Origin of the sequence: Arsenicicoccus piscis (genome assembly GCF_022568835.1) — a bacterium.
GTDB lineage: Bacteria > Actinomycetota > Actinomycetes > Actinomycetales > Dermatophilaceae > Arsenicicoccus > Arsenicicoccus piscis.
Genome location: NZ_JAKZHV010000012.1, coordinates 1 through 56,717 on the forward strand (window position 1 = coordinate 1; position 56,717 = coordinate 56,717).

Sequence of the window (56,717 nt, forward strand, 5' to 3'; positions counted from 1 at the left end):
AAGGACTGACCGATCTGCACGCTCGGGATGTGGCTCGCGATCGCGAGCACCGGGGCGCCCGTGCGGTTGGCGTCGTAGAGCCCGTTGATGAGGTGGAGGTTGCCTGGCCCGCACGAGCCGGCGCACACCGCCAGCTCCCCGGTCAGCTGGGCGTCGGCCGCGGCCGCGAACGCGGCCGACTCCTCGTGGCGGACGTGGATCCAGTCGATGCCACCCTTGGCAGAGCCGCCCGTGCGACGGACGGCGTCCACGACCGGGTTGAGGCTGTCCCCGCCGATCCCGTAGATCCGCCGCACACCGGCGGCCTGGAGCTGGGCGACGAGCTGGTCGGCGAGGTTCACGATGAGTTCCCTTCGATGCTGATCGATGTCGGAGCTGGTTCGGTGCTGGATCGGGTCTGGAGCGGGCTGGGCAGGTGGGGAGGGCTACGTCGAGGTCGTGACGACCTCGGTGATCTTGAACGGCTTGCCCTGCATGCAGGTGGTGCGCACCCCCTTGAGCCGGTAGCCGCGGACGGTGACGATCATCCCCGGCTGCAGGCCGCCGCCGATGGGCGGCAGCACCTCACCGGTCACGTCGACGGTGAGCACCCGACAGCCCTTCTCGGTGCCGGCGGAGACCACGCCGATGATGGTCTCGACGTCCGGGCTCGGCAGCGTCGAGGGGGTGGCCGTCGGGATGGCCGAGGCCGTCGACGGAGTGGTCGACGTCGCGCCCGAGCCGGCCCCAGCCGACCCAGACCCACCGAACCGGAGCCGCACGCGGACGCGGACAGCACCAGCGAGAGCACCAGCCCCAGCGCACCGAGCGTGGCCGACGTCGCGGCCGCTCGGGCTACCCTGTCGTGCTCGGCACTGCTCCTCCTCAGCCGGCCGCGGGGCCGTCGTCGGCGAGGTAGTCGGCAGCCATCGCCGCCGATGGCGTCATCCTCCCAGGACAGCGCCGTCCACGCCCCGGGATCCTTCGACGACGATGACCCCGGTGTTGGACAGGTGCCGGTCCCCCAGGTAGTCCGGGGCCAGGTTGGCGCAGCGCAGGCACGCCCACAGGCGCAGGATCGCTCCGTGGCTGAACACGGCGACGGTCTGGTCGGTGCGCCCGGAGGCCTCGGCCTCGGCCCAGATCTCGTCGACGACGGCGTCGAACCGCCCGAGGGCCTCGTGCCCCATCTCCGCGCCGGGCATGCCCACCTCGAGGTCGCCGCCGGCCCAGGAGAGCAGGGTCAGGAAGTAGATGCGCATGGCGTCCTCGTCGGTGCGCATCTCGACGTCACCGGCCCCGACCTCGCGCAGGCCGGCCCGGACGGTCAGGTCCAGCCGGTCCGCGGCGAGCGGCGCGGCCGTCTGCTGGGTGCGCACGAGCGTCGAGGTGTAGATCGCGTCGACCCGCTCGCCGGCGAAGGCCGGGACGATCGCGTCGGCCTGCTCGCGACCCAGCTCGGTGAGGTCCGCCCCGGGCGTCGCCGTGTCGAGCGCCCCGGCCACGTTGGAGCTGGTCTGGCCGTGCCGGACGAGGAGCAGTCTCATGCCGGCAAGCCTAGCCTCAGGCCCGGATGCCCTCGACGAGCAGGAGGATGCCGAAGATCGCGAACAGCGCGGCCGCACCGATGGCGATGGCCCGCTCGGGCAGCCGTCGGCCGAGGATCGCGCCGACCCCGATGGCGAGCGCGTCGGCCGCGACCATGCCGAGCGTCGAGCCGATCCAAGTGCCGACCCAGTCGTGCTGCACCGCGAGGGTGATCGTGGCGAGCATCGTCTTGTCACCGAGCTCGGCGAGGAAGAAGGCCGTGCCGACGGCGATCGGCGCCGACCTGGTCGAGCGGGAGGCCTTCGCCTCCTCCTCCTCGCTCAGCTCGTCGCCGCGCAGCGTCCACAGGGCGAAGCCGAGGAACGCGACGCAGCGGAGTGGTGATCCACTTCGTCGGGATCGAGTAGCCCAGCACCGCACCGATGCCCACGGACGCGAGGTGCACCAGGGCGGTCGCGATGGTGATGGCGACGAGCACCGGCACCGGCCGGAACCGGGTCGCGAACGTCATCGCCATGAGCTGGCTCTTGTCACCGAGCTCAGCGACGAAGATGACGACAAAGCTGAGCCAGAGGGCAGCGAGCATCGAGGGAGTCCTTCGAGATGGGGCAGAAGGCGCCGACGACTCAGGCAGCGCAGGGGCAGACCTTCAGGATACCGGCACCGCCGAACAGCATCGGCACCCGGCGCGACCATCTGCCACAGTGGCAGCCATGCCCGCACTGACGATGACCCCCGCGACCCGGATGGGCCTGTCGATCTCGGCCGCCGTCGGGCTCTACGGCATCTCGTTCGGGGCGCTGGCTGTCGGCGCCGGGCTCGCGGTCTGGCAGGCCCAGGCGCTGTCGCTGCTGATGTTCACCGGCGGCTCGCAGTTCGGCTTCATCGGGGTCGTGGGGGCGGCCGGCTCGCCGCTCACCGCGCTGTCGACGGCGCTGCTGCTCGGGACCCGCAACGCGCTCTACGGGATCCAGATGAACGCGCTGCTGCGCCCCCGCGGGCTCACCCGGCTGCTCGCGGCGCACCTGACCATCGACGAGTCCACCGCCACCGCCGTGGCCCAGCCGGACCGCGACGAGCAGGTGCGCGGCTTCTGGACCGCCGGCATCGGCGTGTTCGTGCTGTGGAACTCCTTCACCCTGTGCGGCGCTCTGCTCGGCAACTCCCTCGGCGACCCCAGCAGGTACGGCCTCGACGGGGCAGCGGTCGCCGGCTTCCTCGGCCTGCTCTGGCCCCGGCTGCGCCGACGTGACGGTCGAGGATCGCGGCCCTGTGCGCGGTCGCACCCTGCTCGTCACGCCGGTGCTCGCCGCCGGGCTGCCGATCATCGTGGCCGCCGTGGTGGCGTTCGGGGTGGCGGTGCTGCAGCAGCGGCGCCGGCGCGCCGCGACGAGGACGACGACCTGTCCGATCTGCCGCACCACCCGCCGGAGCACGTCCAGCACCCGCACGGGAGGACTCATGAGCCTGACGAACGCCCTGCTGCTGTCCTGCCTGCTCTGCTACGCCACCAAGCTGGTCGGCTTCCTCGTGCCGGACCGCCACCTCGAGCACCCGCTGGTGGGAGCCGCGTCGGCGACCATGACGGCCGGGCTGCTTGCGGCCCTGGTCGCCACCAACACCTTCGTCGCCGAGGGGCACCTCACCGTGGACGCCCGCGTGGTGTCCCTCGCCGTCGCCTCGCTCGCCCTGTGGCTGCGGGCGCCGTTCATCGTCGTCGTCATCCTCGGGGCCGCCGCCGCAGCGGCCACCCGTGCCCTCGGCTGGGGCTGAGGACCCGCTCGGAACCGATAGCGTGGGGCATCGTGCTCACCCCCTACCGCGCCCTGCTCGCCACCCCTGGAGCGTTGCGCTTCACCGCGTTCGGCTACCTCGCCCGCCTCGGCGGCGCGATGTTCGGGGTGTCGATCATCGTCATGATCGCGACCCGTCGCGGGTCCTACTCCCTCGCCGGGATCATCAGCTCGATCGGCCTCGTCGGCGTCGCCTCGCTCGGACCCACCGTCGGGCGGCTGATCGACCGGCACGGACAGCGGCGGGTGGCGGTGCCGCTCGCCCTCATGTCGGCAGCCGCGCTGCTCTCGCTGGTCCTCGCCACCTACCTCGGGGCACCCGTCTGGGTGCTCGTCCTCGCCAACCTCGGCAACGCGATCATGCCCCAGGCGGGCACGCTGATCCGGGCCCGGTGGGCGCACCTGCTGCGCGGCGAGGCGGGGATGCTGCACACGGCCAACTCGTTCGAGCAGGTCCTCGACGAGTCCTGCTTCATGATGGGGCCGGCCCTCGGTGCGGCGCTCGCCACCTTGTTCTTCCCGGAGGCGGGCATGCTGCTCGCGCTCCTGCTCTACACCACCGGCGTGATCGGGCTCGCGCTGCAGCGGCGCACCGAGCCGGGTCCAGCCGCAGCACGAGCACCACACGGCCGGGCCTGGCAGGCGCCCGGGCTGCTGCTGCTGGCCGCCACCTTGGCGCTCACCGGCACGATCTTCGGTGCGGCCGACGTGATCGTCGTCGCGTTCGCCGCCGAGCACCAGGCCGCCGCCTGGGGCGGTGCCACCCTCGGGTGCTTCGCGCTGGGCTCGCTCGTCGGCGGACTGGTCTACGGGACCCGGCCGGCGGCCGACGCCATCGCCCAGCGGTTGCTGCCGAGCACCTCGCCATGTCGGTGCTGCTGCTGCCCGTGCTCGTCGTCGACCAGCTGCCGGTCCTCGCGGCCGTCCTGCTCGTCGCCGGCTCCGCGATCGCCCCGACCCTCATCACCGCCATGATGCTCGCCCAGCGGCTGGTCCCCGAGTCGCAGATCAACGAGGGCATGACCATCGTCATGACCGGCCTGCTCATCGGCATCGCCCTCGGATCGTCGGCCGCCGGCGGGATGATCGACGCCTACGGCGCGTCCCGGGCGTTCCTCGTGCCGGTGCTCGCCGCGTTCCTCGCCTTCGCGCTGGCGCTGCTCGGCCGCAGCACGCTGGTCTCGGCCGAGCGGCGGGCGATGGACCTGTTCGGCTCCTTCGCCACGGGATCAGCGGTCAGTACATCGCGACGTGGATCCTCCACAGCGGGGCTACGGCATGCCGTTGTGCATCTACACGCTGCGCAACTACATGAGCACCCTGCCGCGCTCGATCGTCGAGTCCGCGACGAAGGACCGTCGCACTACCAGACCCTGCTCGACGACGCCCATGTCCATCCCGGCCTGCGCGCGTTCCGCCGCGCGTTCCTCAGGAGCCGGAGATCGGTCTGGCCAAGCTCTGCCGCGCAGCGAGAACACGACGGTCATCGCCGCTCCAGCAGCGGCCTCGCCCTCGCAGGGCCAGGGAGCGGAGCTGCTGACCCGCACCAGCGCCTCGGTCATCGGTCGATGCTCGCGTGCGTCCTGTGCAGCGCTTCATGACCGGCTGCGCGGTCAAGGGCTGATCTCGTAGCGCGGCTGGTCGGCCGGCGACCCGCCGGTGGGTGCTTCGCTGCCGCGGTCCTCGGACCGCTGAACCCCGAGGATCGCTGGGTCAGCTGGACGCCGCGCGGTCGGCGGATCGCGCAGCTGGTACGGGATCGACTTCGCCGGCGCGATCGAGCCGCGGCAGTACGACCAATGGCCCGGCCGCTCGCCGCCTCCGGGCCTTCGTGACCCAACGCCGGCGCGGCCAGCTCGGCATCGGCCTGGCCAGGACCCGGTGCCCGCGCCGACGGTGGTGCTCTTCCAGAACATGCCTCAACCTCGGCCTCGGGCTCGATCATGCTGGCACCACGGCCGCGGGTGACACGATCGGCTTCGGCCCGTGCTGGCCCCACGGGCCCTGCTCGAGCTCACCGCGCATCCTTCGTCGCCGAGCAGCGCGACCTCGCCGACTGACCTTGCCGCGATCGGAGGGCATCGCCGCCGCCCACGGGCTGGAGCATCGGCGCGATCAGGGCCCCGTCACCGGGGTCAACACGCTCGGCCTGGCCGACGCTTCGCTCGCGGCGACCATCGAGACCCGTTTGCCGGCGCCGCTGCCGACACCCGCTGGGTCGACCCGCTCGCCGGGTCCGAGGACTTCTCGGTCGAACGCGCTAGGTGCCCTGCGCGTCGATCGCGCGCCGCGGCTCGCGGCGCCGACGGTGACCCGACTACAACCAGTGCGCGGCGAGGACCTCGTTCGCACCGGGTGCGTCGCCTGACCGGTGGCCGTAGCGGTCCTGCCCAAGTGGCTCGGCGACAAGCTCACCGAGTGGCCAGAGCAGCCCGGATCGCAGACGTCGGCGGGGCTCCGACCGGATGACGTGCACGCCGAGGCCGGACGAGCGTGCGCGTGGTTGGCGAGGGCGTTGGCATCGCCGACGTAGCCGCCTGCTTCACCTGCTCGAGCCGCTCCTCCAGCGGCCAGCCGTCCGAGCTCGCGCCAGTATGGTCGTGCCCCGCCCTGGACGTCGACCTGACCGGCGGTGGTCCGGGCAGGTCGAGGAGGATCCAGGGCCGTGGGCAGGTAGCCCTCGTGCTCGGATCGCGGCGGGCGACGAGCAACCTGCGGCGAGGCAGCCATGCTCGACAACACCGACGTGCCGGGTTTCGCGAAGGCGGCCGTCCCGGGCACTCGGGCGTCATGCGCTCGGTCGAGATCGGTGACACCGGTCGCCGGGCGCTGGTCTTCGGGACCCGCACCCACTTCTACGAGGGACGCGGTGTGCGCGCGGTGGTGCACGGCGTGCGCACCGCGGCGGACGCCGGCTGCAGCTCGATCGTGCTCACCAACGGCTGCGGCGGGCTCAACCCCGCACCGCCCGGGCACCCGGTGCTCATCCGCGACCACATCAACCTCACCGCGACCTCGCCCCTCGAGGGCGCGACCTTCGTGGACCTCACCGACCTCTACTCCCCTCGCCTGCGCGAGATCGCCAAGACGGTAGACCCCGGGCTCGACGAAGGGGTCTACGTCCAGTTCCGCGGGCCGCACTACGAGACGCCGGCGGAGGTGCAGATGGCGATGACCATCGGGGGTGACCTCGTGGGCATGTCCACCACCTTGGAGGCGATCGCCGCCCGCCACGTCGGCCTCGAGGTGCTCGGGGTGTCCCTGGTCACCAACCTCGCCGCGGGCATCTCCGACCAGCCGCTGTCGCACGAGGAGGTCCTGGACGCCGGTCGCGAGGCCGCGTCGCGCTGCGGCCTGCTGCTGGCCCAGGTGGTGCGCACGATCGCCGAGGGGGACGACCAGGAGCTGGGCGAGTCGACCGCAGCCGGCGGGCCCACCGAGGCCGGCAGGCCGACCGAGGCCGGCGAGGCCGGCGAGCTGGTCGAACTGGCGACGCGTTGGCTCGACGACGACCCCGACCCCGACACCCGTAGCGAGCTCGCGCCCGTCATCGCCGCCGCGCAGAGTGGCGACGAGGCGGCCGCGGTGGCTGCACCTGGCGGACCGGTTCGCCGGGATGCTCGAGTTCGGCAGCCGCCGGGCTGCGCGGTGCCATCGGTGCCGGACCCAACCGGATGAACCGCGCCGTCGTCATCCCGCCGCGGCCGGCCTCACCGCCTGGCTGAAGGACGAGGGCGGCGAGCCCGAGCCGGTCGTCGTCATCGGCTTCGACGCGCGACACAAGTCCGACGAATTCGCCCGTGACACAGCGGCGGTCGTCGTCGCGGCCGGTGGCCGGGCCACCGTGCTGCGCGGCCCGGGCTCCCTACGCCCGTGCTGGCTTTTGCGATCCGCTACCTCGGCGCGCACGCCGGCGTGATGGTCACCGCGAGCCACAACCCGCCGCAGGACAACGGCTACAAGGTCTACCTCGGCGACGGCTCGCAGATCGTGCCCCCGGTCGACGCCGAGATCGCCGCGCACATCGCGGCGGTCCCCTCGGTCGCGTCCGTCCCGCGGGTGGAGGACGGCTGGGAAACCCTGGGCGACGAGATCGAGCAGGCCTACGTCGACGCGGCTGCTTCGGTAGTCCGTCCCGACGCGCCTCGCGCGGTATCCGTCGTGCACACCTCGCTGCACGGCGTCGGGTCCGCCACCGTCGAGAAGGCTTTTGCCGCAGCGGGATTCCCCGCGCCGCACGAGGTGTCCAGCCAGCAGGCGCCCGACCCCGACTTCCCCAGCGTGGCCTTCCCCAACCCCGAGGAGCCGGGCGCGATCGACGCCGCGCTCGCCCTCGCCGGTTCGGTCCGCCCCGACGTGGTGCTCGCCAACGACCCCGACGCCGACCGGTGCGCCGCGGCCGTCGACGACCACGGCACCTGGCGGATGCTGCGCGGCGACGAGCTCGGGGCGCTGCTCGGTCAGCACGTGATCGACCGGCTGGCTGCTGGTGGTGGTGCTGCTGGTCGTGCTGATGCAACTGCTGGCGTCGACGGGGTCGGCGCGGGTGGGCTGGGCGGCGACGGCGCGGTGTTCGCGAACTCGATCGTCTCGTCGCGGCTGCTCGCCGCGATGGCCCGTGACGCCGGCATCGCCCACGCCGAGACGCTGACCGGCTTCAAGTGGATCGCGAGGGTCCCGGGCCTGACCTACGGCTATGAGGAGGCGATCGGCTACTGCGTCGACCCGCAGCACGTCCAGGACAAGGACGGCATCAGCGCTGCGCTGCTGCTCACCGAGATGACCGCCATCCTGCGCGGTCAGGGACGCACGCTGCTGGACGTCCTCGACGACCTCGCTCGCCGGCACGGGGTCTACGCCACCGATGCGTTCTCGGTGCGGGTCGACGACCTCGCGATCATCGGGCAGATCATGGCGCGGCTGCGGGCCAACCCGCCGAGCACCGTTGCCGGGCACCAGGTCTCGCGTGCCGACGACCTGACGGTCGGCTCGCCCGACCTGCCACCGACCGAGGGGCTGCGCTACTACCTCGACGACGACAGCCGGGTCATCGTCCGCCCGAGCGGCACCGAGCCCAAGCTCAAGGTCTATCTCGAGGTGATCGAGCCGGCGGCCGGTGGTGCGGCTGCGGGTGGTGGTGCGGGTGGTGGTGCCGGTGCAGCTGGTGCGGGCGACGACGGGCTGCCCGAGGCGCGCCGGCGTGCCGCCGAACGACTCGCCGCGCTCGTCGACGCGTTCCGCGCGCTCACGGCCCCGTGAGGGGTGCGGCGGCGCGGGTCGTCGTGGTCTGCGGGCCGAGCGGCGCCGGCAAGTCGCGGCTGTGCGAGCGGCTCACCCAGCGGCACGGCTGGCCGATCGTGCGGCTCGACGACTTCTATCTCGACGGCGACGACCCCCGCCTGCCGATCGGCCAGCTGGGCATCCCCGACTGGGACGACCCGGCCAGCTGGGACCTCGTCGGCGCCGTAGCCGTCCTCGCGGAGCTGGTGCACACCGGCAGCGCCCGCCTCCCGGTCTACGACATCAGTGCGTCGCGGCGCGTCGGTGAGCACGAGCTGCAGGCTCGACCCACGGACTACGTGCTGGCGGAGGGGATCTTCGCGGCGGAGGCGATCGCCGTGCTGCGCCAGGAGGGCCTGCTCGCCGACGCGTGGTGCGTGTGCCGCGACCCGCGACTGACCTTCTGGTTGCGGCTGGCCCGCGACCTGCGCGAGCACCGCAAGCCACCGCTGACGCTGTGGCGGCGCGGGCTGCTGCTCAAGCGCCAGGAACCCGAGGTGATCGCCCGGCAGCGGCGACTCGGGGCGACCCCGCTCACGCCGCGACGGGCCGAGTCGCGCGCGGAGGCGCTGGCCCGGCGCTGATAGCGTCTCCACAGACGGGGGTAGTGATCGTCACGCCCCGACTCGACAGGGGTGGACATGAGCGACTCGGGTTGGCAGGCACCGGGGCAGGGGCGCGAGCCCAGCGATCCCACGGCACCCGTGCCGGAGCCGGACCAGCAGCCTTCGCCGCAGCCCACCCAGCCGCCGCCCGCACCGCCGCTGCCCGGTTACCAGCAGCCGGGTTACGCGCAGGGTTACCAGCAGCCGGGTTATCAGCAGGGCGGCTACCAGCAGCCGGGCTACCAGCAGCCCGGCTACCAGCAGGGCTACCCGTCGTGGCAGGCGTTCAAGCCGGGCATCGTGCCGATCCGGCCGCTCTCGCTCGGTGACATCCTCGACGGCGCCATCAAGCTGTTGCGCTTCAACCCCGCCTCGACCATCGGGCTGGCGCTCGTCGTGCAGTTGGTCGCCCTGGTGATCTCGCTGCCGCTGCTCGGGCTCTTCGCGTCGGGGGTGGACTGGTCGATCTTCTCCACCACCAACGCCGACGCCGTCCCCGACACCCGCTCGGTGCTCTCCCTCGGCGGTGGGCTGGCCGCGGCGATGCTGCCGTTCGGGTTGTCCGGCATCGTCCTCACCGCGTTGCTCACACACGTGGCGAGCGAGGCCGTGCTCGGTCGCAAGCCCACCATCGGCGAGACGTGGCGGGCCGCCCGCAGCCGCATCCTGCCGAGCGTCGGGGCCTCGATCCTCACCAGCATCGTGTGGCTCGTCCTGGTGCTGGGCCTCGGCGGCGTGGCGCTGTGGGCGCTGATCAGCAGCTCGAACTCCTTCGAGACGGCGCCGAGCGGCCTCGCCGTCCTGGTCACCGTGCTCGTGGCCATCGCGCTGGTCGTCATCGCCGTGTGGCTCTACACCCGCTGGATGTTCCTCTCCCCCGTCATCGTGCTTGAGCGCTCGCCGGTGCTGCAGGCCTTCCGGCGGTCGTGGCGCCTGGTGTCGGGCTCGTTCTGGCGCATCTTCGGCATCCTCGTGGTCAGCGGCCTGATCACGTCGGTGGCCTCGAGCGTGCTCAGCTTCCCGCTGCAGCTCATCGGTGGGGTCGCCGCGCCGCTGATGATCGACCCCAACAACCAGACGATGGCCTTCGTGTTCAGCATGATCAGCAGCCTCCTCTCCCAGGTGCTCGCCACCGCGATCGTGTCGCCGTTCGCGGCGGCGGTCGTCTGCCTGCTCTACCTCGACCAGCGGATGCGCAAGGAAGGCTTCGACATCACCCTCCTGCAGAGCCTCGGGCAGAGCCAGCCGCAACGGTGATGCTGGTCCAGGTGCTCGAGCCCGGTCCCGACGAGGCCAGATCGTGGCTCGCCGAGGAGCTCGCCAAGCCCGAGTATCACTCTGGCCCAGGCCTGCTCGAACGCCTGTGGAACTGGCTGCAGGAGGCGCTGGCCGGTGGCGAGGGCGGGTCGCCGCTCCTCGGCTGGGTGGTGCTGGCCCTCCTCGTGCTCGTCCTGGCCGCCGGCGCCTGGCGCTACCTGCGGACGGCTCGGCGGGATCCGTTGTCGGCCAAGGACGCTCGCGCCACTGATCTGGTAGACCCTCGCCTCACCTCCGCCGACTATCGCGCGCTCGCGACGGACCACCTCGCGCACGGTCGGCTGGACTCGGCGCTGGTCGATGCCTTCCGCGCGATCGTGTCCGACCTGGACCGTCGGGCCGTCCTCGGCGACGTGCCGGGCCGCACGGTGACCGAGATCGCTGCCGTCGCGGGCCGCACCTTCCCCGACGAGCGCGACGAGATCGCTGACGCCGCACGGTGGTTCGACTGCGGCCTACGGTCATCGCTCCAGCGCCGAGGAGCGCAGCAGCCGGGATCAGGTCGTCGCCGTGCTCGACCTGGGCGAGCGGCTCGCCGCGGCCAGGCCGGTGCACGCCGACGGCACGGGCGGTGCTCACGCCGCGGCGGGCCACCTGGACCACCAGGACAACCCGGGCCACCCGACGACGAGGGTGACCCGATGAGCAGCACGCGGGTGCCTCCAGCCGGTGTCGACACCGCACGCGCGCACGGCGCTGCGGGCCCGAGCGACACGGCACGACCGAGCGGTGCCGCGCGCCCCGTCGAGCGCGGCCTCGGCGGCAAGATCCGGTCCGCGCTGCTGTGGGCCGCGGTCGTCGTGGCAGCGGTCGCGGTGCTCGCGGTGACGACCTGGCCCCGTGGCAACCAGACCCCGCTCGACCCCGACAACGCCGGGCGGCTCGGCACCAAGGCGCTGGTGGAGGTGTTGCGCGCCAAGGGGATCCGCGTGGACGTCGTGCGAACCCAGGCCGAGCTGAGGGCCATCACGCAGTCCGTGGGTGCGTCGGCGTCGGCGTCGGCGTCGGCGGATGCCTCGGATGCCTCGACGGCCTCGACGGCCTCGACGGCCTCGACGGCCTCGACGGCCTCGGCGGCCTCGACCGACGCTGACCGACGCGGCGCGACGCTGGTCGTGTCGGACAGCAGCGAGGTCTACAGCGACGCCATGACGACCATCGCGTCGGTGCGGGACAGCTATGCGCGGCTGGTGCTGGCCGGCCTGCCCGCCGCCGCGGTGGACGAGGCGACCGGGCTCCCGGTGCAGGAGGGCGACTACGCGGGGTTCGACGACCGGTCGAGCGGCTCGGGCTCCGGGGGCTCCGGGTCGGCATCGACGTTCGCCACCTGTGCGGACCCCCGGTTCGACCAGGTGACGACGATCACCACCGGGCCGGGCAGCTACATCTTCAGGGCGAACGCGTTCGGCGAACAGAGCGAGCTCGGCTGGCAGAGCTGCTTCCCCGTGAGCGGTGGGTACGGCCTGCTGAGCACGCAAGGCACGAAGGACTCCGTTGCGGTGGACGTCCTCGGCGCCACTCGGCCGCTCACCAACCAGAGCACCACCTCCGACACCAACGCGGCGTTCGCGCTGCGGCTGCTCTCGGACAACCCGCGGGTCGTGTGGTTCGTCCCGAGCGACGACGGCGGTGCGGAGGCGGGCGCGCCCGTCGAGCGCGACGCCGACCCGCTCGCGGTGCTGCCGGTGTGGTTCACGCCGCTGGTCTATCTGCTCGGGATCGCGGTGCTCGCCACCATGCTGTGGCGGGGGCGCCGCCTCGGCCGACTGGTCGTCGAGCCGCTGCCCGTCGTGGTGCGGGCGATCGAGACCACCCGCAGCCGCGGCCGGCTCTACGCGAAGTCGCGCGAGCGCAGCCATGCCCTCGCAGCCCTGCAGGAGGGCACCCGGGAGCGGCTGCTGAGCCGCCTCGGTCTCGCGCCCCGCACCGACCGAGAAGCCTTGGTGGCAGCCGTGGTCCACGCGACCGGACGCTCCCCCGCCGAGGTCGCCACCCTGCTCTACGACTCCACCGTCGACAAGGACGACCAGCTGCTCGCCCGGGCCCAGGGCCTGACGAGCCTCGAGGAAGAGGTACGCCACCGATGACCGACCACACCCCCGACCACACCCCAGAGCGCCAGCCCGCGCAGGTCTCGGCGCAGGAGGCTCTCGCCGCGTTGCGGGCGGTCCGCGACGAGGTCGCCAAGGCCGTCGTCGGGCAGGACGGCGCGGTGACCGGGCTACTGATCGGGCTGCTCGCCCGCGGGCACGTGCTCCTCGAAGGTGTCCCGGGTGTCGCCAAGACGCTGATGGTGCGCACCCTCGCGCAGACCCTCGACGTCGAGAGCAAGCGCGTGCAGTTCACCCCCGACCTGATGCCGGGTGACGTCACCGGCTCCCAGGTCTACGACGCCGCCCGGTCGGACTTCACCTTCCGGCCCGGACCGGTCTTCACCAACATGCTGCTCGCCGACGAGATCAACCGGACGCCGCCGAAGACCCAGGCGTCGCTGCTCGAGGCGATGGAGGAGCGTCAGGTCACCGTCGACGGCGTGAGCCATCCGCTGCCGACGCCGTTCCTCGTGGCCGCGACGCAGAACCCGATCGAGTACGAAGGCACCTATCCGCTGCCCGAGGCCCAGCTCGACCGCTTCCTGCTCAAGGTTGAGCTGTCGATCCCGGACCGCGAGCACGAGGTCGAGGTGGTGCAGCGGCACGCCAGCGGCTTCGACCCGCGCAACCTCGGTGCCGCCGGCGTGCAGCCGGTCGCGTCCCCGGCGCACCTGGCTGCGGGTTCGGTTGCGGTGCAATCGATCTCGGTGACCCCAGAGGTCGTGGGCTACATCGTCGACATCGCGCGCGCCACCCGCCAGTCCCCCTCGCTCGCGCTCGGCATGTCCCCGCGCGCCGCCACCGCGCTGCTCGCCACCGCGCGGGCATGGGCCTTCCTCAACGGCCGCGACTTCGTCACCCCCGACGACGTCAAGGCGCTCGCGCAGTCCACGGTCGCGCACCGCCTCGCGCTGCGACCCGAGGCCGAGCTGGAGGGTGTGCAGATCTCGAGCGTGCTCAGCAGCGCCATCGCCGCCGTCCCCGTCCCGCGCTGACATGGCGATCACCGGCCGCGCCGTCCTGCTCCTGCTCCTCGGGGTGGTCGCCGTCCTGCTGCGGCCGGTGCCGACCACGGTCGGCCTGTGGACCCTGCTGGTCGGGGCCGTGGTCGCCCTCGACCTCGCGCTCGCCCCCTCGCCCCGCCGGCTGCAGATCGAGCCCCAACCCGTAGACCCCGTGCGCGCCGGCGAGCCCACCGCGGCTCCGCTGCTGGTCACCAACACGGGCACCCGCCGGGTGCGGGGAGTGCTGCGCGACGCGTGGCAGCCGTCGGCGGGGGCCGGCTCGGTGACCAACCGGCACCGGCTCGACCTGCCCGGCGGCGAGCGGGTCCGGCTGGTCACCCCGCTGCTGCCGGTGCGGCGTGGCGAGCGCAGCGCCGACCAGATCACCGTTCGCTCGCTCGGGCCGCTGCGGGTGGCGGCCCGGCAGCTGAGCTTCGACGCCCCGCGCTCCGTGCGGGTGCTGCCGGCCTTCCCGTCGCGGCGTCATCTGCCGAGCCGACTCGCCCGGCTGCGCCAGATCGACGGCAACGCCGCCGTGCGGATCCGCGGCCAGGGCACCGAGTTCGACTCGCTGCGCGACTACGTCGAGGGCGACGACGTCCGCTCGATCGACTGGCGCGCCACCGCCCGACGCCAGTCCGTCGTCGTTCGGACCTGGCGCCCCGAGCGCGACCGACGCCTGCTGCTCGTCCTGGACACGTCCCGGCTCAGCGCCGGCCGGGTCGGCGACACCCCGCGGCTGGACTCGGCCATGGACGCCACCTTGCTGCTCGCCTCCCTCGCCTCGCGCGCCGGCGACCACGTCAGCTTCCTCGCCGGCGACCGCGTCGTGCAGGCTGCCGTCTCGGGCGCCACCCGCACCGACCTGCTGCCCCGCCTCTCCGACGCCATGACCCACCTGGAGCCCGCCCTGGTCGAGGCCGACTGGACCGCCCTCGGCGCTGCGATCGCCCGGGACGGCAAGCGCCAGTCCCTCGTCGTGCTGCTCACGCCGCTCGAGCCCGCCGCGGTCGAGGAGACGCTGCTGCCGGTGCTCGCCTCGCTCGCCGCCCGGCACCGGGTGGTCGTCGCGTCCGTCTCGGACCAGGCGCTCGACGAGCTGGCCGCTGGTCGCTCGACGGTCGGGGAGGTCTACGACTCGGCGGCGGCGGAGCGAAGCCGGACGTTGCGGCGGCGCACCGCGCACGCCCTCTCCGGCCTCGGCGTGCACGTCATCGACGAGCCGCCCGAGCGGCTGCCGGTGGCGCTGGCCGACCACTACCTGATGCTGAAGTCGCGCGGCCTGCTCTGACGGACGTCTCGGCCACCGGTCAGGCGACGCTCAGCCGACGGCGACGAGGTCCTCGCCGCGGTCCTGGGCGTCGAGGTCACCGTCGGCGCCGCGAGCGGCGGCGCGCGCACCGAGCACCAGCGCGTAGACCATGAACCCGGCCCAGGCGACGAGGCCGATCGCGATGCGCGCCCACGTCGGCAGCGGCGACGGCGTGACGAACCCCTCGATGACGCCCGAGATCAGCAGCACGACGACCAGGCCGAGCGCGATGACCGCGGTGGTGCGGCCCTCGCGCGCCATGCTCGACACGCGGGTCCGTGACCCTGGCGCGACCCACGACCAGAACAGTCGCAGCCCCGCCCCGCCGGCGACGAAGATCGCGGTGAGCTCGAGCATCCCGTGCGGCAGCAGCAGGCCGAAGAAGACATGACCCCGGTCGTGGTGCAGCATGATCGAGCCCATCAGGCCGAGGTTGAGCATGTTCTGGAAGAGCACCAGCACCACGGGCACACCCAGGACTCCGGCACCGATGCAGATGGCCGCGATCCAGGCGTTGTTGGTCCACACCTGGGCGGCGAAGTGGCTGGCGGCGTACTCGCTGTAGTAGCGCTCGAAGTCGACCTCGACCAGCTGCGCGATCTGCGCCGGCGTCGCCATCGACGCCTCGATCTCGGGGTTGCGGTAGAACCAGAGGCCGAAGCCGAACGCCACCGCGAGGTTCACGACCATCGAGGTCAACCACCACCAGCGCAGCCGGTAGAGCGCCGCGGGCAGCGTCTCGACGAAGAATCGACCGATGTCAGCCAGGCTGCTGGTGCGGGTGCCGGCGGTCCGGCGGCGCGCCCGGGCCAGCAGCGACGACAGGCTGACGACCAGGGCCGGGTCGGGAGCCGACGAGCGCAGCACCGACAGGTGGGTCCCCACCCGCTGGTAGAGGTCGAGCAGCCGGTCGGACTCGGCGGCGGACAGCGACGAGCGACTCACGAGCTGCTCCAGCTCGCGCCACTCCCCCTGATGGGCACCGACGTAGGCGTCCAGGTCCACGTCGCCCACCCTACGGGCCCGGTGGTCGGTGTCCTAGCACTGTCCTGGCTCTGCGGTGGTCGGCGCTGGTCTTCGCTAGAGTCCGTGCCATGACCGTGGGGGTGGGACGCGACGACCTGGTGACCGGTGAAGCCGTCGCCCTCGACGTGCCGACGGCCGGGTTCGGCCTGCGTCTGCTCGGCGGCGTCGTCGACGGGCTCGTCACGGTCGGGCTGCTGTGGCTGCTCACCTGGGCGACCAGCCGCTGGGCCGAGGGCTTCGACCGGGCTCTGCAAGGGGTCTACACCGTGCTGCTGACCGCGGGCCTGCTCGTGGTGCTCCCGACCGTGGTCGAGACGCTGACCGTAGGCCGATCGCTCGGCAAGCTCGCGTGCGGCACGCGCGTCGTCCGGCTCGACAACGGTCCGATCACGGGGCGGCACGCGCTGGTGCGGGCGCTGGTCGGGGTGCTTGAGCTGTGGGGCACCTTCGGGCTGGTGGCGTCGCTCTCCTCGATCATCGACTCGCGCGGCCGCCGGCTCGGCGACCTCGCCGCCGGGGACCGTGGTCGTTCGCGAGCGGATCGGCCTCGAGACGCCCCCGCCCGCCGCGATGCCACCCGCGCTCGCCCACTGGGCCGGCACCGCCGACATCGCCCCGCTGCCCGCCGGGCTGGCCCTGTCGGTGCGGCAGTTCCTCGCCCGTCGCGACGGCCTCAGCCACGCGTCCCGTGCCGAGCTCGGCCAGCAGCTGGCGAGCCAGGTCCTGCGCCACGTAGCCCCGCCGCCACCGCCCGACGCCGACGTCGAGTCGGTGCTGGCGGCCGTCATCGCCGATCGTGGGCGGCGCGACTTCGAGCGGCTGCAGCGTGACGAGCAGCTCCGGCGTCGCCTCGGCCTGCGTTAGCTCAGCCAGCGAGCAGCCGCCTCGTAGGTGGTGGCCGGGCTGTCGTTTAACGCGATGGCGGCGTCCGGGGCGTGCCGGCGCACCAGGTTGATGACCAGCTCGAGCGGCTCCACCTGGTCGTCCGAGTGGCGCAGACCCCCGCCGACGACGACGCACGCGAAGGGGTGGGCGCGCAGCGCTTCGGTGACGACGGTCTCGATGTCGTCGCCGCCGTCCATGCCGTCCATGCCGACCAGGCAGGTCTGGACGGGCACGCCGTGGCGTTCGAACTCGGCCAGGCCCGCCTCGATCGCCGCGACCACCGGCTCGGGGTCCCACGGCCCGGGGACGCGGCGGGGGTCGAGACCGATGACGAGCACGCGGGGTGCGGCGGCGGTGTCCACAGCTGGACGATACGCGCACCCTTCCGAGAGACGCCCACGAAACCGTGACACGCCGCCCTCCCGACCCTGCGCACCCCACGCGACCCTGCGCGTCCCACACCTTCCTGCGCGGATCCCCACCCCACCACGGGGCCATCCGCCCCACCAGGTAATCCGCGCACCCTCCTGAGAGACGCCCACAAAACCGTGAGACGCCGCCCTCCCGACCCTGCGCATGTCACGCGACCCTGCGCGTCCCACGCCTTCCTGCGCGGATCCCCACCCCACCACGGGCCACCACCCGCCCCACCAGGTAATCCGCGCACCCTCCCGAGAGACGCCCACGAAACCGTGAGACGCCGCCCTCCCGACCCTGCGCACCCCACGCGACCCTGCGCGTCCCACGGCCTTCCTGCGCGGATCCCCACCCCACCACGGGCCACCCGCCCCACTAGGTAATCCGCGCACCCTTCCGAGAGACGCCCACGAAACCGTGACACGCCGCCCTCCCGACCCTGCGCACCCCACGCGTTCGTGCGCGCATCCCCACCCGGGACTGTCCGATGAACGGTGTAAGCGGCGGTTTCATTTTCAGCGGTCCTCGGCGGCCGGCATGCGGTCGGCGAAGGTGATGGCGAACGCGTTCAGCGCGGGCTTCCAGCGTGTGACCCATCGTGTCTGACCGGTGCCCTTGGGGTCCAGGCTCCTCGTGACGAGGTACAGCACCTTCAGCGCGGCCTGCTCGTTCGGGAAGTGCCCACGCGCGCGGACGGCGCGCCGGTAGCGGGCGTTCAGGCTCTCGATCGCGTTCGTCGAGCAGATCACCCGGCGGATCTCGACGTCGTAGTCCAGGAACGGGATGAAGTCCTCCCAGGCGTTGTCCCACAGCGTCGTGATCGCCGGGTAGGCCTTGCCCCACTTCGCGGCGAACTCCTCGTACCGCTCCCGCGCCGCCGCGGGGGTCGGTGCGGTGTAGATCGGCTTGAGGTCCTTGGCGATCTGGTCCCAGTACTTCCTGCTCGCGTACCGGAAGGTGTTACGGATCAGGTGGATGATGCACGTCTGCACGATGGCCTGCGGGAACGCCGCGCTCACGCTGTCCGGCAGGCCCTTGAGCCCGTCGCACACGACGAAGAACACGTCCTTGACGCCCCGGTTGCGCAGCTCGGTCAGCACCGCGAGCCAGTACTTCGCGGACTCCCCGTCACCGTCCCCGGCCCACATCCCCAGCACGTCCTTGTGCCCGTCCAGGTCCACGCCGATCGCGGCGTAGAACGGCCGGTTACGGACCTGTCCGTCACGGACCTTCACGACGATCGCATCGATGAAGATCGCGGCGTAGACCTTCTCCAACGGCCGCGCCCACCAGGCCTGCATCTCCTCGACCACCCGGTCGGTGATCCGGCTGATCGTGTCCTTGGACACCGACGCCCCGTATACCTCGCCCAGGTGAGCAGAGATCTCCCCGGTCGTCAGGCCCTTGGCGTACAACGACAGCACCATCGCGTCCAGGTCCGTCAACCGGCGCTGACGCTTCCTGACGAGCTGGGGCTCGAACGTGCCCGCCCGGTCGCGTGGGACGTCGATCTCGACCGGTCCGGCGTTGTCCGTGATGACCGTCTTGGCGCGGGTCCCGTTGCGCGAGTTCCCGCTGCCGCGCCCTTCGACAGCGTGCTTGTCGTACCCCAGGTGCGAGGACATCTCCTCATCCAAGGCGACCTCGATCACCGTCTTGGTCAGCATCTTCAACAGCCCGTCCGGGCCGGTCAACGCGACGCCGTCCTCCTGGGCCTGGCGGACCAGGCGCTGCAACGCGGCCAGGTCCTGCTTCGACCGGGCCCGCCCCGACGCCACCGGCTGCGCTGGCGCGTCGGGCGGGCCTGACGCGGCGCTGTCGGCAACGGGATCCGGTCCCGGATCGTGCGGGTCCTGCATCTGCGGTTCGGTCGGGCTCACGCCCACCAGTGTCTCGGCCATCATCGGCCCCTTCCTGCCCTACCGGGCAACGGGCCGCTTACACCGTTCCTGCGACAGTCCCCCCCACCCAGCACGGAAGGCGTCGACGGAACAGGGCCTGAGGGCTGGGCGAGCGCTGGTCAGGGCTGGCCAGAGTCGCGCTCGGGGGTTGAGCGCGGGGTTGACGGCTGCGCCTGCCGGTGAGGCAAGGCGCGTCGAGCTTGACGAGCTCAGGCGTTGCGCCCGCGGGCCGCGACCTGCCAGGTGTCCACGACCGCGCCGCCCTGCACGACGACCAGCTCGTCGGCCAGGCCGACGGCGTTGCACGCGTGGTTGGGCGCGACCTGCAGGACGGTGCCGAGCGCGGGCAGCTCCCACCCGTCGGGCCAGGTGATGGTGGCGTGGTGCTCGGACAGCGCGACGACGCGCGCGTCGGGGACGGCGGGCACCCGGCCGTGACCGGTAGCCCAGGCGGGACGGTCAGCGCCCAGTGTCTTGCTGCCGGCATCGACGACCACCTGGCCGCCCTGCGGGGTGCGACGCCGACTCACGACGGTGGTCGCTGCCGTCAGGGCGATGTCGTCCAGGGTGCAGGTGCCGAGCTCGGCCTGCTGCGCGTCGTAGAACACGTAGACCCCCGGCCGCAGCTCGGTCAGCACCCGCGCGTCCGCGGCGTCGGCCGTCGGCGTGGACCCGCCGCTCACGACGCGCACCTCGAGGCCGGCAGCCCGCATCGCCTCCGCTGCTGCGCCCAGCGCGGCCGCCTCGTCAGCCGCGGCCTGCGCCCCGCCACCTGGGCCGTAGCCGTGCCCGGGGAAGCTGAAGACGCCGTCGACCCGCAACCCGGCCGCAGCGGCGGCGAGGGCGACCTGGGGAGCCTGCACGGGGTCTACCCCGGAGCGGTGGTGGCCGCTGTCGATCTCGACGAGCACGCCCACGTCGCGACCGCCGAGGGCCTCGGCCAACAGCTCGGACGCCTCGGCGGAGTCCACCCCGACCTGCAGCGACACCCGGTCGGCGAGCGCCGCCAGTCGCTCGCCCCGCTCACCCGCCGCCCACACGGGGTAGGCGATGAACAGGTCGCGGCACCCGCCGTCGGCGAACACCTCGGCCTCGCCCACCGTGGCGACGGTCAGCCCGACGGCCCCTGCGGCGAGCTGGCGCTGCGCGATCTCGACACACTTGTGCGTCTTGGCGTGCGGCCGCGCCGCCAGCCCCAGCCCGGCCACGTGCGCTGCCATCCGGGAGATCGCCCGGTCGAGCCGGTCCAGGTCCACCACGAGCAGCGGGGTGCGCCCGGCCAGCTCAGCCGGCCAGGCCAGATCTGACGGGCGGGCCAGGTCTGTCGGGCGGGTGGCCTCGGCGCTCATCGGCCGGCCCTACCCCACGCCCAGCGCGGCGTAGCCGGGCTTGATCACCCGGTTGATCAGGGTGAGCCGCTCGTCGAAGGGCAGGAAGGCGGACTTCATCGCGTTGATCGTCACCCAGCGCAGGTCCTCGGGCGTCCAGCCGGCGTCGCGCACGAGCAGCGCCATCTCCTTGGTCATGGAGGTGTTGCTCATCAGGCGGTTGTCGCAGTTGAGCGTCACCCGATACTTCAGGGCCTTCAGCAGGCTGATCGGGTGCGCGGCGATCGACGCCGAGGCGCCGGTCTGCACGTTGCTGCTCGGGCACATCTCGAGCGGGATCCGCTTGTCGCGCACCGACGCCGCGAGCCGGCCGAGGCTGACCGCCGTCGGCGCGACGGCGCCGGCGGGCACCTCGGCCACTGCCTCGGCGTAGGGCAGCCCGTCGATCTCCATGTCGTCGACGATGCGCACGCCGTGGCCGAGCCGGTCGGCCCCGCACCAGGTCAGTGCCTCCCAGATCGAGGGCAGCCCGAATGCCTCGCCGGCGTGGATGGTGATGGGGAAGTTCTCCCGGCGGCAGAACTCGAAGGCGTCCAGGTGCCGGCTCGGCGGGAAGCCGTCCTCGGCGCCGGCGATGTCGAAGCCCGCGACCTGGGTGTCGCGGTGGCGCACCGCGAGCTCGGCGATCTCGCGGGACATCGCCGCGTGCCGCATGGCGGTGAGCAGCGAGCGCACCCGGATCGGGTGCCCGGCCTCGCGGGCGTCCTCCATGCCCTCGGCGAAGCCCTCGGTCACCGCGGTCACGACCTCGTCCAGGCTGAGCCCGCGCTCGGTGTGCAGCTCTGGCGCATAACGGATCTCGGCGTAGACCGTGCCCTCGCTCGCGAGGTCGAAGGCACACTCGCGCGCGACCCGGCGCAGGCCCTCCTCGGTCTGCATCACGGCGACGGTGTGGACGAAGGTCTCGAGGTAGCGGACCAGCGAGCCCGAGTCGGCGCTCTCGCGGAACCACGCAGCCAGCTCGACGGGGTCAGTCGTCGGCAGCCCGTCATAGCCGCAGGACTCGGCCAGCTCGACGACCGTGCTCGGGCGCAGACCGCCGTCGAGGTGGTCGTGCAGCTCGACCTTGGGGGCGCGCCGGATCAGCTCGGCCAGCTCGGGCGGCAGGTCGGCCAGGACCTCGTCGGCGGCGTTGGGGACGGCAGTCGTGCGAGGAGTCATCAGGCGTCCTCTCGGTGGACGGTGTCCGGGGTGAAGGCCGGCAGGCAGACGGCGACGTAGTCGGCGCCCTCGGGCCCCGTGGAGTAGCGGATGCGCTCGCCGGCACGGGTGACGACGCTCTGGCCCGCCGCGACGCTCAGGGTGCCACCGTCGTGCTCGACCACCACGGTCCCCCGCAGCACGACCGTGACCTCGTCGAAGTCGGGGCGCTGGAACGGCTCGGTCCAGCCGGGTGGCGCCACCATGTGGGCGACGGACACGGCCTCGTCACCCGTGGAGGCACGGCCGACGTGCTCGTCGATGACCTTGCCGCCGGGGACGGGGATGCGGGTCGGGGAGCTGATGATCCTGGGCACGGCCCGAGCGTAGCGCCCGGCTCTGACAGACCCCCTGCTCCACGCGGCTGCGTGCTGCTCGGAGGGGTCTGTCAGACGTCGGTGGTTGACTCCTCGCATGACGGACAGACTGAGCGAGCAGGGCTACGAGCAGGCCCGGATCTACCTGCTGGAGCAGGCGCGTCCGCTCGAGCGGGCGCTCTACCGTCATGGGATCGGTGCCATCGGGATCCCGGGCGCCTCCGGACCCGACAGCCTTCAGCTGGTGGCGCGAACGCTCGGCGAGTTCCGTTGCGAGGGAGGCGGATTCGGGCGCGCGCTCGAGCCGGACTGTCGGTTCGCGGGGCCCTCGGTCCTGGCCACCTGGACGGCGCTCGGCATCCTGCGCGACCTCGACGTGCGGCTGGACGACGGGTCGCCCCTGGCGTCCCTGCTGCGCGACGCGCTGTCCTACGTCGGCGCGCAGCGCCAGGGCGACGTCTGGCCGCTCCTCCCGCCGGCGGCCGAGGTCGCCCCGCACGCGCCCTGGTGGGACCAGCAGCCCCCCGGCCAGCTGGCGCGCACCTTCGAGGGGTTCACGATCAACCCGACCGCCGATCTCGTCTCCATGGCCTGGCGGTGGCCGGGCTGGCTCGACCCGGTCGATCGCGAGCGGATCACCGAGTCCGCGGTGGCGCGCGTCGAGTCGGGGCCGGCCGCCGGCGCGGTCAACGAGTGGATCTGCGCCGCCGCGCTCGCGACCGAGGCGGCGGTCCCCCGGCCGCTGCGGGACCGCCTGGTCGCCACGTTGACCACTCGGCTGCCCGAGGTGGTCCAACGCACGCCCGCCGACTTTCGGGGCTACGGCCTGAGCCCGCTCGACGTGGCACCCACGCCGCAGTCCCCCTTCGCCGAGGTGCTCGCCGAGCCGCTCGAGACCGCCCTCGCCGCGCTCGTGGCCGCCCAGCAGCCGGACGGGTCGTGGGCACCGACCTGGTCGTGGATGGGCCGCGAGCCCGCCCAGTGGGCGCGCGCCCGGACCGAGTGGTGCGGCGTCCTGACGCTGTCGGCCGTGCGCCGGCTCCACACCTATCGCCGCATCACCCACCCCCGCTTCCCCGAGCAGGGCCACTCGACGACAGGCCGTTAGGGTGGTGACGAACCATCCGTCCACGGGCGAGCGCGCTTGCCCCCGAGCTGGAAGGAATGCCCATGCGCATTGCCATCATCGGCGGCCACGGCAAGGTAGCGATGTTGACCGTCCCCCTCCTGGTGGAGGCGGGTCACGAGGTGACCTCGGTGATCCGCAACCCCGACCACGAGGATGAGGTGGCAGCGACCGGTGCCCACGTGATCGTCGCGGACGTCGAGCACCGCAGCGGACCCGAGCTGGTCGACATCCTGCAGGGCCACGACGTCGTCATCTGGAGCGCCGGAGCGGGCGGGGGCAACCCGGCTCGCACCTACTCGGTCGACCGCGACGCCGCGATCCGGGCGATGAACGCCACGGTGGCGGCCGACGTGCCGCGCTTCATCATGGTCAGCTACTACGGCGCCGGCTTCGACCACGGCTACTCCGAGAAGTCGTCGTTCTACGCCTACGCCCAGGCCAAGGCGGCCGCCGACGACTACCTGCGCGGCACCGGCCTGCACTGGACGATCCTCGGGCCGAGCACGCTCACCGACAAGCCGGGCAGCGGCAAGATCGACGCCAGCGGCACCAAGCCCAAGGGGAAGGTGTCCCGGGCCAACGTCGCTGCGGTCATCGCCGCGACCGTCGAGCACCCCGAGCACGTGCGGGCGCGCACGCTGGAGTTCCACGACGGGCACCAGCCCATCGAGGAGGTCATCACGTCCGGCCCGGTGGCCCCCGAGGAGCCGGACCACGACCTGAGCCGCGACCTCATCCCGGCCGCCCACGAGCACCTGCAGGTGCCGCCGGCCGACGAGCCGCACCCGATGGTCCCCGAGCCCGACGAGGACGCCACGGGCGAGACGGGCCACAGGTCAGCCGCCACCAGCTCCGCGGACGACCAGCCCTCGGGCGGTCCGGTGCCGGCAGAGCCGGTCGACTTCTACGAGGCCACCACCGCCCTGCCGCACTGGCGCCTGCTCAACCGCACGCTCTACCAGCACGTCGACTGCGGCGACTTCGAGAAGGCGCTCGAGTTCGTCCGCCGGGTGGGCGAGCTCGCCGAGGCGGCCGGGCACCACCCCGACATCGACATCCGGTGGTCCCGGGTGCGCCTCGCCCTCACGACGCACGAGATCGGCGACATCAGCAAGCGGGACGTGCAGCTCGGTCAGCAGATCAACGCGGTCGGCGCCGAGCTGGGCTGCACCTGGACCACCGACGGCATCGGCACCTTCGAGCTGGCCATCGACGCGATGGACATCCCGGCGGTGCGTCCGTTCTGGGCGGCGGTGCTCGGCTACGACCTCGACAAGGTGGCGGCCAGGTCCTGGAAGGACGACGAGATCGTCGACCCCGCCAGGTTCAACCCGACCATTTGGTTCCAGCAGATGGACAACCAGCGGCGCCAGCGCAACCGCATCCACGTGGACTTCTTCGTCCCGGCCGACGAGGCCAAGACGCGCATCGAGCACGCGGTGGCTGCGGGCGGCAAGGTGATCTCGGACGCGCACGCGCCGACCTTCTGGGTGCTGGCCGACCCGGAGAAGAACGAGGTGTGCGTCTGCACCTGGCAGGGCCGCGGCTAGCGGCAGGGCCCTGACGGGTCGTCACGCACTGACAGGCTCATCAGGCAGGTGACGGCGGTCGAGCGGCCGGCCGGGGCGTCTCGCCTCGGCCGGCCGCTCGCGCTGGGTCGGCGTCTCGCCTCGCTCGGCGGCTCAGCCGGCGGCCTGGTCGTGCCCGGCCCGTTGCGCCTGCACGGCCTGCACGGTCTTGTCGATCCGGTCCACGGCGTCGACCACGTAGTCCGTGGGACACCCGAGGTTGACCCGGACGTGTCCACGGCCGAGCTCGCCGAAGGTCGTGCCCTTGCCGAGGGCTACCCGCCCGACCCGCAGCAGCGCGTCCGCCGGCTCGTCGCCCAGGTCGTAGGCGCTGAGGTCCAGCCAGGCCAGGTAGCTCGCCGTCGCCGGCAGGATCCGGGCCTGCGGCAGCCGCTCGGCGACCTGCTCCTGCAGGGTGCGGTGGTTCACCGCGAGCAGCTCCCGCAGGGCGTCGAGCCAGTCGTCGCAGTCGGTGAAGGCGGCGCGACCGGCGAGGTCACCCAAGGTGCCGACGTGCCGGTGGATCTCCGGCGACAGCGCTGCGCGGACCCGCGCGAACAGGTCCTTGTCGGCCGTGACCAGGTGCGCCATCTTCAGCCCGGCGAGGTTGAACGACTTGCTCGCCGAGTGGTAGGCCACACCGACCCGACGAGCGGTGTCGCTCACCGTGAGGAAGGGCACGAAGTCGACGCCAGGCAGGGTCAGCGGCGCGTGGATCTCGTCCGCGAGCACGAGCACCCCCTGCCGGTCGGCGAGATCGGCCACGGCGACCAGCTCGTCGCGGGAGAAGGTGTGCCCGAGCGGGTTGTGCGGGCTGCTCATCAGGTAGGCCTTGACCCCGCTCGCGAACGCACGCTCCATCCCCTCCAGGTCCAGGCGGTAGGGCCGCGCGGCGTCGCCGGTCTCCAGCATCGGGACCTCGACCGTGCCGATGCCGTCCTCGGCGGGCCAGGAGAAGAACGGCGGGTAGACCGGGGTGTTGATGACGATCCGATCGCCTGGGGCGAACAGCCCGCGCAGCGTCTCGATCACCCCGGCGGCGACGTCGGCGGTATGGACGACCTGGTGCGGGTCGACCGTCCAGCCCCACCGCCGCTCGCAGAACCCGGCGAACGCCCGCGCCAGCGGCAGCGCCGGAGGCGGGTAGCCGCAGTCACCGAGGTCGATCGCCTCGTGCAGCGCCCGGGCGATGGGCTCGGCCAGCAGACAGTCCATCTCGGCCACCGGCATGGGCAGCACGTCGTCGTCGTAGAACGACCACTTGGCGCTGACCCGGCGGTGCAGGTCCTCGAACGACGGGAACTCGACGGTGGCTGGTGCAGACATGCGGCCAACCCTAACGACGGGCCGCGCCCGGTGCCGTCCCGCCCGCGACGTGGTCCCGCAGCCGGACGAAAACGGCTTGACCGCAGGTCTCCTGCGGCCTTCTCCTGGCGGCATGACGGATCTGACCACCGAGCGCCTCACCCTACGGCCCGCCACGGAGGCGGAGGCGACCCGCATCGTCGACCGCACCCCGGCAGCGACCGACCGCTGGGCGGCCGACTTCCCGTTCGAGGGGGATGTCGTCGGCGCCACGATGTTCCTGCGCGCGTCGAAGGACGACGGCGAGCAGCAACCCTTCGGGTTCTACGTGATCGAACGCCGGGCCGACGGGCGAGCCATCGGCGGGATCGGCTTCAAGGGACGACCGCGCGACGGGGTCGTCGAGATCGGCTACGGGTTGGCGCCGTCGGCGCGAGGCGCGGGATACGCGGCAGAGGCGGTCGGGGCGCTGATCGACCTCGCTCGAGAGCACGGCCTGGTCCGCGTCGTCGCCGACACGGCCCAGGACAACATCGCCTCCCAGCGCACCCTCGCACGAGCCGGCCTGATCCGCGCCGACGAGACGGGCGAGCCGGACGAGACGGTAGACGAGCTCCGCTACCAGATCGACCTCTGATCGCCCACTGGCATCCCGCGTCATCGAGACGAGGACGACAATGGTGGCGACGGGGTCTACGGAGGGGGTGAACGTGCGACGAGTCGGTGCGGTGCTGATCGGGGTCACCCTCGTCGTGTCTGGCTGTGCTGCTGCTCCCGAGGCCTCACCGTCGAGCAGCCCCCGTCCCAGGCAGTGGCGTCTCGAGCGGCATCGCGGTGGCTGGGCCGAGGTTCGACTCGGTGCAGGCGGCGGCTGCGCGGGCCACCCACTCGTTCCGGGGGACGATCGAGTCGATCGCCGGGAGAGCCGTCGACCACGGCGGAAGTGCCGATAGTGCCGGGGTTCCTATGATCTTCTACCGCGTGAAGGTCCTCAAGGCGCTCAAGGGCGGGAAGGTCGGCGACGCGGTGACGGTCGCCTGGATCGACACCGTCGTCGAGGGAGCGACGCCGCTGACGGTGGGCGCGACCTACGAGCGCATGACCGAGCGACTCGACGGCGCGGCCGACCCGGTTGTGGCGCGATTCGCTCCGCTGTACGTCCCCGTCGGTGCGGACCAGAGCGTGCTGCTGGTCAAAGATGGTCGCGTCGAGGCGCACGGGAAGGGCGCCGGCCGGCTTCGCGCCGGCGACAAGACCGCCTCGTCCTGGGATCTCGACACCGTGGAGCAGGTGCTCGCGAGCTGACCGACGGCAGCTCAGCCACCGACGGCGGCTCAGCCACCAGCTCGGTCAGCCATCAACGCGGTCGATGACCAGCGGCAACAGGTCGGGGCGAGAGCCCTCGGGGGCGATGAACCACGCCCCGTCGAGCGCCTCCTCGGCGCGTGCGAAGCGGTCGGGCGTGTCGGTGTGCAGGGTCAGCAACGGGTCACCGCCGCGGACGACGGCACCCGGCTTGGCGTGCAGCTCGACCCCGGCGCCGGCCTGCACCGGGTCCTCCTTGCGGGCTCGCCCGGCCCCGAGACGCCAGGCGGCCACCCCCACGGCGTAGGCGTCGAGCGAGGTCAGCACGCCGTCGGCCTGGGCCCGGACCACGTGCTGGTGCGCGGCGACCGGCAGCGCGGCGTCGGGGTCGCCGCCCTGCGCCGTGATCATCCGGCGCCACACGTCCATGGCGCGCCCGTCACGCAGCGCGTCGGCCGGGTCGACGTCGGTGCGGCCCGCGGCGGCAAGCATCTCGCGCGCGAGGGTGAGGGTGAGCTCTACGACGTCCTCCGGACCGCCGCCGGCGAGGACCTCGACGGACTCGCGGACCTCGAGAGCGTTGCCGGCGGTGAGGCCGAGCGGGGTCTGCATGTTGGTGAGCAGCGCGACGGTCTTCAGACCGGCGTCGGTGCCGAGCGCGACCATGGTCTCGGCCAGCTCGCGGGCCTGGTCGACGTCCTTCATGAACGCGCCGGACCCGACCTTGACGTCGAGCACCAGCGAGCCGGTGCCCTCGGCGATCTTCTTGCTCATGATCGAGGAGGCGATGAGCGGGATTGCCTCGATCGTGCCGGTCACGTCCCGCAGCGCGTAGAGCTTCTTGTCGGCCGGGGCGAGCCCGGACCCGGCCGCGCAGATCACCGCGCCCGGGTCCTCGAGGATCGCCATCATCTGCTCGTTGGTGAGGTCGGCCCGCCAGCCGGGGATCGCCTCGAGCTTGTCGAGCGTGCCGCCGGTGTGCCCGAGGCCGCGCCCGGACAGCTGCGGGACGGCGACCCCGCAGGCGGCGACGAGCGGGGCGAGCGGGAGGGTGATCTTGTCACCGACCCCGCCGGTCGAGTGCTTGTCGGACGTGGGGCGGGAGAGCGAGGAGAAGTCCATCCGCTCGCCGCTGGCGATCATCGCCTGGGTCCAGCGGGAGATCTCGTGCCGGTTCATGCCGTTGAGCAGGATCGCCATCGCGAGGGCCGACATCTGCTCGTCGGCGACGTCGCCGCGGGTGTAGGCGTCGACCACCCAGTCGATCTGGGAGTCGCTCAGCTCCTGCCGATCGCGCTTGGCACGGATGACCTCGATGGCGTCGTGCTGCTGGGGCGTCTGGCTCATGCCCGCATCATGTCAGAGCGGGTCGGGGCCGTCCTCGGAGCCGGAGTCGCTGTGCAACATGTGCAGCACAGCGCGGGCGTAGGCGCACTCGGCGTCGGTGTCGGTGTGGCTGCTGGGCTGGGGATCCACGCCGCCGATCTCGATCGCGACGACCCACTCACCCTGGTCCTGCCACAGGCTGCGGAAGCGGTCGCCGAGCGCGGCGCGCAGCTGCTCCTCGCGCGGGAGCCACAGCACGTCGGTCATCTCGACGCTGTCGAGCGCCCACTCGGTCACGCCGTTGAAGCCGATCTCGCGGCCCTTGGGGAACTCGTGCACCTCGATCGTCATGTCGCTCAGCACGAACACCTGGTCGTCCATGTCGCGCTCGGCCACGATGAACCGATCCCCCGGCGCCGGCTCCCACAGCAGTCCGGCGGAGAGGAGCTCGGTGGCGAGTTCTACGGTCAGCATGTGGCCAGTGTGCCGTAGACCGGTGCGTCACCCAGGTCCGAAAGGTAGGTTGCGCACGTGGCAGACCTCGATCGCACGAGCATCCGCACCCTGGCCGACCTGCGCGCCGCCGGGCACGTCCCCCGCCCGGTCCGCACCGAGATCCGCGAGAACCTGCTGGCCAAGCTGGCCGCCGGCGAGGACCCCTGGCCCGGGCTGCACGGCCTGGACGACACGGTCGTCCCCCAGCTGGAGCGCGCCCTGCTCGCCGGGCACGACGTGATCCTGCTGGGCGAGCGCGGCCAGGGCAAGACCCGGCTGCTGCGCTCGCTGGTGGGCCTGCTCGACGAGTGGACCCCCGTCATCGAGGGGTCCGAGCTGGGCGAGCACCCGCTCGAGCCGATCACGGTCGAGTCGCGGCGCCGGGCGGCCGAGCTGGGCGACGCGCTGCCGGTGGCGTGGCGGCACCGCGACGAGCGCTACGCCGAGAAGCTCGCCACCCCCGACACGAGCGTCGCCGACCTGATCGGTGACGTCGACCCGATGAAGGTCGCCGCCGGGCGCAGCCTCGGCGACCCTGAGACCATCCACTTCGGGCTGATCCCGCGCTCGCACCGCGGCATCGTCGCCATCAACGAGCTGCCCGACCTCGCCGAGCGCATCCAGGTCGCGATGCTGAACGTCATGGAGGAGCGCGACATCCAGGTGCGCGGCTACGTCCTGCGGCTGCCGCTCGACGTGCTCGTCGTCGCGAGCGCGAACCCCGAGGACTACACCAACCGCGGCCGGATCATCACCCCGCTGAAGGACCGGTTCGGCGCCGAGATCCGCACCCACTACCCGCTCGAGATCGCCGACGAGATCGCCGTGATCCGCCAGGAGGCCGAGCTCGTCGCCACCGTGCCGGACGCGCTCGTCGAGATCCTCGCCCGCTTCACCCGCGAGCTGCGCGAGTCCACCGCGGTCGACCAACGGTCAGGTGTGTCAGCGCGATTCGCGATCGCGGGGGCCGAGACGATCGCTGCGGCGGCGCTGCACCGGGCCACGGTCCGGCACGAGGAGCACCCGGTAGCCCGGGTGGTCGACCTGCACACGGCGGTCGACGTCCTCGGCGGCAAGATCGAGTTCGAGGTCGGCGAGGAGGGGCGCGAGCAGGAGATTCTCACCCACCTGCTGCGCACCGCGACCGCCGCCACGGTGCGCGAGCGGATGCGCGGCATCGACTTCGCCCCGCTCATCGAGGCGCTGGACGGCGGGACGCTGGTCACCACCGGAGACCGGGTCGCCGCGGCCGACGTGCTGGCGAGCCTGCCCGACCTCGGCGACAGCACGGTCTACGAGGAGGTCGCGGAGCGTCTCGGCGCCACCGACGAGGGTGAGCGGGCCAGCGCCATGGAGCTGGCGCTCGAGGGGCTCTACCTGGCCCGCAAGGTGGGCAAGGAGTCCGACGGCAGCGAGACGGTCTACGGCTGATGAGCACCCACGACCGGCACCGCTCGCGCTACGGCCCCTACCGTGGGGGCCCGGACCCGCTCGCGCCGCCGGTCGACCTCGCCGAGGCGCTCGACGCGATCTCCGAGGAGGTCATGGCGGGCTACTCCCCCGAGCGCGCGATGCAGGAGTTCCTGCGCCGCGGCGGGCAGCGCCAGAACGGCCTCGACGACCTGGCCTTCCAGGTGTCCGAGAGACGACGAGAGCTGTTGCGGGACAACAGGCTTGACGGCACGCTCGAGCAGGTGCGCGAGCTGCTGGACCAGGCGGTGCTGGCCGAGCGCAAGGCCCTCGCGCGCGACCTCGACGACGACGCGCGGTTCGCCGAGATGCGCATCGAGAACCTCCCGCCGTCGCCGGCCGCGGCGGTCACGGAGCTCTCCGACTACCCGTGGCGCAGCAGCGAGGGTCGCGAGGCCTACGAGCAGATCAAGGACCTGCTCGGCCGGGAGATGCTCGACCAGCGGTTCGCCGGCATGAAGCAGGCGCTCGAGGGGGCGACCGAGGCGGACCGGCAAGCCGTGCAGCAGATGCTCGACGACCTCAACGAGCTGCTCGAGAAGCACCAGCGTGGTGAGGACACCGACGCCGACTTCCAGGAGTTCATGGACCAGCACGGCGACTTCTTCCCCGAGGGGCCGAAGAACGTCGACGAGCTGCTCGACTCGCTGGCGCAGCGGGCCGCGGCCGGTCAGCGGATGCTGAACTCGATGACCCCCGAGCAGCGCGCCGAGCTGATGTCGTTGTCCCAGCAGGCTTTTGGCTCCCCGGCCCTCAACGACGCACTGTCCCGGCTCGACGCGAACCTGCAGGGACTGAGACCGGGCGAGGACTGGTCCGGGTCGTCGGACTTCTCCGGCGACCAGGGCATGGGGCTCGGTGACGGCACCGGAGTGCTGCAGGACCTGGCCGAGCTGGACGCGCTGTCCGAGCAGCTCTCGCAGCAGTACTCAGGCGCCCGGATGGACGACCTCGACCTGGACGCGCTGCGTCGCCAGCTCGGTGACCAGGCAGCGGTCGACGCCCGCACGCTCGCCGAGCTTGAGAAGGCGCTGCGCGAGTCCGGTTATCTGAAGCGGGGATCCGACGGGTCGCTCAAGCTTTCGCCCAAGGCGATGCGCCGCCTCGGCAAGGAGCTGCTGCGCGACGTCGCCTCCCGCATGTCCTCGCGCGAGGGACAGCGCGACGTCCGCTCGTCCGGCCTGGCCGGCGAGCAGTCCGGCGCCACCCGCGAGTGGGCGTTCGGCGACACCCAGCCCTGGGACGTGACCCGATCGATCACCAATGCCATCGTGAGGACCGTTGGTGCGGGCGGGGATCCGAGCGGTGGCGTCCGGCTCGACATCCGCGACGTCGAGGTCGTCGAGACCGAGGCCCGCACCCAGGCGGCCGTCGCGCTGCTCGTCGACACGTCGTTCTCGATGGCGATGGACGGGCGGTGGGTGCCGATGAAGCGCACCGCTCTCGCGCTGCACCAGCTGATCTCGAGCCGGTTCCGCGGCGACCACCTGCAGCTCATCACCTTCGCCCGGCACGCCCAGGTCGTCGACATGGAGGAGCTCACGGGCCTCGAGGCGCAGTGGGACAAGGGCACCAACCTGCACCACGGTCTACTGCTGGCGAACCGGCACTTCCGCAAGCACCCCAGCTCGCAGCCGGTCCTGCTCGTGGTCACCGACGGCGAACCCACCGCGCACCTCGAGCCGGACGGGCAGGCCTACTTCAGCTATCCCCCGCACCCGGTCACCGTCGCGCGGACGGTCGCCGAGCTCGAGACGGCAGGCCGGCTGGGTGCGCAGACGACCTTCTTCCGGCTCGGCGAGGACCCGGGGCTGGCCGGCTTCCTGGACCGGCTGGCGCGGCTCGTCGACGGACGCGTGGTCGCCCCTGAGCTGGACGACCTCGGCGTGGCCGTCGTCGGGTCCTATCTCGGCTCGCGCGGGCCGGGGGCGTTCGGCGGCGGTCACCTCGGCGACTGGTACGGCGGGCGCGGGTTCTGGGCGGACTCCTGAGCGGGGCCGCTCAGTCGCGGTCGGCGAGCAGGTGGGACGAGACGGCCGAGGCGGTCGCGACGCCGACCACCGCCGGCCAGGCGCCGACCTTCTTGGCGAGCGGGTGCGACGCCCCGAAGCCGCCGAGGTAGACCGCCGACAGCGCGGCCGTGGTGATCGGGTCGGTCTTGGCCAGCCAGGTGCGGCCCGCGTAGAGCCCGCACAGCCCGAGCAGCACGCCGCCGAGCGGGCGGATCCCGCTCTCGCGCGCCACGACGAAGCCACCCAGCAGGCCGAGGGCGGCGATCGGTGCGGTCTGGACGTCGGTGGCGGGCTTGAGCGGCATGTCTGCTCCTGGGGGTTCGTGTGCGGGGATTCGCGGGCGGGGGTTTCGTGGGCGGGGGTTTCGTGGGCGGGGTTTCGAGGTGGGGCGTCGAGGTCAGCCCCCACCCTGCCACCTCGACCTGAGTGCTCGCGCCGCGGGGCGGGCTACGGCGAGTCCGGTCGCGCCGAGGAAGGCACGGCGAGCAGCTCGGCCAGGTGCCACGTGGCGAGCCGCGGGCTGCTGAGGACCGGGACGCCCAGGTCCGCGAGGCGAGGCTCCACGGCCGCCATGCTGGCCTGGGCGAGCACGACGACGTCGGCCCGGGTGGCGAGGGCGCGCGCCGCGTCCTCGAGCACCTGCCGGTAGACCTCGTGGTCGCCGGCCGTGAACCACGCCCAGGCGCCGTCGGCCACGGCCAGCTCGATGGTCACCGCCGCACCGGCGCGTGCCGCCTCGTCCTCGAGCAGCAGGCGGGTGGGCTCCAGGGTGGACTCCAGCGCGGCCAGGACGCCGACGCGGGGACCGATGGCCGCTGCGCGCCGGGCCATGGGACGGTCTACTCGAAGGACCGGGACGCCGGGGACCTGGACCTGCTCCGCGAGCGCACCGATCGTTGAGCAGGTGCAGCAGATCGCGTCAGCGCCCTGCTCGACGAGCTCGGCCACCCGCGATCGCACGTCGGCGGCGACCGCAGCGGCGCCCGCGCCGTCACCCTCGACGCCGATCCGCTGTGCCTCGGCGAGCAGCTGCTCGTCGACGACGTGCAGGACCCGGGCGCTCGGCAGCGCGGCGGCCGTCAGCGCCTCGAAGGCCGGGACGTGCACGGGGGACGTGTGCAGAAACCCCACCGTCGGCTGAGCAGGCACAGCCGGGGAGGCTTCCTCGGTCGGCATCACATCACGCCCCATCACGCCCCCTCCCGGCCCGGCTCGAACCGCCAGAACGATGGGACGAGTGCGGACGCGATCGTGACCAGCACCACGACGAGGACGCCACCGACGAGGGTGGTCCACGCGGCGCCGAGCCGGCCGGCGGCGACACCGTGCAGCACGTCGGCCATGCGGGGACCGCCCGCGACCACGACGGTGAAGATGCCCTGCAGCCGCCCGCGGACCTCCTCGGCCGCGGCGCCCTGGAGCATCGAGCTGCGGAAGGCTGCAGACGCCATGTCGGCGGCCCCACCCGCGGCGAGGCAGGCCGCCGCGACCCACAACCACGGCACGGCGCGGCCACCCGCTGGCAGCATCGCCGCCCCCGCGAGGGTGATCGCCAGGCCCCAGGCCACGATGGCGAGCACGACCGCGCGACCGTGACGTCGGGTGCGCGACACCCAGCCGCTGAACACGCCGCCGAGCACCGAGCCGACGGGGATGGCGGCGAAGAGCACGGCGAACGCCAGGCCACCGCCCTGGGGTCCGCCGAAGTCGACGTGCGCGATCTCTGGGAACAGCGCGCGTGGCATCCCGAACAGCATCGCAATGATGTCGACGACGAAGCTCATCATCAGCACCTGGTGTCCCCCAGGTAGCGCACCCCGTCCACCACCGAGCGCAGCCCGGGGGCCCGCACCGCAGCGGACCCATCCCCGCGCAGCACCGGCAGCGGCGGCAGGCGCAGCACGGCCCACAACGTGGTGAGCAGGGAGAGCGCGTCGAGCAGGTAGAGCCACGAGTAGCCGAGCACCGGGATGAGCGCGCCGGCCACGAGCGGACCTGCGATGGCACCCGCCATCATGACCGTCATGTTCAGCGAGTTCGCCGACGGCAGTAGCGAGATCGGCAGGATCGAGGGCAGCAGCGCACTGCGGGTCGGCTGGTTCACGGCGAAGAACGACTGCTGGATCGCGAACAGCCCCAACAGGATCCACGGATTCGTGTTGCCGAGTGCCGCCTGCACCCAGAAGCCGGCACTCGAGACGATGAGGCCGACCGTGGTGATGACCAACAGGGTTCGGCGGTCCATGTGATCGGCGAGCGCACCACCCCAGAGGCCGAAGACGACCAGCGGCACCAGGCCGAAGATGCCGGTCAGGCCCACGTAGGCCGATGACCCGGTGTCCGCGTAGATCTGGGCCGGCACCGCCACGACGGTCAGCTGGGCGCCGATGACAGTGACGATGTTGGCGGTCCACAACCGCCGGAAGTGCGCGTTCTGCAGCGGTCGCGTGTCGGCGAGCAGGCTTCGGACGTTCATCGGGCGCGCGCCGCGACTGCGGTGATCGCGAGGTCAGGCATGGCGGCAGGGTAACCGGGACCACCTGCGGCGCGGGGGTGGCTGCGGCAGGATGGACAGCGTGCAGACGACCTACCTGCCACCGCCGAGCTATCTGACCCGGATGGCCGACGGCACGGTGAAGCAGCTCAACCCGTTCACCGGGTCCCAGGTGTGGACGGTGCCGGGGCGCGCCAACCGGCCGCTCGGGCTGCCGCAGGTCGACCCCTCGCCGGTGGCTCCCGAGGACCTCGGCCGGCTCTGCGCGTTCTGCGAGCAGCGCTATCTCGACACGCCGCCGGAGAAGGCGCGGCTGGTCCGCACCGGTGAAGCCGGCGACGCTGGTGGCCTGGTGCTGACCGGCGTCGGGGCGGATGAGGTCTACGACACGACGGCGGAGCTGCGCCGCGTCCCGAACCTGTTCGAGATCTTGTCCTACGACTACTGGCACACCAACTACGGCTACGAGATGCCGGCCGCGGCACGCGAGCGGCAGGCCGCCTACCTCGCCACGAGCGCCGGCCGCGAGCACGTGCTGGCGGTGCTCCGGTCGCGCTGGCTCGCGTCCGGCCGCTCCGAGAGCGACTGGGAGACAACGCCGCTCGAGGACCGGATGGCCGAGTCGACGAGCTTCTTCGCCGGCGGCCACGACGTGATCGTCGCGCGTCGCCACCTCGTCGACGGCGCCACGACCGACGACCAGCTCGCGTCGGCGGGCACCCTGACGCCCGACGAGCACCACGCCTACCTGGCGTTCACCGTGGATGCCCTGCGGGAGCTCTACGAGGCCAACCGGTACGCCCCCTACGTGGCGGTGTTCCAGAACTGGCTCAAGCCCGCCGGCGCCTCCTTCGACCACCTGCACAAGCAGCTCGTCACGATTGACGAGCGCGGCGTGCAGACCGAGCTCGAGCTGTCCCGGCTGCGGGCCAACCCGAACCTCTACAACGAGGCGGCGGTCAACTACGCGGGCTACCACAACCTCGTCGTCGCGGAGAACGAGCACGCGATCGCGTTCGCCGGCTTCGGGCACCGCTACCCGACGCTGGAGGTCTTCTCCAAGAGCGAGCAGTCGAACCCCTGGGACCACTCCCCCGCCGAGCTGCGCGCCATGTCCGACCTCGTGCACGCGTGCCACGCCGCCACCGGCGCGCGCGTGCCGACGAACGAGGAGTGGCACCACCGCCCGCGCGACGTCGACCTGCCGATGCCGTGGCGGATCATGCTCAAGTGGCGCGTCTCGACCCTCGCGGGCTTCGAGGGCGGCACCAAGATCTACCTCAACACCATCGACCCGTGGTCGCTGCGGGACCGGGTCGTGCCGCGCCTGCTCGAGCTGCGCGAGACCGGTGCGATCGCCACCGATCTCGCCATCGGCAGCGAGGCGACGTGTGCGCCGAGCTCGCTGCGCTACAACGGGCGCCACGACGACGTTGTCACGCAGACGGAGCCTTGATGCGTCCTTGAGGACAGGACCGCACTCACCGGAGGGCGGCAGACCGGGGCCCGCAGGCTCAGAGGCGGAGGGGGACATGGCCCGCGACGACGAGGCGTTAACCCGCTTCGCGACCCAGCACGCCAGGTCGCTCTACGGGCGGGCGTTCCTGCTCACGTCGGACCACCACCTCGCGGAGGACCTGGTCCAGAACACCTTGGCCAAGCTCTACCTCAACTGGTCCTCGGTAGACCGTGCCGGCAACCCCGGTGCCTAGGCCCGGACCACGTTGACGCACCTGTTCATCGACAAGATGCGCCGCAAGTCCTCGACCGAGCGCCCGACCGACACCCTCCCCGAGAGTCACGGGCCCGGAGAGGTCGACACCGTGGTCGACCGGGTGACCATCGAGCGACTGCTCGACCAGCTCAACCCGACGCAACGCGTCGTGATCGTGGCGCGCTATCTCGACGACCTGAGCATCGCCGACACGGCAAGCCTGCTCGGCAAGACCGAGGCCTGGGTCCGCCAGGCCACCCATCGCGCCATCACCGCCCTGCGCCGCCCCGAGCTCCTGGTCGAGCTCGGCGAGCACTGACGAACGCGCACCGACGAACGCGCACCGAGAGAAGGGGTCGCCATGAACGACACCAGGATTCGACAGTCCCTCGAGGATCTCGAGCACCAGCACCACGACATCGACGTCTCCGCCCTCGTCGAGGGTGGCCTGCACCGTGGCGTGCGCGCCCGGCGGCGTCGGACCATGATCCGCTCGGCCGGTGCCGGGGTTGCGACGGTCGCCGTCGTGGCCGCCGGGTGGGGGCTCGCGAGCCACCCGCTCGGCCAGACGCCCACCCCGGTGGCACCCGCCACGAGCTCGGTCAGCCCGACGCCCGGTCCGACACCGAACGTCAGCCGCTCCGCGCCGAGCACGGCGCGGACGCCGGCCCAGCAGCGCGAGGCCCTCGTGCAGGACACCCGCGCTGCGGTCGAGGCGCTGCTGCCCGCAGGCACCACCGTCGTCGCGGCGTCCACCTCGCCGACGAAGGACGCCGCCCAGGCGCCGTCGGTCGGCCTGACGATCCAAAACGCGACGGGTCGCGCGCTGCTCACCGTCAACTGGTTCCGCGCCTCGATGAGCTCGCCGCCCGACTGCACCACCCTCAAGGCCGGGACGAAGTCCGACGTGCGTGCCTGCGACGAGCGCACCGTGCCGGCGGGCCAGGTGGTCACGTTCGACCGCGTCGAGGTGCCCGGTGGCCCGGCCGACGCGCGGCTGTGGGCCAGCACCCAGAGCCGCAGCGACGACGCCCAGGTCGAGATCTCGGTCGTCAACCGCATCCCCCCCGAGAAGGCTGGCACGATCACGACGATGCCGCTGACCCTCGCGGAGCTGACCACGATGACGAGCTCGACCCGCTGGGACGCGCTCGCCACGCGCTACCTCACCCTGTGGCCCACCGGCTGACCCTGACCACTTGAACGTTCTAAGGCGGTCATACTGGCGCCATGCAGCCCTACCCCGTCGTGCCCTGGCGCAGCCCGGTCGTCCCTCGGGACCCGCACGAGCCTCATCGCGTGGCCAGCCCGTTGGGGCTCTTCTTCGACCTGATCTTCGTCGTCGCCATCGCCAGCGCCGGTGCCCAGTGGCACCACGCGCTGATCGAGGGTCACTACAACGCCCTGCTCGGCTACGTCATGGCGTTCGGCGCGATCTGGTGGGCCTGGCTCAACTACACCTGGTACTCCAGCGCCTACGACAACGACGACGTCGTCTTCCGGGTGCTGAGCTTCGTCATCATGACCGGCGCGCTGATGCTGGCCGCCGGCATCCCGTCACTGTTCGCCGCGGCCAGTCGCTGATGGCGGTCGCCGGTTACGCGGTGATGCGGTTCGCCATGGTGTGCCTGTGGCTGCGTGCGGCGCAGCAGGACGGCCCACGCCGCGGCACCGCCGTGCGCTACGCCATCGGCATCACGATCGTGCAGCTGCTCTGGATCGCGCGGCTGTGGATCCATGACGGGACGCTGACCACCACCACCTATTTCGTGTTCATGGCCTGCGAGCTCGCCGTGCCGGTGTGGGCCGAGCGGCGGCGACCGACGCCCTACCACCCGCACCACATCGCCGAGCGCTACAGCCTGTTCACGATCATCGTGCTCGGTGAGGTCGTGCTCGCCATCGTGCAGGCTATCCAGGGCGTGATGGAGGAAGGTCACTTCTCGGCCGACCTCGTCATGCTGATCGTGGGCGCGCTGCTGATCATCTTTTCGATCTGGTGGATGTACTTCAAGCGCGAGCACGTAGACATCGTCGAGAGCTCGGAGCTGCCGATGCTGTTCGGCTACGGTCACCTGATCATCTTCGCCGCCGTGGCGGGCATCGGCGCGGCGCTCGCGGCCGGGGTCGACGTCGCGCAGCACGTCGCGCACGTCCAGGCGCTGCCCATCGCCATCGCGCTGTCGGTGGGCGTGGCGCTCTACCTGCTGACGCTGGGGATCATCCACGTCGTCGGCGGCCACGAGCCCATGCGCGAGCTGCTGCCTGCGGTCGTGGTCTCCGTCGCCTGCCTCGGCATCGGCTTCAGCCCGCTCCCGATCGGCGCCTCGACGCTGCTGATCGGGGTGGTCCTGGCGCTCGCCGCCGGCCACGCCGTGCACAGCAACCTGCGCCGGGCGCAGCTCGCCGAACCCGCCGTGGCGCACTGACAGCGGCAGTCCGCACGTCACATCTGAACAGCAGACTGCCACCATCTGGCGGTTCAGCGGGCCTGGTCACGACCCGCGCCGACGGCCGCCCGCAGATGTCACCGGTGCTCGACATGCCGGACGCGCTCGAGGGTCTGATCGAGTACTTCCGCTGCATCTCGGGCGAGCACCCGGACTGGGACGAGTACCGCCAGGCCATGGCCACCCAGGACAAGTCGCTCATCCGCATCACGATCACCGGCTGGGGCCCGATCGCCACCGGCGGGTTCCCACCCGAGCACGCCTGATCGACGCGGCGCACCTGCCGTGACGCAACGACAGTGGCAGTCTGCAGGTCACATCTGACCAGCAGACTGCCACTGTCTCCGTTCAGGCGGACTCGAGTCAGAAGTCGCCGAAGCCGCCCCCGTCGAACCCACCCGAGTCGAAGCCGCCCCCGTCGAAACCACCGTCGAAGCCACCCGAGTCGAACCCGCCGCTGTCGACTCCCGGGTCGGCGTAGTCACCCGAGGCGAACTGGTCACCCTCAAAGCCCTGGCCGCCGTCATAGCCCTGGTCTCCCTGGTCGCCCTCGAAGCCCTGCGCGTCGGCGGACCCGTCGACCGGGTCCTCGCCGCCATTGGTCGCGTTGTCCCAGGTGTCGAAGCCCTCCATCAGCGCCCCGGCCACAGCCGTGCCGACCACGACACCGGCGATGGTGCCGAGCATGGAGCCGCCGATGATCCGGCCCATCCCCATGCCACCACCACCCATGCCGCCGGCCATGCCACCACCGGCACCGCCGAAGGTGCGCTCCATGAAGCCCGGCTGGCGGATCTCGGCGCGGGTCGCTGCGCGGGCCAACGAGCGCGGGTCGTCACCCCCGACCTGCTCGCCGCTGCCGGCGGAGATCTGGGTCAGCACCTGCTGACGCTGCTGCGGGGTGAGCTTGGCGAAGGCCTCCTCGTGGGCCTTCTCGATGTCCTGGGGCGGCGCGGTCTCCAGCAGGTAGCGGTATCGCGCGATCGCCTGCTCGTCGGCGGTCCGCTCGCGCGAGCTGCCCGGTCGGCCCTGTCCCGACTGACCCGCTGCGCCTCCCATCGGCGCGTAACCCTGCTGGGCCGGCTGCTGGTAGCCCTGCTGATAACGCTGCTGGCTCGGCTGCTGGTAGCCCTGCTGGTAGCCCTGGTGCTGGGTCTGCTGCTGGCTCTCAGAGCGGCCGAAGAGCTTGTCGAGGAGTCCCATGGTGCTCCCTTCGTCGGGTCGGTCGGTGGTCCAGCGAGGTCACTGGTCCAGCGAACCGCTTCCTGTCACAGTTCCCCCACGCGCGCGGGGACATACGGCTTGCCCGCGCTGCCCTGCTCGGCGAGCCGGACGGCGGCGTCCATCGCCAGCCAGAAGACCGCCTCGTGCGCGTCCTGCGCGCGGTGCCAGCTGCGGTGGTCCCAGGCGTCCCCGGCGAGCGAGTCGGCGCTGAACAGCATCTGCCCGAGCGACACGCCCCGGTAGGCCGCGACGGCGAAGAACGCTGCGGCCTCCATCTCGACCACCGCGCAGCCCTGGGCGATCCGCCGCTGCACCCGCGAGCGGGTCTCCCGGTAGATCGCGTCGGTGGTCCACGTGCGTCCTTGCTCGAACGCGACACCGGCCTCCGTCAGCGTCTCGACCAGCGCCGTCACGCCCTCGGGCGGCGCCTCGACCACGGCCCCCGGCGGAAGGTAGTGCGCCGACGTGCCCTCGTCGCGCACGGCGGAGGTCACGACGAACGGGTGGCCCATCACCAGCTCGGGCACGAGCACTCCGGCGGAGCCGACGGCGATGAAGTGGCGACACCCGCGCGCGATCGCCTCCTCGAGATACATCGCCGCCCGCGGCGCTCCGACCGAGGGGTAGAAGAACGCGACCCGGCGGCCCCGGTGCTCGCGCTCGTAGAGGTTGCGGGAGCCGAGGAAGCCGTCGAACGGCAGCGACACCGATGACCCGGGAGCGTGCCCGATCCGCTCCACGGTCTCGGGGAAGAAGCAGATGACGGCCGTGTCCGGCACGTCGCCGGGTGGGTAGAGCGCGACCGGGTCGAGGATCCCCGGCTCGGCGAGGTCGTCCTCGAACGCGGGCAGGCTCGCACCGGGCGAGGCGGACGGGTCGGCCGGGTCGGCCATCTCAGGCATCGCGCTCGGTGGCATCCTCAGCCACCCGGGCATCCTCAGCCACCCGGGCACCCTCGGCCACCCGGTCCAGGTCAGGAGCGCCGAAGGCCTGCGGCAGCACGGCGCTCATCGCCAGCACCCCGAGAGGGGTCTGGACCAGGCAGTCCGGGCCACCGTGCTCCCAGAGCAGCTGGCGGCAGCGGCCGCACGGCATCAGCGCCGCCCCGTCGGCGTCGACGCAGGCCACGGCGACCAGCCGACCGCCGCCGCCGCGCACGAGGTCGGAGATCATGCCGCACTCGGCGCACAGGGTGACGCCGTAGGCGGCATTCTCGACGTTGCAGCCGCTGACGACCCGGCCGTCGTCCACCAGACCGGCGACACCCACCGGGAAGTGGGAGTACGGCGCATACGCGGTGCGCATCGCCTCGGTGGCGGTCGCCCGCAGCAGCGCCCAGTCCACCTGCGGGGCAGGGCTCACGTGGCCTCGCCCTTGCGGTAGACCACACCGTCGGCTGCGGGCATCCGCAAGGACTGCGACGCGAACGCGAGCACGAGCAACGTGGCCACGAACGGCGCCGCCGAGGTCAGCTCGCCGGGCACGGCGTCGGACGAGAAGTACCACCAGCCGACCAGGAGGCCGACGATGACGGTGATCGCCCCGCCGAGGACCTGGCGGCGGACGATCTGCCAGGCGCCGAAGGCGACGGCGGCCACCGCAGCGAGCAGCAGCAGCGCGTGCACCGCGCCGCCGCGCAGCTGGATGGCGTCGAAATAGCCGAACAGCAGCGCGCCGAGGCCGAGCGGGCCGGGTCGCCAGTTGCCGAAGATCATCGCGGCGAGGCCGATGTAGCCGCGCCCGCCGGTCTGGCCGTCGCGGAACATGTTGGCCGCGACCAGCGAGAGGAAGCCGCCGCCGAGACCGGCGAGGCCACCGGAGATCAGCACCGCGACGAACTTGTAGAGATAGACGTTGACGCCGAGGGTCTCCGCGGCCTGCGGGGCCTCACCGCACGAGCGCAGCCGCAGGCCGAAGCCGGTGCGCCAGAGGATCCACCAGCTTGCGGCCACGACGAGGATCGCGATGATCGTCAGCACGGACACGTTGGTGACGAGGGCGGCGAGGATGCCGGCGAGGTCGGAGACGAAGAACAGGTGCCGGCTCTCGAGCGACAGCAGCCCGTCCGAGACGCCCGGGACCGAGATCGATGGCAGGTCCGGCAGCGGCGGGGACTGGGTCGCGCCACCGCCGGGGGTGCCGGTGAAGGTGCGCGCGGCGAGGTACTTCGCCCCGCCCATGCCGATGAGGTTGATGGCGACACCCGACACGATCTGGTCGACACCGAAGACCACGGTGGCGAGCGCGTGGATGGCACCGCCGATCGCGCCGAGCACGATGGCGCCGATGATCCCGGCCCAGGCACCCCAGTGGTAGGCGAAGAACGCCGCGCCCCAGGTGCCGAGGATCATCATGCCCTCGAGGCCGATGTTGACGACGCCGGCCCGCTCGGACCACAGGCCGCCGAGACCGGCCATGCGATCGGGACCGCGAGACCGAGGGCGGCAACGAGCGCACCGGACGAGGCCAGGTCGTTCTCTCCGGTGACGGTGCGCAGGACGGCGATGACGAGGATGGCGGCGAAGACCAGCCCCGCGATCATCGCGGGCGACAACCGCCGACGACGTGAGGTCGTGGTCGGCGGCTCGAGGTCCGAGCCCACGGTCAGTCCGGCGGCGCTCATGCCGTGGCTCCTTCGGGGGTCGGGGCGCTGGGACTGGCCAGCTCACGGGCTACCTTGGACTGCTCGAGCCGCACCGAGAGCCGGCGCACCAGCTCGTAGGCGATGACGACCGCGAGGACGATGACGCCCTGGATGATGAAGACCAGCTCGGGGGCCACGCCGGCGGTGATCTGCAGGCTGTTGGACTGCTGGTCGAGGTAGGACCACAGCAGCGCGCCGATGCCGATGCCGATGGGGTTGTTGCGCCCGAGCAGAGCGATGCCGATGCCCGCGAAACCGAGGCCGGGCTGGAACGTCGTGCCGTAGTTGTGGTCCTGCCCGAAGAGCAGCGGCATGCCCACGAGCCCGGCGACCGCACCCGAGAGGATCATCGTGGTGAGCACCATGCGCGGCACCTTCACGCCGCTCGCGACGGCCGCGGTCTCGCTCTGACCCGCGGCCCGCAGGTCGAAGCCGAACCGGGTCTTGCCGAGGACGAACCAGTAGAGCACCCCCACCAGCACCGCCAGCACCAGGAGCGTGTAGACCTTGTTGCTGGCCCCCGGGACCAGCGCGAAGCCGTCGAGCTGGGACGACTGCGGGATGGCCTTGGTGTTGGTGACGTTCGAGCCGCTGCCGGCGCTCGTGTCGCGGGCCTTGGTCAGCAGCCAGGCGACCAGCGACGTGGCGATGGCGTTGAGCATGATGGTCGAGATGACCTCGGAGACACCGCGCTTGACCTTGAGGTAGCCCGCGATCCCGGCCCACAGCCCGCCGGCGACCATGGCCGTGGCCAGGCCGAGCAGGATGTTGAGGAAGCCGGGCAGGTAGCCCTGCGCCGCCACGACCGCGGCGCAGAACGCGGCGATGCGGTACTGCCCCTCGACACCGATGTTGAACAGGTTCATCCGGAAGCCGATGGCGACCGCGATGGCGGACAGGTAGTAGACGACGGCGCCGTTGAGGATGTTGACGACGGTCCGCGGGCGCGGCTCGCGCAGCAGGGTGCTCCACACCTCGGCGACCGGGTCGCCGGCGAGCAGCAGGATCAGCGACGTGATCACGAAGGCCACGACCAGGGCGAGCACCGGGGCCAGCAGGGACAGGCCGATGCGTCGGGCGTCGAGCTTCATCGGGTGGCCTCCGGGTCGGGTGCGGCATCGCCTGCGGTGCCTGCGGTGCCGACGGCACCGGCGGCACCGGCGCCGGCACCGGTCATCGCGGCGCCGAGCTGCTCGGCGGTGACGGTGTCGGGGTCGAACGGGTCGGACAGCCGGCCGCGCAGGATCACCCGGATGGTGTCGGACAGACCGATCAGCTCCTCGAGGTCGGCCGAGATCAGCAGCACCGCGAGACCCTCGCGGCGGGCCCGCTTGAGGTGGCTCCAGATGGAGGCCTGGGCGCCGACGTCGACACCGCGGGTGGGGTGCGACGCGACGAGCACCTTGGGGTCGTGCGCCATCTCGCGCCCGATGATGAGCTTTTGCTGGTTTCCGCCGGACAGCGAGCCGGCGGTGACGAAGATCGACGGCGTGCGCACGTCGTAGTCCTCGACGATGCGCGTCGTGTCGGTCTTGGCGCCGGCCGCGTCGATGAGCGGCCCCTTGACGTTGGGCCGCTGGGTCTGGTGACCGAGGATGCGGTTCTCCCACAGCGGCGCCTCGAGCAGCAGCCCGTGCCGGTGCCGGTCCTCGGGGATGTAGCCGACCTGCGCCTCGCGGATCTCACGCACGTCCCAGTCGGAGATGTCGGTGCCCTGGAGGAAGACCTTGCCGGCGCTCGGCTCGCGCATGCCCATGATCACCTCGACGAGCTCGGCCTGTCCGTTGCCCTCGACGCCGGCGATGCCGAGCACCTCTCCGGCGTGGATCGTGAAGGACAGGTCGTCGAGCACCCGCCGGGTCCCGGTGCGGGCCGACAGCACCAGGTGCTCGACGGCGAGCACGGCGCGGTCGGTGACGGTGGACTCCTCGGTCTGCGGCGTCGGCAGCTCCGAGCCGACCATCAGCTCGGCGAGCTGGCGCGAGTTGACCGTGGCAGGGTCTACGGTCGCGACGGTGGTGCCGCGGCGGATGACGGTGATGTCGTCGGCGACCGAGAGCACCTCGTCGAGCTTGTGCGAGATGAACAAGATGGTGAGGCCCTCGCGGGTCAGCGCCTTGAGGTTGTCGAACAGCTCGTCGACCTCCTGCGGGACGAGCACGGCGGTGGGCTCGTCGAGGATGAGGACCTGGGCCCCGCGATAGAGGACCTTGAGGATCTCGACCCGCTGACGGGCGCCGACGCCGAGGTCGGCGACCAGCTCGTCGGGGTCGATGCCGAGGCCGTACTCCGTGCTGATCGCGCGGATCCGCTCGCGCGCCCCGTCGCCGATGCCGTGCCGCTTCTCGGCGCCGAGGACGACGTTCTCGAGGACGGTGAGGTTGTCGGCGAGCATGAAGTGCTGGAAGACCATGCCGACGCCGGCCGCGATCGCGTCGGACGGTGACTTGAACGTCTTCACGACGCCGTCGATGGCGATCGTGCCCTCGTCGGCGCGCTGCACGCCGTAGAGGATCTTCATCAGCGTCGACTTGCCCGCGCCGTTCTCGCCGACGAGGGCGTGGATCGTGCCCTTGGCGACCGAGAAGGTGATGTCCTTGTTGGCCACGACACCGGGGAAGCGCTTGGTGATGCCGACGAGCTCTACGGCAGGAGGAACCTGGCCGTCAGGGTGAGCGCCCCGCGGCGAGGTGAGGGTGGAGGAGATGGCGCACGCTCCTTCGTCGGTCCGGACCTGGCGGGCCCAGCCTAGGGGTCAACTCCCTCGGGCCGGGCCCGCCAGGGCCGAACGGTGGATCTGGCCGCACGACGCCGAGCAAGGCGCGTGCGAGCGACGTGCTACTTGCTCGGGACGACGATGGTGCCGGCGATGATGTCGGCCTTCACCTTGTCGAGCTCGGCCTTCAGGTCGCCGATGTGGTTGCCGGTGGTGGCCAGCTCGACACCGTTGGACTTGAGGTCGTAGACCGCCTCGCCGGACTTGAAGGTGCCCTCCTTGTCCTGCTTGATGAACTCGAAGACACCGACGTCGACGCGCTTGACCACCGAGGTCAAGATGATGTCGCGCACGTTGGCCGCGGCGGTCTTGGCCTGGTCGGAGTCGACCCCGATGGCCCAGGCGCCCGGCTTGGCCTTGACGGCGGTGAAGACACCGGCGCCGGAGCCGCCCGAGGCGTGGTAGACGATGTCGGCGCCCGAGGAGAGCATGCCCTCGGCCGCGGTCTTGCCCTTGGCCGGGTCACCGAAGCCCGAGAAGTCCGGCGGCTGGGTGAGGTACTTGACGTCGACCTTGATGCTCGGGTCGGTCGCCTTCGCGCCCGCGGTGTAGCCTGCCTCGAACTTCTTGATCAGGTCGGTCTGCACGCCACCGACGAAGCCGATGTGGTGGGTCTTGGACTTCTTCGCCGCGACGACGCCGGCGAGGTAGGAGCCCTCCTGCTCGGAGAAGACGACGTTCTGGATGTTGGCACCCTTGGCGTCGGTCGAGTCGATCAGCGCGAACTTGACCTCGGGGTTGTCCTTGGCGACCTTGGCGACCGAGGGGGCGTAGGCGAACCCGACGGCCACGATGTTGTTGTAACCGGCCTCGATGAGCTGCTGCAGGCGCTCCTCGCGGGCCGACTCGGCCTCGCCGGCGCTCGCGGTGGACTCCTTGACCGCGACACCCAGCTCGGACTTGGCCTTGTCCAGGCCGGCCGCCGCCGAGTCGTTGAACGACTGGTCGCCACGGCCACCCACGTCGTAGGCCATGCCGACCTTGACGTTGCCCCCCGCGCTGCCGGCGGCCGAGCCGCCCGCACCCGCGCTGGGGGTGTCACCGGAGCTGTTGCTGCCACAGGCAGCGAGTGCGATCGAGGCGACCGAGACGGCGGCCGCTACCTTGAGCGAGCGGTTCAAGGGGAACTCCTTCGTCGAGCAGTGATGGGCTGACAGTAGCCCCAGCCTCCACGGCCGCGGGCACCGGAGGCTCCCCAGGGGGTGATCTGTCAGCGAACCGTTATCACTGCGCCCGTATCACTGCGGTCGCTCAGGGCGCCGGGACCAGCAGGGCCTGCAGCGCCGCTCCGACGAACGTGCTCACGCCGACCCCGATGGCGCGCTCGTCGACGACCAGGTCGGGACGGTGCAGGTCGTAGGACGGTCCGCCGGGCGTCTTGGTGCCGAGCCGGGCCAGGGCGCCGGGCACGTGCCGGGTCATCCAGGAGAAGTCCTCGCCGCCCAGGGACTGGGGCGTGGGGGCTACCGCCTCCGCGCCGAGCGTTGCGGTGATGCCGCTGCGCAGGCTGGCCACGGCCGCGGCGTCGTTGACGACCGGGGGCACCCCGCGCTCGTGGTTGACCTCGACGGCGACGCCGAAGGGCGCAGCCGCGGCGTGCACGAGCTCCTGCAGCAGCGGCCCGATCGCGTCCCAGACCTCCGCGTCGAGGCAGCGCACGGTGCCGAGCGCCACCCCGGTCTCGGGGATGACGTTCGCCGCGTCACCGGCGCTGATCTTGCCCCACACCAGCGCGACGACCGAGCGGGGGTCGACCCGGCGGGACAGCGACGCCGGCACGTCGGTGACGACCTTCGCGAGCGCGTAGGTGAGGTCCTGGGTCAGGTGCGGACGGCTGGTGTGGCCACCCGCGCCGCGCAGCCGCACCTCGAGGTGGTCCGAGGCCGCGGTGATCGGGCCGACCCGCAGGCCAACCCGGCCCACCTCGAGCGTCGGGTCGCAGTGCAGGGCGTAGACCACGTCGACGCCGTCGAGCGCCCCCTGCTCGATGACCGCCTCGGCCCCGCCGGGGAAGACCTCCTCGGCGGGCTGGAAGATGCAGCGCACGGCGAGGCCGCGGGCCTCGAGCTCGGCCTCGACCCGCGCCAGGGCCAGGGCCGCCCCGAGCAGCACCGTGGTGTGCACGTCGTGGCCGCAGGCGTGCGAGACCCCGGGCCAGCTGGAGGCGAAGGGCAGCCCGGAGCGCTCGGTGAGCGGCAGCGCGTCGAGGTCGGCGCGCAGGGCCACCCGACGGGTCGGGCGGGCGGCGCCGAGGTCGACGAGCAGGCCGGTGCCGCGCAGCGTGGTGAAGGCGATCCCCGCCTCCGCGAGCACCTCGGCGATGCGGGTCGTGGTCCGGGTCTCCTCGTGCGCGAGCTCGGGGTGGGCGTGCACGTCCCGCCGGAAGGCGATCAGGCCGGGCTCGAGCTCGGCGACCAGGGCGCCGAGCCCGGAGAGCAGCTCGTCGATGGACGTAGCGGGGTCGGAGGACGCCGCTCTAGCGCTGGAGGAGACGGAGAAACACACGACCGGAGACTACCCCGCGTGGGTTTCGCCGTCGGTGTCGATCAGAATGCGTCGCGCGGGACGTACATCCCCCACACGTCGCGCAGCGCGTTGCTGACCTCGCCGCCGGTCGCCCGGGCCGCGAGCGCCTCCTTCATCGGCAGGAGCAGGTTGGTGCCTCGCCCCTCGGCGGCCTGGCGCAGCTCGTCGAGCGCCTTGTCGACGGCCGCGTTGTCGCGACCCTTGCGCAGCACCTCGAGGCGCTCGCACTGGTCGATCTCGATCTGCGGGTCGACGCGCAGCGGGTCGTAGTGCTCCTCCTCGTCGAGGGTGTACTTGTTGAGGCCGACGACGACCCGCTCCCCCGAGTCGATCTGCAGCTGCTGGGCGTAGGCGGAGCGCTCGATCTCGGCCTTCTGGAAGCCCTGCTCGATGCCGGCGACCGCACCGCCGAGGTCGTCGACCTGCTGGAGCAGGTCCCAGACGGCCTCCTCGATCTCGTTGGTCAGCGACTCGACGACGTAGGACCCGGCGAACGGGTCGACCGTCTTGCAGACGTCGGTCTCGAACGCGATCACCTGCTGGGTGCGCAGCGCGAGGCGGGCGGCCTTCTGCGTCGGCAGGGCGATGGCCTCGTCGAAGGAGTTGGTGTGCAGCGACTGGGTGCCGCCGAGGACGGCGGCGAGGCCCTGCAGGCTGACCCGGATCATGTTGACCTCGGGCTGCTGGGCGGTGAGCTGCACGCCCGCGGTCTGGGTGTGGAAGCGCAGCATCATCGACTTGGGGTTCTGGGCGCCGAACTGCTCCTTCATGATCCGTGCCCACACGCGCCGGGCCGCGCGGAACTTCGCGACCTCCTCGATGAGGGTGGTGCGGGCCACGAAGAAGAAGGACAGGCGCGGCGCGAACGCGTCGACGTCGAGCCCGGCGTCGAGCGCCGCCTGCACGTAGGCCTTGGCGTTGGCCAGCGTGAACGCGACCTCCTGCACCGGCGTCGCCCCCGCCTCGGCCATGTGGTAGCCCGAGATGGAGATGGTGTTCCAGCGCGGGATCTCCTTGTTGCAGTAGGCGAAGATGTCGGAGATCAGTCGCAGCGACTGGGCCGGCGGATAGATGTAGGTGCCGCGGGCGATGTACTCCTTCAGCACGTCGTTCTGGATCGTGCCGGTGAGCTGCTTGGCCTCGACGCCCTGCTGCGCGGCCACCAGCTGATACATCAGCAGCAGCGTGGACGCGGGCGCGTTGATCGTCATCGACGTCGACACCTTGTCCAGCGGGAGCCCGTTGAACAGCACACCCATGTCGTCGATCGAGTCGATGGCCACGCCGACCTTGCCGACCTCGCCGCTCGCGAGCGGGCTGTCGGAGTCGTAGCCCATCTGGGTCGGCAGGTCGAACGCGACGGACAGACCGCCGGTGCCTGCGTTGACCAGCTCGTGGTAGCGCCCGTTGGACTCCTGGGCGGTGCCGAACCCGGCGTACTGCCGCATGGTCCACGGCCGACCGGTGTACATCGTCGGGTAGACCCCGCGGGTGAAGGGGTAGGAACCGGGCTTGCCCAGGCGGGTCTCCGGGTCGAACCCGGCGAGGGACTCAGCGTCGTAGACCGCCTCGAGAGGCAGGTCGGACTCCGTGCGTGCAGTGCGCTTCTCGGTTGCGGTCTCGGCCATGTCCTCAGCCTAGACGGGGGGCCTCGGCGCCGCGCCGCCAGGGTCGGCGATGTGGCCCGATCCTCACGCGTGGGGGGCGTCCGGCGCGTTGGACGCGTCGGAGACGTCCGCGCCTCAACCAAGACCCACCCAGCTGATCAGCCCACCCGCGGCGAGCAGCCCGGCGCACCAGAGCAGGGCGGCGTGATAGCCGACGGTCATCGTCGACGGGTGCAGGTAGTCGTCGCCGGAGAGCCCGACCACGGCGGGCAGCGCCGCCACGGCAAGCAGCGAACTCGCCCGCGCGACAGCGTTGTTCACCCCGCTGGCCACGCCGGCGTGGCGGACGGGGGCGGCGGCGAGGACCGCGGCCGTGAGCGGGGACACGAGGGTGACCAGGCCGAGGGCGAAGACGATCATGCCGGGCAGCACGTCGGCCCAGGTCGCCGCCGAGGGGCCCACCCGCAGCAGGAGCAGCACACCTCCTGCGCAGGCCAGCGGCCCCACCGTCATCGGGATGCGCGGGCCGATCCGCTCGGCGACCGCCGCGGCCCGCGACGACAGCAGCATCAACGCGAGGGTGCCGGGCAGGCTCGTGGCACCCGCCTCCAAGGGGCCCCACCCGGCCGCCTGCAGCTCGAGCACGACGAAGAGCGAGACGGCCCCGAGAGCGCCGTAGACGAGGAAGGTCATGGCGTTGGCGGCGCTGAACACCCGCGACCCGAAGAGCGCGAGCGGCACGAGCGGGTTTGCCGAGCGGCGCTCCACCACCACGAACGCGGCGCCGAGGGCCGCCGTCAGCAGCCCGCCGCCGACGAGCAGGGCCGTCCCTCCCGTGCGACCCGCGGTCAGGACGAAGGTCAGCACGGCGAGTGCCGCAGCCCCGACCACCGCACCGGTGACGTCGAAGCGTCGACCCTGCACCCCCTCGCCCCGCGTCTCGGGCGCGTTGCGCGCCGTGAGCGCCAGGACGGCCAGGCAGAGCGGGATGTTGATCGCGAACACCCAGCGCCAGGTGGTGTGCTCTACGAGCCAGCCGCCGACGAGCGGACCGACGGCGGCCGCGATGCCCGAGTAGCCCGCCCACGTCCCGATCGCGGCGGCGCGGTCCTGTGGTCGGAAGGACGACTGGATCATGGCCAGCGCGCCCGGCGTGAGCAGGGCGGCCCCCACCCCCTGCAGCACGCGTAGAGCGATCAGCTGGGTCGGCGTCTGGGCGAGCGCGCACAGGGCCGAGGCCACTCCGAACCACCCCACGCCGATCAGGTAGACCCGGCGCCGGCCGTGCCGGTCCCCGAGCGCCCCGCCCACGAGGACGAGGGACGCGAGCGCCAGCAGGTAGCCGCTGACCACCCACTGCAGCTCGGCGATCGACGCGCCGAGCTCGGTGCCGATGCTGCGCAGCGCGACGTTGACGACGCTGCCGTCGAGGATCGCGACACCGCTGCCGAGCGTCAGCCCGACGAGCACCGCCCGCCCGCGCGGCGAGGTGCGGTCGAGGAGCTCAGGTGGAGGCAGGGTGGCCGTCACGCCAGGTCCGTCCGGCCGGCGTCCTTCAGCCGCTCGATGACGCCCTTCACGTCCTGGGCGCGCTCGCGCGTCGTGACGAGCAGCACCTCGCCGGTGTCGACGACGACGACGTCCGTCATCCCCAGGACCACCACGTCTCGCTCGGTCCCGGCGACCACCAGGCCGCTCGATCCCTCGCCGTGCACCCGCGCCGGGTCGCCGAGGATCGCCAGGCCGGAGCTATCGGTGGGCAGCACGCCGGTGAGCGAGGCGAAGTCGCCCACGTCGTCCCACGCGAAATCACCGGGGACCACGGCGACCCGACCTGCGGCGGCGGCCGGCTCGGCGACGGCGTGGTCGATGGCGATCCGCGGCAGGCTCGGCCAGACCTCTGCCAGCGACGCGGGGTCGGCGGCGATGTCGCGCAACCGCTGCGCGAAGGAGGGGTCGCGGTCGGCGAGGAGATCCAGCAAGGTGCTGGCACGGGCTACGAACATGCCTGCGTTCCAGAGGAACTCACCGGTGGAGAGGTAACCGCGGGCCGTCTCGAGGTCCGGCTTCTCGACGAACTCCGCGACGGCGCGACCCCGCGGGGCACCCGGCACGTCGAGCGGCGCACCCACGCGGATGTAGCCGAAGCCGGTGGCGGGACCGGTCGGCGTGATGCCGATCGTCACCAGGTGACCCTGCTCGGCCAGCACCACCGCCTCCTGCACGCACGCGCGGAAGCGGTCCGGGTCGGCGATGACGTGGTCCGCGGCGAACGACCCGACCACCGCGTCCGGGTCCTGCGCCTCGACCACGGCCGCGGCCAGGCCGATCGCGGCCATCGAGTCCTTGCGGGAGGGCTCCACCAGCACCGCCTGCTCCCCCAGCTCGGGCAGATCGGCGCGCACCTGGTCGGCATGGTCGGCGCCGGTCACGACCAGGACGCGGCCCTCGACCAGCGGCGCGAGGCGGTCGACCGTCTGCTGCAGCAGGCTGCGACCGCTGCCGGTGAGGTCGAGCAGGAACTTCGGGCGACGCTCGCGGGACAGCGGCCAGAGCCGGGTGCCGGCCCCGCCCGCCGGGATGATGGACCACAGCCGGCTCATGGGCATCACCCTAGGCCACCGCCGCCGCGTCGCGTTGGCGCTGGCAGGACGGTCCCCTAGGGTGCTCACGACAGCTGTCAGAAGTCGTCCGTAGACCGTGCGCAGGGGAGGTGGCACCACGTCATGGGTGCTGTCCCTCGCCACACCGTCGCCGTGGGCTGCTGCCTGGCCGTGCTGAGCCTCGGCGCGCCGCCCGCAGCAGCGGCACCGACCCCTGCCGCCGACACCACCACGGCCAGGGCCGCCACGGCACCGCTGCCGGCGGCCGTCGCGGCACCTCGACCGCCCTGCCCGGGCACCACGGTCAACGTGCCGGTGCCGAAGCCGACGCTCCACCCGTCCCCCTCCGCGCACAAGGCACCCACACCGGCTCCCGCCCCCACCACGAGCCTGCCTGGGCCCACCGTGCCGGCGCGGGCCAACGTCGTCGGTGGCAGCGCCCTAGGCGGCAACGGGGTCGTGGTGCACCCGCACCCCGGCACGCCGGCGCCGCCGGCGCTCAACGCGACGTCGTGGGTGGTCGCCGACCAGGACACCGGAGCGATCTACGCAGCGAAGGCGCCGCACGCCCAGCTGCTGCCCGCGAGCACCCTGAAGACGCTCACGGCGACCGTGCTGGTGCCGGCGCTCGACCCCAAGAAGGTCGTCACGGCCACGGAGGAGGACGCGAACGCCGAGGGCACGCGGGTCGGCATGGTCGCCGGCAACGCCTACTCGGTGCAGCAGCTGTTCCAGGCGCTGCTGATGTTCTCCGCCAACGACGCCGCTTACGCGCTGGCCCGCACCTACCCGGGCGGCCGGGCCGCGACGCTGGCCGCCATGAACGCCGAGGCACAGCGACTCGGCGCGCTCGACACGGTCGCCAAGGACCCGTCGGGGCTGGACACGCCGGGGCAGCACTCCAGTGCCTACGACCTGGCCTTGATCGGTCGAGAAGCCATGCGCGACAAGGAGTTCCGCTCCTACATCACCACTCGCACCGCGACCTTCCCCGGTGCCAAGATGGCCAACGGCACGGTCGTCCCGCCCTACCAGGTCCCCAACCTCGACCACTTCTTCCTCAACTACCCGGGTGCCACGGGCATCAAGACCGGCTACACCACCCAGGCCCACCGCACCTTCGTCGGCTCGGCGACGCGGGGCAGCCGGTCGATCGTCGTCAGCTACATGTGCTCAGACACGGTCGACTGGGAGCAGACCGGCGCGCTCGTCGACTGGGCGTTCGCGAACGCCACGAAGGTCACCCCGGTCGGCCGGCTGGTGGACGCGGGCACGGTGGGCCCCGACGGCGCGCCCTCGACGGCGCCGACCTCGCCCTCCGCCACGGCGACAGCACCCTCCGCGAGCCCTTCTGCCCCGGCGGCAGGAGCGTCCGCAGCTGCGGCGCCGACCCCGACCCCGGTCAACGCGGAGGCCACGGGGCAGGCGGGGTCGTTCGTCGAGCGCTACTGGGGCGCAGGGGTGCTCGCGGTGCTCCTAGCCGGCGCCGGCCTGCTCGTCAGTCGCCGCATCGGCGCGAAGTCCCGCCGCAAGGCTTAGTGCCGCCTCCTGCAGGCCGATGCCCGACACGGCCAGCTGAGCCGAGGCGTCGGACGTTGACGCCTCGGCGCCGTCTGGCCTCGCGGGCCCCGCGGGCCGTATCCGGGCCACCATCGCGGACTGCCAAGGGCTCAGGACCATCCCACCGATGCGGGCGAGATCCAGCCCCACGTCGAGCGCCAGGTCTGCCCGGTCGTCCTGGGACGCCGCCCAGGCCAGGCCGCACACGACGAAAGCCTCTGCCACGTCGGTGAGCTCGGACCCCTCCGCGAGCCCGGCGACTGCACGCGCGGCGCGGCGGACGGCCCCCGGAGGGTCGCCCAGCGCGAGCGCGGCCCAGCCGGCGTTCAGGTGCACGGTGCTCGGTGGGGGCAGGCCCAGGTCGCGGCGGACCAACTCCTCGGCACGGTCCAGGATCCTGAGCGCCCTTGCGGCGTGGCCGGACTCGGTCAGCGCCAGGCCGACCTTGGTGGTGACCGACAAGAAGGTCGTGGCAGAGGGGGCCGCGCTGGCGAGCGCCCAGGCCTGCTCCCCCGTGACCAGCGCTGCGCCGCTCTCACCCACGGCTGCCTGCATCACCGACAGGCAGGCCAGAGCCTCCGCCTGCACCGGCGTCGGGCTCGCCCCGGCCCGACCGGAAGCCTCGTCGGCTGCGGCTAGCGCGCCCGACAGGTCGCCGCGCGAGTAGCGCTCGACGGAGCGGGAGATGAGCGCCAGCACCAGCCAGTCCTCGTCGCCGCGCTCCTTCAGCTGCGGGATGGCCTCGTCGAGCGCGGTCGTCGCCTCGACCAGGCAGCCGTGCGCGGCGAGGCCGGAACGCAGCACGAGCACCTCGGCACGACGTCGGGGATCGAGGACACCCGCCTCCAGCACCACACCGGTCCAACGCATCCCCACGGTCACCGACTCGGTGAACAGCCAGTAGCGCGTGAGCGTGACCGCCAGATCCGCGACGCGTGGTCCGTCCGCCGCCGCGAGGGCGTCCTGCAAGGCCGCGAGGTAGTCCTCGTAGGACCCACCGACGTCCTCGATCAGCTCGTCGCCGAGCGGTGCCTCGCGCCAGCGCGCGGCGTACCACTCGCGGTGCCGCGAGCGGACCAGCGCCTCGTCCCCGGCCGCGACCAGCATCTCGCGGGCGAGCGCTCGCACGGGGTGGAGCAGCCGCCCATGGAGCGCCACGCCGGCGCGGTCGACCTGCACCAGACCGTCGCGCACGAGCGAGCTCAGCAGCGGGCCGAGGTCGACGCCATCGTCACCCGTGACGGCCTGGGCGGCAGCAAGGTCGAAGGCGCCGACGAAGACGCCAAGCCGACCCAGCACCGTGCGCGCCTGGGGCTCGAGCCGCTCGACGCTCCACCGCAGCGTCTCGCGCAGCGACCGCTGCCGAGGTCGCCGATCCCGCTCTGCGGCAAAGACATCCAACGGCTCCGATGCCAACCGGTGAAGCTGGGCGAGGGTCAGGTCCGGCACCCGCCCGGCCACCAGCTCGAGCGCCAGCGGCAGCCCGTCGACCGTGCGCGCGATCCGCGCGAGCAGCGGCCAGTCGACGCCCCGCTGGAAGAGATCGGCCGTCTGGTCCAGCAGCCGCTCGACCAGCAGCCGCACGGCCGGCGCTGCCGCGATCTCGTCGGCCGTGGCGTCCGCCGACGGGCAGGCCAGGGGGTCCACCCGCACCAGCCGCTCGCTCACGAGCTCCAGCGGGACTCGGGACGTGACGACGAACCGCATTGCCGGGCAACGGGTCAGCAGCGTCCCGAGCAGCGCGGACGTCGACGCGACCAGCCACTCGGCCTCGTCGACGAGCACCAGGGTGTGCGACCCCGCGAGGAAGGTCGCCAGCGCCGAGAGCGCCGAGCTGTGCCCTCCTATCCCGGCACCGACGGCGCGCGCGCCCGCCTCGGCCAGCTCCTCGACATCGACACCCGCCCCGTCGCCCGCGCCCACGGTGGTGGTCGTGGTGGTGGTTGGCTCCGTCGCGATGCCGGCCAGGCCGGACAGGTCGAGGTAGGCCAGCTCGGTGCTGCCGGCGAGCGCGCGCCCCACCTCGGCCAGGAGCCGGGTCTTGCCGACCCCGCCCGGCCCGACCAGGGTGACCAGCCGATGGCCCGCGGCCAGCGCCGCCAGGACCGCGCGCACCTCGTCCTCCCGACCGATGGTGGGACTCTCGGGGACGGGAAGTCTGGTGGCCCGCAGCCGAATTCGTGGCACCTGGCTCGCAGGAGGTGCGTCCGGGACGCGGAGCTCCGGATCGTGCTCCAGGATGCGCCGATGCAGCTCAGCGATGGCCGGGCCAGGGTCTACCCCGAGCTCCGTGCGGAGCCGTCGCGCGAGGTCACGGTAGATCTCGAGCGCGTCCGCCTGTCGGCCGAGGGCGTAGGCCGCCCGCATGGCCAGCTCGGGCGAGCGCTCGCGCAGCGGGTGCGCGTGCAGGTCCTCCTGAGCCCGGTCCAACGCCTCGATCAGGT

Annotated in this window: 53 protein-coding genes and 5 pseudogenes (1 of these 58 running past the window's edge); 27 read left to right on the top strand and 31 right to left on the bottom strand. The window is 72.3% G+C overall.

What is annotated here, in order from left to right:
* The 5 genes from MM440_RS16420 to MM440_RS16440 form a co-directional block, all read right to left on the bottom strand.
* Positions 1–341 (bottom strand): thiamine pyrophosphate-binding protein (locus MM440_RS16420; RefSeq protein ID WP_338155674.1); only part of this gene is annotated, 341 nt, incomplete at its 3' end.
* Between the two features lie 84 nt (positions 342–425).
* Positions 426–761, bottom strand: a complete 336-nt coding sequence (locus tag MM440_RS16425) for a hypothetical protein (RefSeq protein ID WP_241446291.1) — start codon at positions 759–761, stop codon at positions 426–428.
* 162 nt (positions 762–923) lie between these two features.
* Positions 924–1,526 (bottom strand): histidine phosphatase family protein, encoded by a 603-nt coding sequence (locus tag MM440_RS16430; protein WP_241446305.1) that lies wholly within the window; start codon positions 1,524–1,526, stop codon positions 924–926.
* A gap of 16 nt (positions 1,527–1,542) precedes the next feature.
* Positions 1,543–1,752 carry a TMEM165/GDT1 family protein gene (locus MM440_RS16435; RefSeq protein WP_241446307.1) on the bottom strand — a complete coding sequence of 70 codons (210 nt, stop codon included), beginning with the start codon at positions 1,750–1,752 and terminating at the stop codon, positions 1,543–1,545.
* Between the two features lie 7 nt (positions 1,753–1,759).
* Complete coding sequence (locus MM440_RS16440) at positions 1,760–2,113, bottom strand: TMEM165/GDT1 family protein (RefSeq protein WP_241446309.1); 354 nt, start codon at positions 2,111–2,113, stop codon at positions 1,760–1,762.
* A gap of 160 nt (positions 2,114–2,273) precedes the next feature.
* Between MM440_RS16440 and MM440_RS17490 the strand changes: the two are divergent.
* The 11 genes and pseudogenes from MM440_RS17490 to MM440_RS16495 form a co-directional block, all read left to right on the top strand.
* A pseudogene (locus tag MM440_RS17490) lies at positions 2,274–2,633 on the top strand (AzlC family ABC transporter permease); the annotation flags it as partial.
* Between the two features lie 166 nt (positions 2,634–2,799).
* Entirely contained in the window at positions 2,800–3,300 is a 501-nt protein-coding gene (locus MM440_RS17495; RefSeq protein WP_338155678.1) for an AzlD domain-containing protein, read from the top strand.
* Positions 3,301–3,332: 32 nt separating this feature from the next.
* Complete coding sequence (locus MM440_RS16455) at positions 3,333–4,295, top strand: MFS transporter (RefSeq protein WP_241446311.1); 963 nt, start codon at positions 3,333–3,335, stop codon at positions 4,293–4,295.
* Positions 4,187–4,921 (top strand): MFS transporter, encoded by a 735-nt coding sequence (locus MM440_RS16460; protein ID WP_241446313.1) that lies wholly within the window; start codon positions 4,187–4,189, stop codon positions 4,919–4,921. The genes MM440_RS16455 and MM440_RS16460 overlap by 109 nt, the downstream gene beginning before the upstream one ends.
* A 1,081-nt stretch (positions 4,922–6,002) precedes the next feature.
* Positions 6,003–6,641 (top strand): annotated as a pseudogene (locus tag MM440_RS16465) (purine-nucleoside phosphorylase); the annotation flags it as partial.
* A gap of 156 nt (positions 6,642–6,797) precedes the next feature.
* Positions 6,798–8,579 (top strand): annotated as a pseudogene (locus MM440_RS16470) (phospho-sugar mutase).
* Positions 8,576–9,184, top strand: coding sequence for a uridine kinase family protein (locus tag MM440_RS16475; protein WP_241445434.1), 609 nt, complete (start codon positions 8,576–8,578; stop codon positions 9,182–9,184). Before MM440_RS16470 ends, MM440_RS16475 begins: the two are co-directional and overlap by 4 nt.
* 57 nt (positions 9,185–9,241) lie before the next feature.
* Positions 9,242–10,462, top strand: a complete 1,221-nt coding sequence (locus tag MM440_RS16480; protein ID WP_241445425.1) for a DUF7847 domain-containing protein — start codon at positions 9,242–9,244, stop codon at positions 10,460–10,462.
* A gap of 11 nt (positions 10,463–10,473) precedes the next feature.
* Positions 10,474–12,609, top strand: a complete 2,136-nt coding sequence (locus MM440_RS16485) for a DUF4350 domain-containing protein (RefSeq protein WP_241446315.1) — start codon at positions 10,474–10,476, stop codon at positions 12,607–12,609.
* Entirely contained in the window at positions 12,606–13,610 is a 1,005-nt protein-coding gene (locus MM440_RS16490) for an AAA family ATPase (RefSeq protein ID WP_241446317.1), read from the top strand. Before MM440_RS16485 ends, MM440_RS16490 begins: the two co-directional genes overlap by 4 nt.
* Position 13,611: 1 nt before the next feature.
* Complete coding sequence (locus tag MM440_RS16495) at positions 13,612–14,910, top strand: DUF58 domain-containing protein (RefSeq protein WP_241446319.1); 1,299 nt, start codon at positions 13,612–13,614, stop codon at positions 14,908–14,910.
* A gap of 30 nt (positions 14,911–14,940) precedes the next feature.
* Here MM440_RS16495 and MM440_RS16500 read toward each other — a convergent pair whose 3' ends face one another.
* Positions 14,941–15,936: a stage II sporulation protein M gene (locus MM440_RS16500; RefSeq protein WP_241446321.1), complete on the bottom strand. Its 996-nt coding sequence runs from the start codon at positions 15,934–15,936 to the stop codon at positions 14,941–14,943.
* An 89-nt stretch (positions 15,937–16,025) separates the two neighbouring features.
* On the opposite strand from MM440_RS16500, the pseudogene MM440_RS17670 reads away from it, so the two are divergent.
* Together MM440_RS17670 and MM440_RS16505 are read left to right on the top strand one after the other, a co-directional pair.
* A pseudogene (locus tag MM440_RS17670) lies at positions 16,026–16,463 on the top strand (RDD family protein); the annotation flags it as partial.
* A gap of 16 nt (positions 16,464–16,479) precedes the next feature.
* Positions 16,480–16,821 (top strand): hypothetical protein, encoded by a 342-nt coding sequence (locus MM440_RS16505; protein ID WP_241446323.1) that lies wholly within the window; start codon positions 16,480–16,482, stop codon positions 16,819–16,821.
* Here the strand turns inward: MM440_RS16505 and MM440_RS16510 are convergent.
* From MM440_RS16510 to MM440_RS16530, 5 genes are all read right to left on the bottom strand, one after another.
* Positions 16,818–17,204: a hypothetical protein gene (locus tag MM440_RS16510; protein WP_241446343.1), complete on the bottom strand. Its 387-nt coding sequence runs from the start codon at positions 17,202–17,204 to the stop codon at positions 16,818–16,820. The two genes, MM440_RS16505 and MM440_RS16510, sit on opposite strands and share 4 nt — an antisense overlap.
* Before the next feature lie 570 nt (positions 17,205–17,774).
* Entirely contained in the window at positions 17,775–19,118 is a 1,344-nt protein-coding gene (locus MM440_RS16515; protein WP_420914187.1) for an IS256 family transposase, read from the bottom strand.
* Positions 19,119–19,369: 251 nt separating this feature from the next.
* Entirely contained in the window at positions 19,370–20,509 is a 1,140-nt protein-coding gene (locus MM440_RS16520; RefSeq protein ID WP_241446346.1) for an alanine racemase, read from the bottom strand.
* Positions 20,510–20,518: 9 nt separating this feature from the next.
* A complete protein-coding gene (locus tag MM440_RS16525) occupies positions 20,519–21,709 on the bottom strand; it encodes an adenosine deaminase (protein WP_241446348.1) in 1,191 nt (396 codons plus the stop codon).
* Positions 21,709–22,065: a cupin domain-containing protein gene (locus MM440_RS16530; RefSeq protein ID WP_241446363.1), complete on the bottom strand. Its 357-nt coding sequence runs from the start codon at positions 22,063–22,065 to the stop codon at positions 21,709–21,711. The genes MM440_RS16525 and MM440_RS16530 overlap by 1 nt, the downstream gene beginning before the upstream one ends.
* Before the next feature lie 97 nt (positions 22,066–22,162).
* On the opposite strand from MM440_RS16530, the gene MM440_RS16535 reads away from it, so the two are divergent.
* Together MM440_RS16535 and MM440_RS17500 are read left to right on the top strand one after the other, a co-directional pair.
* Entirely contained in the window at positions 22,163–23,173 is a 1,011-nt protein-coding gene (locus tag MM440_RS16535; RefSeq protein WP_241446365.1) for a hypothetical protein, read from the top strand.
* A 62-nt stretch (positions 23,174–23,235) separates the two neighbouring features.
* Positions 23,236–24,744: an NAD(P)H-binding protein gene (locus MM440_RS17500; RefSeq protein ID WP_338155675.1), complete on the top strand. Its 1,509-nt coding sequence runs from the start codon at positions 23,236–23,238 to the stop codon at positions 24,742–24,744.
* Between the two features lie 132 nt (positions 24,745–24,876).
* On the opposite strand, the gene MM440_RS16550 is transcribed toward MM440_RS17500, so the two are convergent.
* Complete coding sequence (locus MM440_RS16550) at positions 24,877–26,088, bottom strand: MalY/PatB family protein (protein ID WP_241446367.1); 1,212 nt, start codon at positions 26,086–26,088, stop codon at positions 24,877–24,879.
* Between the two features lie 112 nt (positions 26,089–26,200).
* On the opposite strand from MM440_RS16550, the gene MM440_RS16555 reads away from it, so the two are divergent.
* Complete coding sequence (locus MM440_RS16555) at positions 26,201–26,704, top strand: GNAT family N-acetyltransferase (protein ID WP_241446370.1); 504 nt, start codon at positions 26,201–26,203, stop codon at positions 26,702–26,704.
* A gap of 329 nt (positions 26,705–27,033) precedes the next feature.
* Positions 27,034–27,372, top strand: coding sequence for a hypothetical protein (locus tag MM440_RS16560; RefSeq protein ID WP_241446390.1), 339 nt, complete (start codon positions 27,034–27,036; stop codon positions 27,370–27,372).
* 45 nt (positions 27,373–27,417) lie between these two features.
* Here the strand turns inward: MM440_RS16560 and MM440_RS16565 are convergent, their stop codons facing one another.
* Both MM440_RS16565 and MM440_RS16570 read right to left on the bottom strand, forming a co-directional pair.
* Positions 27,418–28,719: a thymidine phosphorylase gene (locus MM440_RS16565; RefSeq protein WP_241446403.1), complete on the bottom strand. Its 1,302-nt coding sequence runs from the start codon at positions 28,717–28,719 to the stop codon at positions 27,418–27,420.
* 12 nt (positions 28,720–28,731) lie between these two features.
* On the bottom strand, positions 28,732–29,172 hold the full coding sequence (locus MM440_RS16570) for a pilus assembly protein CpaE (protein ID WP_241446405.1): 441 nt from the start codon (positions 29,170–29,172) through the stop codon (positions 28,732–28,734).
* A gap of 57 nt (positions 29,173–29,229) precedes the next feature.
* Here MM440_RS16570 and MM440_RS16575 point away from each other — a divergent pair, with 57 nt between their 5' ends.
* Positions 29,230–30,624: a sigma 54-interacting transcriptional regulator gene (locus MM440_RS16575; protein WP_241446407.1), complete on the top strand. Its 1,395-nt coding sequence runs from the start codon at positions 29,230–29,232 to the stop codon at positions 30,622–30,624.
* Positions 30,624–32,654, top strand: a complete 2,031-nt coding sequence (locus MM440_RS16580; RefSeq protein ID WP_241446409.1) for a vWA domain-containing protein — start codon at positions 30,624–30,626, stop codon at positions 32,652–32,654. Before MM440_RS16575 ends, MM440_RS16580 begins: the two co-directional genes overlap by 1 nt.
* 10 nt (positions 32,655–32,664) lie before the next feature.
* Here MM440_RS16580 and MM440_RS16585 read toward each other — a convergent pair whose 3' ends face one another.
* From MM440_RS16585 to MM440_RS16600, 4 genes are all read right to left on the bottom strand, one after another.
* Complete coding sequence (locus MM440_RS16585; protein ID WP_241446416.1) at positions 32,665–32,979, bottom strand: hypothetical protein; 315 nt, start codon at positions 32,977–32,979, stop codon at positions 32,665–32,667.
* 143 nt (positions 32,980–33,122) lie between these two features.
* A complete protein-coding gene (locus MM440_RS16590; RefSeq protein ID WP_241446418.1) occupies positions 33,123–33,782 on the bottom strand; it encodes an aspartate/glutamate racemase family protein in 660 nt (219 codons plus the stop codon).
* A gap of 83 nt (positions 33,783–33,865) precedes the next feature.
* Positions 33,866–34,462, bottom strand: coding sequence for a hypothetical protein (locus MM440_RS16595; RefSeq protein ID WP_241446420.1), 597 nt, complete (start codon positions 34,460–34,462; stop codon positions 33,866–33,868).
* Entirely contained in the window at positions 34,462–35,151 is a 690-nt protein-coding gene (locus MM440_RS16600) for an MFS transporter (protein ID WP_241446422.1), read from the bottom strand. Before MM440_RS16600 ends, MM440_RS16595 begins: the two co-directional genes overlap by 1 nt.
* Before the next feature lie 91 nt (positions 35,152–35,242).
* On the opposite strand from MM440_RS16600, the gene MM440_RS16605 reads away from it, so the two are divergent.
* The 7 genes and pseudogenes from MM440_RS16605 to MM440_RS16630 form a co-directional block, all read left to right on the top strand.
* The gene (locus tag MM440_RS16605; RefSeq protein ID WP_420914186.1) at positions 35,243–36,625 is read left to right on the top strand and encodes a DUF4921 family protein; all 1,383 of its coding nucleotides are present in this window, start codon (positions 35,243–35,245) and stop codon (positions 36,623–36,625) included.
* Between the two features lie 76 nt (positions 36,626–36,701).
* The gene (locus MM440_RS16610) at positions 36,702–36,881 is read left to right on the top strand and encodes a sigma factor (protein WP_241446439.1); all 180 of its coding nucleotides are present in this window, start codon (positions 36,702–36,704) and stop codon (positions 36,879–36,881) included.
* Between the two features lie 12 nt (positions 36,882–36,893).
* The gene (locus MM440_RS16615) at positions 36,894–37,202 is read left to right on the top strand and encodes a sigma factor-like helix-turn-helix DNA-binding protein (protein WP_241446441.1); all 309 of its coding nucleotides are present in this window, start codon (positions 36,894–36,896) and stop codon (positions 37,200–37,202) included.
* 42 nt (positions 37,203–37,244) lie between these two features.
* Entirely contained in the window at positions 37,245–38,072 is an 828-nt protein-coding gene (locus MM440_RS16620; RefSeq protein ID WP_241446443.1) for a hypothetical protein, read from the top strand.
* Between the two features lie 41 nt (positions 38,073–38,113).
* On the top strand, positions 38,114–38,467 hold the full coding sequence (locus MM440_RS17140; RefSeq protein WP_277626844.1) for a low temperature requirement protein A: 354 nt from the start codon (positions 38,114–38,116) through the stop codon (positions 38,465–38,467).
* Entirely contained in the window at positions 38,467–39,312 is an 846-nt protein-coding gene (locus tag MM440_RS16625) for a low temperature requirement protein A (protein WP_277626845.1), read from the top strand. The genes MM440_RS17140 and MM440_RS16625 overlap by 1 nt, the downstream gene beginning before the upstream one ends.
* A gap of 104 nt (positions 39,313–39,416) precedes the next feature.
* Positions 39,417–39,599 (top strand): annotated as a pseudogene (locus MM440_RS16630) (pyridoxamine 5'-phosphate oxidase family protein); the annotation flags it as partial.
* 97 nt (positions 39,600–39,696) lie between these two features.
* Here MM440_RS16630 and MM440_RS16635 read toward each other — a convergent pair.
* From MM440_RS16635 to MM440_RS16690, 12 genes are all read right to left on the bottom strand, one after another.
* Positions 39,697–40,536 carry a hypothetical protein gene (locus tag MM440_RS16635; protein WP_241446445.1) on the bottom strand — a complete coding sequence of 280 codons (840 nt, stop codon included), beginning with the start codon at positions 40,534–40,536 and terminating at the stop codon, positions 39,697–39,699.
* Positions 40,537–40,601: 65 nt separating this feature from the next.
* Positions 40,602–41,459 (bottom strand): nucleoside phosphorylase, encoded by an 858-nt coding sequence (locus MM440_RS16640; protein WP_241446448.1) that lies wholly within the window; start codon positions 41,457–41,459, stop codon positions 40,602–40,604.
* Positions 41,452–41,919, bottom strand: coding sequence for a cytidine deaminase (locus tag MM440_RS16645; protein WP_284284610.1), 468 nt, complete (start codon positions 41,917–41,919; stop codon positions 41,452–41,454). Before MM440_RS16645 ends, MM440_RS16640 begins: the two co-directional genes overlap by 8 nt.
* Complete coding sequence (locus tag MM440_RS16650) at positions 41,916–42,974, bottom strand: ABC transporter permease (protein WP_241446450.1); 1,059 nt, start codon at positions 42,972–42,974, stop codon at positions 41,916–41,918. Before MM440_RS16650 ends, MM440_RS16645 begins: the two co-directional genes overlap by 4 nt.
* Positions 42,908–43,180, bottom strand: coding sequence for a hypothetical protein (locus MM440_RS16655; RefSeq protein ID WP_241446451.1), 273 nt, complete (start codon positions 43,178–43,180; stop codon positions 42,908–42,910). Before MM440_RS16655 ends, MM440_RS16650 begins: the two co-directional genes overlap by 67 nt.
* Entirely contained in the window at positions 43,177–44,292 is a 1,116-nt protein-coding gene (locus MM440_RS16660) for an ABC transporter permease (RefSeq protein ID WP_241446453.1), read from the bottom strand. Before MM440_RS16660 ends, MM440_RS16655 begins: the two co-directional genes overlap by 4 nt.
* Complete coding sequence (locus MM440_RS17505) at positions 44,289–45,809, bottom strand: ABC transporter ATP-binding protein (RefSeq protein WP_241446454.1); 1,521 nt, start codon at positions 45,807–45,809, stop codon at positions 44,289–44,291. The genes MM440_RS16660 and MM440_RS17505 overlap by 4 nt, the downstream gene beginning before the upstream one ends.
* A gap of 230 nt (positions 45,810–46,039) precedes the next feature.
* Positions 46,040–47,098, bottom strand: coding sequence for a BMP family lipoprotein (locus tag MM440_RS16670; RefSeq protein ID WP_241446462.1), 1,059 nt, complete (start codon positions 47,096–47,098; stop codon positions 46,040–46,042).
* A 130-nt stretch (positions 47,099–47,228) separates the two neighbouring features.
* Positions 47,229–48,425, bottom strand: a complete 1,197-nt coding sequence (locus MM440_RS16675) for an amidohydrolase (RefSeq protein WP_241446552.1) — start codon at positions 48,423–48,425, stop codon at positions 47,229–47,231.
* Between the two features lie 98 nt (positions 48,426–48,523).
* A complete protein-coding gene (locus tag MM440_RS16680; protein WP_241446464.1) occupies positions 48,524–50,131 on the bottom strand; it encodes an acyl-CoA mutase large subunit family protein in 1,608 nt (535 codons plus the stop codon).
* A gap of 114 nt (positions 50,132–50,245) precedes the next feature.
* A complete protein-coding gene (locus MM440_RS16685; RefSeq protein WP_241446466.1) occupies positions 50,246–51,640 on the bottom strand; it encodes an MFS transporter in 1,395 nt (464 codons plus the stop codon).
* Positions 51,637–52,713, bottom strand: coding sequence for a mannose-1-phosphate guanylyltransferase (locus MM440_RS16690; RefSeq protein ID WP_241446468.1), 1,077 nt, complete (start codon positions 52,711–52,713; stop codon positions 51,637–51,639). Before MM440_RS16690 ends, MM440_RS16685 begins: the two co-directional genes overlap by 4 nt.
* Before the next feature lie 123 nt (positions 52,714–52,836).
* Here MM440_RS16690 and MM440_RS16695 point away from each other — a divergent pair, with 123 nt between their 5' ends.
* Positions 52,837–54,252, top strand: coding sequence for a D-alanyl-D-alanine carboxypeptidase family protein (locus tag MM440_RS16695; protein WP_241446477.1), 1,416 nt, complete (start codon positions 52,837–52,839; stop codon positions 54,250–54,252).
* On the opposite strand, the gene MM440_RS16700 is transcribed toward MM440_RS16695, so the two are convergent.
* Positions 54,190–56,717, bottom strand: partial view of an AfsR/SARP family transcriptional regulator gene (locus MM440_RS16700; RefSeq protein WP_241446485.1) — the 3' portion only. Its footprint extends 511 nt past the window's final position; 2,528 of the gene's 3,039 nt are visible here — the last part of the coding sequence; its start codon lies off the right edge, out of view — the gene reads right to left on this strand; its stop codon occupies positions 54,190–54,192. The two genes, MM440_RS16695 and MM440_RS16700, sit on opposite strands and share 63 nt — an antisense overlap.

What these genes read in the sequence shown, in the direction of transcription:
- MM440_RS16430 (WP_241446305.1), bottom strand. Translation starts at nt 1,526, where the DNA reads ATGAGACTGCTCCTCGTCCGGCACGGCCAGACCAGCTCCAACGTGGCC.
- MM440_RS16435 (WP_241446307.1), bottom strand. Translation starts at nt 1,752, where the DNA reads ATGCTCGCCACGATCACCCTCGCGGTGCAGCACGACTGGGTCGGCACT.
- MM440_RS16440 (WP_241446309.1), bottom strand. Translation starts at nt 2,113, where the DNA reads ATGCTCGCTGCCCTCTGGCTCAGCTTTGTCGTCATCTTCGTCGCTGAG.
- MM440_RS16460 (WP_241446313.1), top strand. Translation starts at nt 4,187, where the DNA reads ATGTCGGTGCTGCTGCTGCCCGTGCTCGTCGTCGACCAGCTGCCGGTC.
- MM440_RS16480 (WP_241445425.1), top strand. Translation starts at nt 9,242, where the DNA reads ATGAGCGACTCGGGTTGGCAGGCACCGGGGCAGGGGCGCGAGCCCAGC.
- MM440_RS16490 (WP_241446317.1), top strand. Translation starts at nt 12,606, where the DNA reads ATGACCGACCACACCCCCGACCACACCCCAGAGCGCCAGCCCGCGCAG.
- MM440_RS16495 (WP_241446319.1), top strand. Translation starts at nt 13,612, where the DNA reads ATGGCGATCACCGGCCGCGCCGTCCTGCTCCTGCTCCTCGGGGTGGTC.
- MM440_RS16515 (WP_420914187.1), bottom strand. Translation starts at nt 19,118, where the DNA reads ATGCAGGACCCGCACGATCCGGGACCGGATCCCGTTGCCGACAGCGCC.
- MM440_RS16520 (WP_241446346.1), bottom strand. Translation starts at nt 20,509, where the DNA reads ATGAGCGCCGAGGCCACCCGCCCGACAGACCTGGCCCGCCCGTCAGAT.
- MM440_RS16525 (WP_241446348.1), bottom strand. Translation starts at nt 21,709, where the DNA reads ATGACTCCTCGCACGACTGCCGTCCCCAACGCCGCCGACGAGGTCCTG.
- MM440_RS16535 (WP_241446365.1), top strand. Translation starts at nt 22,163, where the DNA reads ATGACGGACAGACTGAGCGAGCAGGGCTACGAGCAGGCCCGGATCTAC.
- MM440_RS17500 (WP_338155675.1), top strand. Translation starts at nt 23,236, where the DNA reads ATGCGCATTGCCATCATCGGCGGCCACGGCAAGGTAGCGATGTTGACC.
- MM440_RS16550 (WP_241446367.1), bottom strand. Translation starts at nt 26,088, where the DNA reads ATGTCTGCACCAGCCACCGTCGAGTTCCCGTCGTTCGAGGACCTGCAC.
- MM440_RS16555 (WP_241446370.1), top strand. Translation starts at nt 26,201, where the DNA reads ATGACGGATCTGACCACCGAGCGCCTCACCCTACGGCCCGCCACGGAG.
- MM440_RS16560 (WP_241446390.1), top strand. Translation starts at nt 27,034, where the DNA reads ATGATCTTCTACCGCGTGAAGGTCCTCAAGGCGCTCAAGGGCGGGAAG.
- MM440_RS16565 (WP_241446403.1), bottom strand. Translation starts at nt 28,719, where the DNA reads ATGAGCCAGACGCCCCAGCAGCACGACGCCATCGAGGTCATCCGTGCC.
- MM440_RS16570 (WP_241446405.1), bottom strand. Translation starts at nt 29,172, where the DNA reads ATGCTGACCGTAGAACTCGCCACCGAGCTCCTCTCCGCCGGACTGCTG.
- MM440_RS16580 (WP_241446409.1), top strand. Translation starts at nt 30,624, where the DNA reads ATGAGCACCCACGACCGGCACCGCTCGCGCTACGGCCCCTACCGTGGG.
- MM440_RS16585 (WP_241446416.1), bottom strand. Translation starts at nt 32,979, where the DNA reads ATGCCGCTCAAGCCCGCCACCGACGTCCAGACCGCACCGATCGCCGCC.
- MM440_RS16595 (WP_241446420.1), bottom strand. Translation starts at nt 34,462, where the DNA reads ATGATGAGCTTCGTCGTCGACATCATTGCGATGCTGTTCGGGATGCCA.
- MM440_RS16600 (WP_241446422.1), bottom strand. Translation starts at nt 35,151, where the DNA reads ATGAACGTCCGAAGCCTGCTCGCCGACACGCGACCGCTGCAGAACGCG.
- MM440_RS16605 (WP_420914186.1), top strand. Translation starts at nt 35,243, where the DNA reads ATGGACAGCGTGCAGACGACCTACCTGCCACCGCCGAGCTATCTGACC.
- MM440_RS16610 (WP_241446439.1), top strand. Translation starts at nt 36,702, where the DNA reads ATGGCCCGCGACGACGAGGCGTTAACCCGCTTCGCGACCCAGCACGCC.
- MM440_RS16620 (WP_241446443.1), top strand. Translation starts at nt 37,245, where the DNA reads ATGAACGACACCAGGATTCGACAGTCCCTCGAGGATCTCGAGCACCAG.
- MM440_RS17140 (WP_277626844.1), top strand. Translation starts at nt 38,114, where the DNA reads ATGCAGCCCTACCCCGTCGTGCCCTGGCGCAGCCCGGTCGTCCCTCGG.
- MM440_RS16625 (WP_277626845.1), top strand. Translation starts at nt 38,467, where the DNA reads ATGGCGGTCGCCGGTTACGCGGTGATGCGGTTCGCCATGGTGTGCCTG.
- MM440_RS16635 (WP_241446445.1), bottom strand. Translation starts at nt 40,536, where the DNA reads ATGGGACTCCTCGACAAGCTCTTCGGCCGCTCTGAGAGCCAGCAGCAG.
- MM440_RS16640 (WP_241446448.1), bottom strand. Translation starts at nt 41,459, where the DNA reads ATGCCTGAGATGGCCGACCCGGCCGACCCGTCCGCCTCGCCCGGTGCG.
- MM440_RS16650 (WP_241446450.1), bottom strand. Translation starts at nt 42,974, where the DNA reads ATGGCCGGTCTCGGCGGCCTGTGGTCCGAGCGGGCCGGCGTCGTCAAC.
- MM440_RS16655 (WP_241446451.1), bottom strand. Translation starts at nt 43,180, where the DNA reads ATGAGCGCCGCCGGACTGACCGTGGGCTCGGACCTCGAGCCGCCGACC.
- MM440_RS16660 (WP_241446453.1), bottom strand. Translation starts at nt 44,292, where the DNA reads ATGAAGCTCGACGCCCGACGCATCGGCCTGTCCCTGCTGGCCCCGGTG.
- MM440_RS16680 (WP_241446464.1), bottom strand. Translation starts at nt 50,131, where the DNA reads ATGGCCGAGACCGCAACCGAGAAGCGCACTGCACGCACGGAGTCCGAC.
- MM440_RS16690 (WP_241446468.1), bottom strand. Translation starts at nt 52,713, where the DNA reads ATGAGCCGGCTGTGGTCCATCATCCCGGCGGGCGGGGCCGGCACCCGG.
- MM440_RS16695 (WP_241446477.1), top strand. Translation starts at nt 52,837, where the DNA reads ATGGGTGCTGTCCCTCGCCACACCGTCGCCGTGGGCTGCTGCCTGGCC.